This is a genomic window from Clostridium massiliamazoniense, from assembly GCF_001403635.1.
Lineage (GTDB): Bacteria > Bacillota > Clostridia > Clostridiales > Clostridiaceae > Sarcina > Sarcina massiliamazoniense.
Map to the genome: position 1 here is coordinate 115,344 of NZ_LN879467.1, position 57,671 is coordinate 173,014.

At 26.2% G+C, this 57,671-nt stretch carries 60 protein-coding genes (2 of these 60 cut by a window edge); 16 read left to right on the top strand and 44 right to left on the bottom strand.

What is annotated here, in order from left to right:
* A protein-coding gene (locus ARA19_RS04500; RefSeq protein WP_055069773.1) for a hypothetical protein crosses the window boundary here: on the bottom strand, positions 1–343 show its 5' portion. 92 nt of this gene lie to the left of the window's left edge; the window shows 343 of its 435 coding nt (coding positions 1–343); the start codon lies at positions 341–343; its stop codon lies beyond the left edge, outside the window.
* Positions 344–976: 633 nt separating this feature from the next.
* Positions 977–1,150, bottom strand: a complete 174-nt coding sequence (locus ARA19_RS17440; RefSeq protein ID WP_157452222.1) for a hypothetical protein — start codon at positions 1,148–1,150, stop codon at positions 977–979.
* Between the two features lie 136 nt (positions 1,151–1,286).
* Here ARA19_RS17440 and ARA19_RS04505 point away from each other — a divergent pair, with 136 nt between their 5' ends.
* A complete protein-coding gene (locus tag ARA19_RS04505) occupies positions 1,287–1,973 on the top strand; it encodes a hypothetical protein (protein ID WP_055069774.1) in 687 nt (228 codons plus the stop codon).
* A 578-nt stretch (positions 1,974–2,551) separates the two neighbouring features.
* Here the strand turns inward: ARA19_RS04505 and ARA19_RS04510 are convergent.
* The 6 genes from ARA19_RS04510 to ARA19_RS04535 all read right to left on the bottom strand — a co-directional run bounded on the left by ARA19_RS04510 (position 2,552) and on the right by ARA19_RS04535 (position 6,593).
* On the bottom strand, positions 2,552–2,950 hold the full coding sequence (locus tag ARA19_RS04510) for a hypothetical protein (protein WP_055069775.1): 399 nt from the start codon (positions 2,948–2,950) through the stop codon (positions 2,552–2,554).
* A 137-nt stretch (positions 2,951–3,087) separates the two neighbouring features.
* Positions 3,088–3,444 carry a GntR family transcriptional regulator gene (locus tag ARA19_RS04515; RefSeq protein ID WP_055069776.1) on the bottom strand — a complete coding sequence of 119 codons (357 nt, stop codon included), beginning with the start codon at positions 3,442–3,444 and terminating at the stop codon, positions 3,088–3,090.
* 39 nt (positions 3,445–3,483) lie between these two features.
* A complete protein-coding gene (locus ARA19_RS04520) occupies positions 3,484–4,530 on the bottom strand; it encodes a hypothetical protein (RefSeq protein ID WP_055069777.1) in 1,047 nt (348 codons plus the stop codon).
* A gap of 14 nt (positions 4,531–4,544) precedes the next feature.
* Complete coding sequence (locus tag ARA19_RS04525) at positions 4,545–5,342, bottom strand: ABC transporter permease (RefSeq protein ID WP_055069778.1); 798 nt, start codon at positions 5,340–5,342, stop codon at positions 4,545–4,547.
* Positions 5,323–6,027 (bottom strand): ABC transporter ATP-binding protein, encoded by a 705-nt coding sequence (locus ARA19_RS04530; protein ID WP_055069779.1) that lies wholly within the window; start codon positions 6,025–6,027, stop codon positions 5,323–5,325. The genes ARA19_RS04525 and ARA19_RS04530 overlap by 20 nt, the downstream gene beginning before the upstream one ends.
* Positions 6,028–6,215: 188 nt before the next feature.
* Positions 6,216–6,593, bottom strand: a complete 378-nt coding sequence (locus ARA19_RS04535) for a hypothetical protein (RefSeq protein ID WP_055069780.1) — start codon at positions 6,591–6,593, stop codon at positions 6,216–6,218.
* 185 nt (positions 6,594–6,778) lie between these two features.
* On the opposite strand from ARA19_RS04535, the gene ARA19_RS04540 reads away from it, so the two are divergent.
* Entirely contained in the window at positions 6,779–8,722 is a 1,944-nt protein-coding gene (locus tag ARA19_RS04540; protein ID WP_055069781.1) for an FUSC family protein, read from the top strand.
* A gap of 353 nt (positions 8,723–9,075) precedes the next feature.
* On the opposite strand, the gene ARA19_RS04550 is transcribed toward ARA19_RS04540, so the two are convergent.
* Positions 9,076–9,489 (bottom strand): rhodanese-like domain-containing protein, encoded by a 414-nt coding sequence (locus ARA19_RS04550; protein ID WP_055069783.1) that lies wholly within the window; start codon positions 9,487–9,489, stop codon positions 9,076–9,078.
* A 179-nt stretch (positions 9,490–9,668) separates the two neighbouring features.
* On the opposite strand from ARA19_RS04550, the gene ARA19_RS04555 reads away from it, so the two are divergent.
* A complete protein-coding gene (locus ARA19_RS04555) occupies positions 9,669–10,820 on the top strand; it encodes an AI-2E family transporter (protein WP_055069784.1) in 1,152 nt (383 codons plus the stop codon).
* Between the two features lie 163 nt (positions 10,821–10,983).
* The gene (locus ARA19_RS04560; RefSeq protein WP_055069785.1) at positions 10,984–11,307 is read left to right on the top strand and encodes a hypothetical protein; all 324 of its coding nucleotides are present in this window, start codon (positions 10,984–10,986) and stop codon (positions 11,305–11,307) included.
* Positions 11,308–11,413: 106 nt separating this feature from the next.
* Here the strand turns inward: ARA19_RS04560 and ARA19_RS04565 are convergent, their stop codons facing one another.
* A complete protein-coding gene (locus tag ARA19_RS04565) occupies positions 11,414–11,980 on the bottom strand; it encodes a GNAT family N-acetyltransferase (protein WP_242862391.1) in 567 nt (188 codons plus the stop codon).
* A 262-nt stretch (positions 11,981–12,242) separates the two neighbouring features.
* On the opposite strand from ARA19_RS04565, the gene ARA19_RS04570 reads away from it, so the two are divergent.
* The gene (locus tag ARA19_RS04570) at positions 12,243–12,620 is read left to right on the top strand and encodes a hypothetical protein (protein ID WP_055069786.1); all 378 of its coding nucleotides are present in this window, start codon (positions 12,243–12,245) and stop codon (positions 12,618–12,620) included.
* Between the two features lie 178 nt (positions 12,621–12,798).
* Here ARA19_RS04570 and ARA19_RS04575 read toward each other — a convergent pair whose 3' ends face one another.
* Positions 12,799–13,422: a DUF488 domain-containing protein gene (locus ARA19_RS04575; protein ID WP_055069787.1), complete on the bottom strand. Its 624-nt coding sequence runs from the start codon at positions 13,420–13,422 to the stop codon at positions 12,799–12,801.
* A gap of 135 nt (positions 13,423–13,557) precedes the next feature.
* Between ARA19_RS04575 and ARA19_RS04580 the strand changes: the two genes are divergently transcribed.
* Entirely contained in the window at positions 13,558–14,130 is a 573-nt protein-coding gene (locus tag ARA19_RS04580) for an HIRAN domain-containing protein (protein WP_055069788.1), read from the top strand.
* A gap of 8 nt (positions 14,131–14,138) precedes the next feature.
* Here the strand turns inward: ARA19_RS04580 and ARA19_RS17445 are convergent, their stop codons facing one another.
* On the bottom strand, positions 14,139–14,291 hold the full coding sequence (locus ARA19_RS17445) for a hypothetical protein (protein WP_157452223.1): 153 nt from the start codon (positions 14,289–14,291) through the stop codon (positions 14,139–14,141).
* A gap of 238 nt (positions 14,292–14,529) precedes the next feature.
* Here ARA19_RS17445 and ARA19_RS04585 point away from each other — a divergent pair, with 238 nt between their 5' ends.
* A complete protein-coding gene (locus ARA19_RS04585) occupies positions 14,530–14,862 on the top strand; it encodes a hypothetical protein (RefSeq protein WP_055069789.1) in 333 nt (110 codons plus the stop codon).
* 29 nt (positions 14,863–14,891) lie between these two features.
* The gene (locus tag ARA19_RS04590) at positions 14,892–15,587 is read left to right on the top strand and encodes a hypothetical protein (protein ID WP_055069790.1); all 696 of its coding nucleotides are present in this window, start codon (positions 14,892–14,894) and stop codon (positions 15,585–15,587) included.
* Between the two features lie 166 nt (positions 15,588–15,753).
* On the opposite strand, the gene ARA19_RS04595 is transcribed toward ARA19_RS04590, so the two are convergent.
* Together ARA19_RS04595 and ARA19_RS04600 are read right to left on the bottom strand one after the other, a co-directional pair.
* Positions 15,754–16,587 carry a glycerophosphodiester phosphodiesterase family protein gene (locus ARA19_RS04595; protein WP_055069791.1) on the bottom strand — a complete coding sequence of 278 codons (834 nt, stop codon included), beginning with the start codon at positions 16,585–16,587 and terminating at the stop codon, positions 15,754–15,756.
* Between the two features lie 137 nt (positions 16,588–16,724).
* Positions 16,725–17,132: a hypothetical protein gene (locus ARA19_RS04600; protein WP_055069792.1), complete on the bottom strand. Its 408-nt coding sequence runs from the start codon at positions 17,130–17,132 to the stop codon at positions 16,725–16,727.
* A gap of 350 nt (positions 17,133–17,482) precedes the next feature.
* Between ARA19_RS04600 and ARA19_RS04605 the strand changes: the two genes are divergently transcribed.
* Both ARA19_RS04605 and ARA19_RS04610 read left to right on the top strand, forming a co-directional pair.
* Positions 17,483–20,035 (top strand): NlpC/P60 family protein, encoded by a 2,553-nt coding sequence (locus ARA19_RS04605; protein WP_055069793.1) that lies wholly within the window; start codon positions 17,483–17,485, stop codon positions 20,033–20,035.
* Positions 20,036–20,175: 140 nt separating this feature from the next.
* Positions 20,176–20,463 (top strand): hypothetical protein, encoded by a 288-nt coding sequence (locus ARA19_RS04610; protein ID WP_055069794.1) that lies wholly within the window; start codon positions 20,176–20,178, stop codon positions 20,461–20,463.
* A gap of 91 nt (positions 20,464–20,554) precedes the next feature.
* Here the strand turns inward: ARA19_RS04610 and larA are convergent, their stop codons facing one another.
* From larA to ARA19_RS04670, 13 genes are all read right to left on the bottom strand, one after another.
* Positions 20,555–21,829 carry a nickel-dependent lactate racemase gene (gene larA / locus ARA19_RS04615; RefSeq protein WP_055069795.1) on the bottom strand — a complete coding sequence of 425 codons (1,275 nt, stop codon included), beginning with the start codon at positions 21,827–21,829 and terminating at the stop codon, positions 20,555–20,557.
* Positions 21,830–21,962: 133 nt separating this feature from the next.
* Entirely contained in the window at positions 21,963–22,712 is a 750-nt protein-coding gene (larB, locus tag ARA19_RS04620) for a nickel pincer cofactor biosynthesis protein LarB (protein ID WP_055069796.1), read from the bottom strand.
* A 4-nt stretch (positions 22,713–22,716) separates the two neighbouring features.
* Positions 22,717–23,508: an ATP-dependent sacrificial sulfur transferase LarE gene (larE, locus tag ARA19_RS04625; protein ID WP_055069797.1), complete on the bottom strand. Its 792-nt coding sequence runs from the start codon at positions 23,506–23,508 to the stop codon at positions 22,717–22,719.
* Between the two features lie 2 nt (positions 23,509–23,510).
* Entirely contained in the window at positions 23,511–24,746 is a 1,236-nt protein-coding gene (larC, locus tag ARA19_RS04630; RefSeq protein ID WP_055069798.1) for a nickel pincer cofactor biosynthesis protein LarC, read from the bottom strand.
* Between the two features lie 63 nt (positions 24,747–24,809).
* Positions 24,810–24,962, bottom strand: a complete 153-nt coding sequence (locus ARA19_RS17450; RefSeq protein WP_157452224.1) for a hypothetical protein — start codon at positions 24,960–24,962, stop codon at positions 24,810–24,812.
* Positions 24,963–25,319: 357 nt separating this feature from the next.
* Positions 25,320–25,814: a QueT transporter family protein gene (locus ARA19_RS04635; RefSeq protein ID WP_242862392.1), complete on the bottom strand. Its 495-nt coding sequence runs from the start codon at positions 25,812–25,814 to the stop codon at positions 25,320–25,322.
* A 346-nt stretch (positions 25,815–26,160) separates the two neighbouring features.
* On the bottom strand, positions 26,161–27,858 hold the full coding sequence (locus ARA19_RS04640; protein ID WP_055069799.1) for an MFS transporter: 1,698 nt from the start codon (positions 27,856–27,858) through the stop codon (positions 26,161–26,163).
* A gap of 159 nt (positions 27,859–28,017) precedes the next feature.
* Positions 28,018–28,752, bottom strand: a complete 735-nt coding sequence (locus ARA19_RS04645) for a metal-dependent hydrolase (protein ID WP_055069800.1) — start codon at positions 28,750–28,752, stop codon at positions 28,018–28,020.
* Positions 28,753–29,007: 255 nt separating this feature from the next.
* Positions 29,008–30,219, bottom strand: coding sequence for a DUF1002 domain-containing protein (locus ARA19_RS04650; protein WP_055069801.1), 1,212 nt, complete (start codon positions 30,217–30,219; stop codon positions 29,008–29,010).
* A 274-nt stretch (positions 30,220–30,493) separates the two neighbouring features.
* The gene (locus ARA19_RS04655) at positions 30,494–31,024 is read right to left on the bottom strand and encodes a hypothetical protein (protein ID WP_055069802.1); all 531 of its coding nucleotides are present in this window, start codon (positions 31,022–31,024) and stop codon (positions 30,494–30,496) included.
* Between the two features lie 273 nt (positions 31,025–31,297).
* Positions 31,298–31,630, bottom strand: coding sequence for a hypothetical protein (locus ARA19_RS04660; RefSeq protein ID WP_055069803.1), 333 nt, complete (start codon positions 31,628–31,630; stop codon positions 31,298–31,300).
* A 75-nt stretch (positions 31,631–31,705) separates the two neighbouring features.
* Positions 31,706–31,954, bottom strand: a complete 249-nt coding sequence (locus tag ARA19_RS04665) for a hypothetical protein (protein WP_055069804.1) — start codon at positions 31,952–31,954, stop codon at positions 31,706–31,708.
* 219 nt (positions 31,955–32,173) lie between these two features.
* Positions 32,174–32,923, bottom strand: coding sequence for an SDR family oxidoreductase (locus ARA19_RS04670; RefSeq protein ID WP_055069805.1), 750 nt, complete (start codon positions 32,921–32,923; stop codon positions 32,174–32,176).
* Positions 32,924–33,236: 313 nt separating this feature from the next.
* On the opposite strand from ARA19_RS04670, the gene ARA19_RS04675 reads away from it, so the two are divergent.
* Positions 33,237–33,830, top strand: a complete 594-nt coding sequence (locus tag ARA19_RS04675) for a PepSY domain-containing protein (RefSeq protein WP_055069806.1) — start codon at positions 33,237–33,239, stop codon at positions 33,828–33,830.
* Positions 33,831–33,902: 72 nt separating this feature from the next.
* Here the strand turns inward: ARA19_RS04675 and ARA19_RS04680 are convergent, their stop codons facing one another.
* The 6 genes from ARA19_RS04680 to ARA19_RS04705 form a co-directional block, all read right to left on the bottom strand.
* Entirely contained in the window at positions 33,903–34,466 is a 564-nt protein-coding gene (locus ARA19_RS04680) for an NUDIX hydrolase (protein WP_055069807.1), read from the bottom strand.
* 76 nt (positions 34,467–34,542) lie between these two features.
* Positions 34,543–35,016, bottom strand: a complete 474-nt coding sequence (locus ARA19_RS04685) for a hypothetical protein (RefSeq protein ID WP_055069808.1) — start codon at positions 35,014–35,016, stop codon at positions 34,543–34,545.
* Between the two features lie 189 nt (positions 35,017–35,205).
* Complete coding sequence (locus ARA19_RS04690; RefSeq protein ID WP_055069809.1) at positions 35,206–35,757, bottom strand: lytic transglycosylase domain-containing protein; 552 nt, start codon at positions 35,755–35,757, stop codon at positions 35,206–35,208.
* A 924-nt stretch (positions 35,758–36,681) separates the two neighbouring features.
* Positions 36,682–37,992: an MFS transporter gene (locus ARA19_RS04695; protein WP_055069810.1), complete on the bottom strand. Its 1,311-nt coding sequence runs from the start codon at positions 37,990–37,992 to the stop codon at positions 36,682–36,684.
* Between the two features lie 322 nt (positions 37,993–38,314).
* Positions 38,315–39,970, bottom strand: coding sequence for an acyl-CoA dehydratase activase (locus tag ARA19_RS04700; protein ID WP_055069811.1), 1,656 nt, complete (start codon positions 39,968–39,970; stop codon positions 38,315–38,317).
* A 2-nt stretch (positions 39,971–39,972) separates the two neighbouring features.
* Positions 39,973–41,244, bottom strand: coding sequence for a 2-hydroxyacyl-CoA dehydratase subunit D (locus ARA19_RS04705; protein ID WP_055069812.1), 1,272 nt, complete (start codon positions 41,242–41,244; stop codon positions 39,973–39,975).
* 523 nt (positions 41,245–41,767) lie between these two features.
* Here ARA19_RS04705 and ARA19_RS04710 point away from each other — a divergent pair.
* Entirely contained in the window at positions 41,768–42,064 is a 297-nt protein-coding gene (locus tag ARA19_RS04710; protein ID WP_055069813.1) for a rhodanese-like domain-containing protein, read from the top strand.
* 109 nt (positions 42,065–42,173) lie between these two features.
* On the top strand, positions 42,174–42,788 hold the full coding sequence (locus ARA19_RS04715; RefSeq protein WP_055069814.1) for a class I SAM-dependent DNA methyltransferase: 615 nt from the start codon (positions 42,174–42,176) through the stop codon (positions 42,786–42,788).
* A 259-nt stretch (positions 42,789–43,047) separates the two neighbouring features.
* Here the strand turns inward: ARA19_RS04715 and ARA19_RS04720 are convergent, their stop codons facing one another.
* Together ARA19_RS04720 and ARA19_RS04725 are read right to left on the bottom strand one after the other, a co-directional pair.
* Positions 43,048–44,094, bottom strand: a complete 1,047-nt coding sequence (locus tag ARA19_RS04720) for an alpha/beta hydrolase (RefSeq protein WP_055069815.1) — start codon at positions 44,092–44,094, stop codon at positions 43,048–43,050.
* A gap of 183 nt (positions 44,095–44,277) precedes the next feature.
* Complete coding sequence (locus ARA19_RS04725; protein WP_055069816.1) at positions 44,278–45,078, bottom strand: YfjL-like protein; 801 nt, start codon at positions 45,076–45,078, stop codon at positions 44,278–44,280.
* 303 nt (positions 45,079–45,381) lie between these two features.
* Between ARA19_RS04725 and ARA19_RS04730 the strand changes: the two genes are divergently transcribed.
* Positions 45,382–47,160, top strand: coding sequence for a M3 family oligoendopeptidase (locus ARA19_RS04730; protein WP_055069817.1), 1,779 nt, complete (start codon positions 45,382–45,384; stop codon positions 47,158–47,160).
* Positions 47,161–47,423: 263 nt separating this feature from the next.
* On the opposite strand, the gene ARA19_RS04735 is transcribed toward ARA19_RS04730, so the two are convergent.
* The 3 genes from ARA19_RS04735 to ARA19_RS04745 form a co-directional block, all read right to left on the bottom strand.
* Positions 47,424–47,975: a phosphatase PAP2 family protein gene (locus tag ARA19_RS04735; RefSeq protein WP_055069818.1), complete on the bottom strand. Its 552-nt coding sequence runs from the start codon at positions 47,973–47,975 to the stop codon at positions 47,424–47,426.
* Positions 47,976–48,051: 76 nt separating this feature from the next.
* Positions 48,052–51,471, bottom strand: coding sequence for an SH3 domain-containing protein (locus ARA19_RS04740; RefSeq protein WP_055069819.1), 3,420 nt, complete (start codon positions 51,469–51,471; stop codon positions 48,052–48,054).
* A 272-nt stretch (positions 51,472–51,743) separates the two neighbouring features.
* Positions 51,744–52,868 carry an NADH:flavin oxidoreductase gene (locus ARA19_RS04745; protein WP_055069820.1) on the bottom strand — a complete coding sequence of 375 codons (1,125 nt, stop codon included), beginning with the start codon at positions 52,866–52,868 and terminating at the stop codon, positions 51,744–51,746.
* Positions 52,869–53,095: 227 nt separating this feature from the next.
* Here ARA19_RS04745 and ARA19_RS04750 point away from each other — a divergent pair, with 227 nt between their 5' ends.
* Positions 53,096–53,434, top strand: a complete 339-nt coding sequence (locus ARA19_RS04750) for a winged helix-turn-helix transcriptional regulator (RefSeq protein ID WP_055069821.1) — start codon at positions 53,096–53,098, stop codon at positions 53,432–53,434.
* Between the two features lie 337 nt (positions 53,435–53,771).
* On the opposite strand, the gene ARA19_RS04755 is transcribed toward ARA19_RS04750, so the two are convergent.
* From ARA19_RS04755 to ARA19_RS04775, 6 genes are all read right to left on the bottom strand, one after another.
* The gene (locus tag ARA19_RS04755) at positions 53,772–53,993 is read right to left on the bottom strand and encodes a hypothetical protein (RefSeq protein ID WP_055069822.1); all 222 of its coding nucleotides are present in this window, start codon (positions 53,991–53,993) and stop codon (positions 53,772–53,774) included.
* Between the two features lie 46 nt (positions 53,994–54,039).
* Positions 54,040–54,681 (bottom strand): lactate utilization protein, encoded by a 642-nt coding sequence (locus ARA19_RS04760; protein ID WP_055069823.1) that lies wholly within the window; start codon positions 54,679–54,681, stop codon positions 54,040–54,042.
* 136 nt (positions 54,682–54,817) lie between these two features.
* Entirely contained in the window at positions 54,818–55,234 is a 417-nt protein-coding gene (locus ARA19_RS04765) for a DUF3785 family protein (RefSeq protein ID WP_055069824.1), read from the bottom strand.
* A 26-nt stretch (positions 55,235–55,260) separates the two neighbouring features.
* Positions 55,261–55,710: a hypothetical protein gene (locus ARA19_RS04770; protein WP_055069825.1), complete on the bottom strand. Its 450-nt coding sequence runs from the start codon at positions 55,708–55,710 to the stop codon at positions 55,261–55,263.
* A gap of 222 nt (positions 55,711–55,932) precedes the next feature.
* Positions 55,933–56,082, bottom strand: coding sequence for a hypothetical protein (locus ARA19_RS17455; RefSeq protein WP_157452225.1), 150 nt, complete (start codon positions 56,080–56,082; stop codon positions 55,933–55,935).
* 216 nt (positions 56,083–56,298) lie between these two features.
* The gene (locus ARA19_RS04775) at positions 56,299–56,646 is read right to left on the bottom strand and encodes a hypothetical protein (protein ID WP_055069826.1); all 348 of its coding nucleotides are present in this window, start codon (positions 56,644–56,646) and stop codon (positions 56,299–56,301) included.
* Between the two features lie 267 nt (positions 56,647–56,913).
* Here ARA19_RS04775 and ARA19_RS04780 point away from each other — a divergent pair, with 267 nt between their 5' ends.
* A protein-coding gene (locus ARA19_RS04780) for a GH3 auxin-responsive promoter family protein (protein ID WP_055069827.1) crosses the window boundary here: on the top strand, positions 56,914–57,671 show its beginning. It continues 907 nt past the right edge of the window; only the first 758 of its 1,665 coding nucleotides appear in the window; it begins with the start codon at positions 56,914–56,916; the stop codon falls past the right edge of the window.

The following is a 57,671-nucleotide window of genomic DNA, read 5'->3' on the forward strand; positions in this document are numbered from 1 at the left end:
GGATATGAGCACTTTTATTTAAATTTTTATTATCTTGTTCTTTTACGTCTTTAGTTGTTGGTACTTTGCTAGAATGTTTATAACCATTACCAGCACCTGTTTGTTTTTTAATTTCATGAAGATTTAAATTTCTATCATTTTCATGTACTACAGAGTGAATATGATCGCTTTTATTTAAATTTTTACTGTCTTGTACTTTAGTTTTAGTTTTTGCTACATTCTCAGAATGTTTGTGGCCGTTACCAGCGCCTGTTTGTTTTTTAATTTCATGAAGATTTAAACTTCTTTCATTTTCGTGTACTACAGATTTTATTTTTTCGCTTTTGTGTGTTTTTTTATTCATATTAATTCAACTCCTTTATTTGATAATATAAAATAACATAAATATATACAATCTATAACTGTTGATACAATTTAGAGTAATATAATAAAAAATTGCTAATAATAAAATATATATTGTCTTTATATAATTAACCGATATTTTATTTACAATATTACAAATTAATTTACATATTTTAAAGATATTTATCCTATAAAAGGGTATTATTTATAATATTTATATATTTTTAGGGATTTTATATTATTTAGAATAAAAAAAACATTTAATTTCTGATTTTTTTTAGAATAAAGTCCCAAATTTATATAAAAGTATAATTTTATCAAAAATAATTAATTTTTATATAATATAATAAATATTTTTTTATCTGATGACTATTCTCTATAATACTTAAGTCCTATATACATTGAAGATAAACAACTACACTTCCTTAGATGCTTTCCACTAATTAAAATTCCTCTTAATTTTGTATAGTAATTTGTACTTTTTATATTTTGTTATAAAAGTTAGATTTAGTATTATTAAAAAAATAGAAAAGTAATTTACATGTATAATATTACAAAAATACTTCTAATAATTTGATATTATTACCAAAATATTAAATTTATATAATGCTATAGATAATAATATTACCAATAATTATGATAATGAATCAAAGAATGTAACACTTAAAACTAATGGAAGTAGTAATTCTGAAGTAGAAGAAATTACGAATAATAATAACAATTCTGATAATATAAAAGAAACTACAGGAACAAACAGTAAAAAAACTACTTCAGAATCTACAAGAGCTGTAAATACAACAAAATCCATTGGTTATAGTTATGGAACTAGCAGTGAGTTAGCTAATATAAGTGGAAATTATCTTTTATCTAATTTCACTAAAGGAAGCAATACAAATTGTGCACAATATATAAGTGGTGTAACTATAAATTCAAACGGGGTAGTTTTGGATAATGATATAAATGGCAATAATATATATTCAAGTTCAGATAGAATGAAAGTTTATCCAACTACTGCAAGTGAATTTAAAATTCTATTTGGAGTGACACCAAAATCTCTTGGATTAGAGGGGAATAACTTTAATGTTGATACTATAGGAAATGTGTTTATCTATCAATTGCCAAATAAGAATATAGTATTTTCCTTTGAAAATATTGCTGGTTTTGCAATTAATAATTCTAATGCAATAAAGCCTTCTAATATTAGTAATTGGTATGGAATATATACAATTAAAAATAAGGTGGGACAAATTAATGGATTTAATTCATATGGAATAAAATCTATTAACTTAACTGGTAAAAAGGTAGTAATCGGAGCTAATGAATTTAAATATGGAACTACTGTGATTCAAAATCCACAATACTATATTTTAAAAGTAAATCCTAATAGCCTAAATGGTAATGGAACATATTCAGGAATAGAATTAACTAATGGGGAAGGATACTTCCTTGCTGTATTAGGAAAAAATGAAAAAATGACTAACTTCTTATATGATGGCCTTCCTCCATATATAGGATGTACATCTGGAGCTTGGGCTGCTGATATAGCAATGCCAATAATATTAGCTCCTAATGGGACAATTCAAGTTATGAATAATAATGAAGAATTTTATTCAACTATTAAAAATAGTTAAATTTAAAAACCAAGAATTTTTTAGTTTCTTGGTTTTTGTTTATGAAAAATTAAAATAAAAAATCCTTCTATAAATAAATTATATCAACACATAAATTTACTAGTCACAATAAGTTTTGGGTTGTTCTAAGTATGTAGTTTATCGGTAAGGATTTCATATTAATTATATAATTCTATATATAGAGCAAGAAAAATATTACAAACTATTTATTATTTTTAAATTATATATAATACGTAATACATTTTGTTGTATACAATATATATTACAAAAGTATACATGTTGTATACTAAAAAAAGAAATATATAATAAATTGATAATGAATCTCAATCTAGTTTTTTGAATTCAACAAGGTTCAATTTTGGAGAGAAAATGAATTTTAAAATCTGCAAAGATATAAAAATATAGAGCGAAATGATTTTAGGGTTTAATTTTAGTTGTAAATCGAATCACTGTTTTAGATGTAATCACTCGAGAAATAGAGTTGTTTTCATAGATAAATTCATGTATAGATGTTGTAAATTGATATGACTACTGCAAAATTATCAACTTAACATATAACATTGCGTGAAATAATAGTTTCACGCAATGTTTATAGCTGAAAAAGCTAGTTGAGAAAGTCGATTTTTTCGAGAATTCTTAATAGTATTCATACTAGTGCGATTGAATACCCAAGAAAATTCTGCATTATTATCTTTTAATAACCATTTTCTTAATATATATTTTTGAACCTCTTCAATATACTCAAAATTCACTATATCTAATTCTCCTGCCCTCATCATTTCTATATTCTTACTTATCAATGATTCTACTTCACAATCATCAATTATTTCTAATATGGTACTTCCTATAATATTATATACTTTTTGTTCTAAATTACTTTCTTGCATTAACTCTCTGTATTTGTGATAAAATTTCTTAACATAAATAATATCATGTCTAAGTATTCCTTCTATTATTCTATGGTAGTTCCAATTCACAATATCACATCCTAGCTTAATATTTATTTTTCTAAGAAATTTTGTTAAGTTTTTACTTTTATAGTTTTATTATAACACCATTTATAATTATTCATCAAAAAGAGGTTTTACATTATATTAATGCAAAACCCATTTTATTAATAATTTTCTTTTATTATATTTATAACATCATCCTTTGACATTTTTAATTCTTTCATAGAATTAATAAAGCTATCTATAGATTCTTTAAGAAGTTCTTCTTTTATTACGTTAATAATATTTTCATCTGTAGTTATTTTACTTGGAAAATTTCTAACTGTTTCTATCAACTTCGATCCCTCCATCTCTCTATATGCTCTTTGTACAGTATTAGGATTAACCTTAAGCATTTCAGCTAGTTCTCTTCTTGAAGGAATAATATCACCTGGAAGTAATGTTCCTATAACTAAACTAACTTTAATATATCTTATTATTTGTATATAAATAGGTTCTTTATCATTAACCTTAAAATACAACTCAACTCACTCCCTTCTATTCTTTTTGTAACCTTTCTATTATTTAACTTCTAAATTAGCTCTAGAATTTCCACTCAATTCTAAATTCCCTTTATACAAAATGCTTTTATCCTTTGAATTTAATACTTCAATAATATAACTCCTTTTATTATCATCAGTATATTTTGAAATATTGTCAATTTTATAAATTTTATCATCTCTTATAGTTATATCAGGAATTTCACTCCAATATTGTTCAATAGCAGCATAACCACATTCTATTATTTCTCTGCTTTCTAAATTTATGGCTGAAATAGCTCTTGCTTTATTAGCATCTTCAGAATTTAAAAAATAAAGATATCCCTCATTAAATCTTACACTTTGATCAAATTTTATAATGCTATTATATTTTCCAGTTTTGTAATCACACTTGAAAAGTTCATTACCATTACTCACGTACAAGTCATTTTTATCTGTCATAGCATAAATATTACTAGAATCATTTTTTATATTATAAGCCTTATAATTTTTCTTGTTAACATTCATCTCTAGTAAATTTGAATTATAATCTCCATGAATATTACTACAATTTAAAACCCCATATAAAATTCCATTGTCACTTTTTAAAAGCTCTATTCCAACAAATTCAGATTTATTAGTTAAGTTACGCTCCTTTTCTTCTAAAGGAATAATAATTTCTTGAACCTTATTATCTATACCTTTATAAATATAAATATTATTATTTTTTACTCTTGCAAATATCTTTTCTCCTTTATTTTCTATAACTTCACTTCTATTATAACCTTTCATTTTTTTATAGAATTCCTTATTTTTATTAATTTCTTCCCTTGTAAGCAAAAATTCATCATCAACATCTGTTAAGTTACTTAAGGTAATTTCATCCTTATTTATTTTTATAGTATTTCCTTTGCCAATGCTTTTTGAAACTACTCCCTCAATAGTATCAGTTAAAGCAGATCTGCTTCCAGAAATATCTGTTAATCTTAAATTGAGCTTATCTAAGCTTAATTCCTTATAAAAAACTCCTGTAATACTCAAAGCAGATACTCCTAGTAAAACACCTATAATAACCTTTTTATACTTCATTTTACCCCACCCCTTTATACATGAACCAAATTTTTAAATAAATAATTAGAAACTCCTATAGATAGTCCAATTACTACAATACAAAATATATTAATTAAAGTTAAATAATTATAAGAAAAAATAAAATTCGATAAAACTAAAAGTAAAAATAACATTCCAAGCATTGTTAAAGCTAAAATTATAGCTATAGCAGTTCCTTTAATTACAGAACTTCTATTAAGCATAATTAATAAAAAAATAAAAGAAATCATAGCTATCATGAATAATACCGACAAAATTAGTATCTCTGTATTAATAGAATAATCCATATTAAGCATATATTTAAAGAATCCATCTATTGAAGTTGTACTAATTCCCATAATATTATTTAAAATAAAACTCTCTAAAAATATAGTTCCAAAACACATACCAAATAATATAAATCCAAAGGTACATACTGCTAATACTTTGCTTAATATTATTTTTAATCTACTTACAGGTAAAGTCATCAATGTAAAAATAGTTTTCTTTCTTCCAAACCATTCCTTAAGCCATATATAAAAAGACATAACAGCTATTAAAGCAAGTACGACGAAAATAGAAACTACTAATCCATTCAATAAAAAATCATATATGAATATTGCATTAGCTTTATCTTTGTTGAAATCCATATTATAATTTGTTTTGTATAAATATAAACGGAAAGCTGAATATATTAACTTAGAAATAAGTAATCCTATAGTAGAAATGAATATAGGTAAAAAGATTCCATTAACCTCATGAGAATATAAATCTAAAAAACTTCCCTTTTTTTTATTTACAGCTAACTTCATTTTTATATACCTCCCTCATTTTTTCTACAATAGATAGACCTTCTTGCTCTTTTACATCTTCTACATCAAATTGGTATATTACTTTCCCTTCATTAAGTAATATAACCTCTTCTACAATATTTTCTATTTCATTTACTTCATGAGTTGTAATTATTATAGTCATATTTTCATTTATATTTTCTATTATAGAATTTATAAATACTTCTCTTGTAAACATATCTATGCCAGAAAAAGGTTCATCTAATAATAAATACTTAGGTTCTCTAGCAAAGCCTAAAATTAATTTAACTTTTGCTATATTTCCCTTTGATAAAGTAGCTATTTTTTTATTTTTATCTATTTTAAAATTTTCTAGCATCTTATAGGCTTTATCCATATTCCAATTTTCATAAAACTTGTCCATAAAATTAAAACTCTCTTCAACAGTCATATAACCATAATAAGTCTCTATGTCTGCTATTAATGCTATATGCTCATAAACCTTATGATTAAGTTTTATTCCATCTATTAATATTTCTCCTTTATTCAATTTTATAAGCCCTGAAATTGCCTTAAGTGTTGTTGATTTACCAACACCATTAATCCCTAGTAACCCTATTATCTTTCCCTCTTCAAATTTAAGGTTCACATTATCTAAAGCTATAACCTTTCCGTACTTTTTTACCACATTTTTTACTTCTATCATTTCTTTCCACCTTCCTTAATGTATTAATCCACTAATACAGTCATAACAAAAAAATACATTTTTTTAAAAAATTACTTTATGAATGTATTATAACAGTAATACACCTAGAAGTAAATATATTTTTTGGGATAAAATACAATAAAATTATTAAAATCTTATTGTATTTTACATTTGCAGTTTTATTATCTTTACTTTAATTGTGCTTTTTCATTTAGTTCTACAAGAAACCTACTTATTTCAAAATATAATTCTAGTAATTGATTAAATTGCTTTTCTGAAAACTTTTTCCTCTTCATATATGTTTCTTCTATACCAAAACAAACACTTTCAAATATATTTATGTCATTTATTATTCTGCTTTTAAATGTATATAATTCCTTTGGAAAAGAAATATCTTTCATTAAGAATAATATATGCTTTAAATTTCTTATGTTAAATAATAATAACTTTTTTGCATCTATTTTTTCTTGAATAATACTTGATATTTTTCTTAAAGTAATTTCTAGCAAATAGATATGATCATAAAACTCTTTGGCTTCATTATTTTCTTTACAAATATTTATCATAAAAACTCCTTTCCATAGCTTTATAAATTATATTGTAATTTTTATAAATTAATGAATAATTCTTTAATTATTTTATGTAAATTTTAAGAATTTATATATATTTTTTACTTTAATTTAGACTTTTTAACAATTAAATAGTATAATTACTTAAAGAAATAATAAAACTAAAGAAAAAGGAGTAAATAATGAAAAAAGAACTTATTATAAGAAATACTATAATATTTCTTGTAACATGTTTATCAACAATAGCTTCAGGAACTTACTTAGGGAAAGAAAACCTAATGGTTGGTATTTTTGTTTTTATAATGTCTTTATTCATATTAAACAAAAATTTTACAGGAAGTCCTTTAAGAGTTGCATTTAAAGTAATTTCTTTAACACTTTTTATAGGTATATTCCCTTATTTAGCTAATTTAAATATGTATACAGGAATATTTATAAACTTTTTTGCTATATTTGTAATGCTATATTTGTTAGTATATAACTACAAAAAAACAATATACTTTCCATTTTTAATGGGATATACTTTATTTTTAAGTAGCCATGTATCTGAAAAAGGATTTCCTTTAAGAGTATTAGGTCTAGGTTTAGTTGGTATAGTTGCTTTTCTTATACAAATATTAATAAATAGAAAAAAGGCAGGAAAACTTTATATTAAGAATTTAAAAGGGATGATAGGATCTTTGGAAGAAATGCTAGATAGCATAATAACTGAAAAAGATTATTCTCAATCTTTAAAAAACTTCAATAATTATAGTAGTAGTTGGAATAATAATATATTTGAAAATAGGGATAATAGCTTTTACTTAAATGATAAAGAACATGTAGAGCTTAACCTAATATCATCTCTAGAAAAATTAGAACACCATCTTGAAAAAATAAAAATAGATGAAACTAAAATATACATACTAAGCAAATTTAAAAATATTGTTTCTAAATTTAAAGATTATGAAAAATCTGAAGATAATTTTAATTCTATAAACAACGAAATATATAATCTTATTTCTGAAAGTAAAGAATTAAAACCTAATAGCTATTTGCTTTTTGAACTTATAGAATCATTATATATAATAAATAGCTTACTTAAAGATCTAAATGAAATAGATTATAAAAAAGTAAAATTAAATCAAGAAGAAAGAAAAATAGAACTTAAGAACTTTAGAAAAATCTTAATAAATAATCTAAATAAACATTCAGTAAGATTTACTTTTGCTTTTAGAACAGCTTTTTTACTTTCTGTTACCTATTTCATAATTCAATACTTCCATATAAGAAATGGTGTTTGGATGTTGTACAGTATCTCAACTATTAGTCAACTATATGATGATAATGTTAAACTAAGAGCAATTCACAGAATAAAAGGAACCATTATTGGAGCTCTTGCATTTTTCTTTTTATTTTCTGTATTTCCAGAACCAAGTGCAAGATTAGTAATAATTCTTATAGCTGTTTATATAACTCCATTTATGAAAGCATATGATAAATCAATGATTTGTTTAACAATACTTATTTTAGGCCTTGCAGCAATGTCTTCACCAGACACACAAGTATTAACTATAGATAGAATACTTTATTCATTTATAGGGGCTATAATTGCTTATGTTGGAAGCAAAATAATATTCCATTACAATATAGAAAAAGAAACTAAAATACTTGTGGAAAAGTATTATAATTTAGGAGTGTCAGCTATAGATATAATTTTATCAGTTGCCTATGATGAAGATGCTAAAGCAAAATTTAAGAATTTAGTGTTGTTAGCTCCAATTATAGAAAATAAGCTTTTATTAAGTAATACAATTTTAGATAATGAAAAGCTTAATGAATTCATAAAAGAGGAAAGAAATATAATTAATTCATTAAATTATATAATAAATAAAGTTGAATATGGAGATTCTACGCTTCGAGAAAACAGAGTTGAGCGTCTTAATAATCTAAGTAATATGACTAAAGAATTAGAAAAACGTTGTTACAATTGTAATAACTGTACAAAAGATATAGTAATTGATTCTCTTAAACATCATTTTGAAGATATTGAAAAAATTAGTGAGAGACTTATTTATGTAACTATTTGTGAAGTAATACTTTCTAACAAAACTTGCTTGGATATAAAAAATCAATTATTATTATAACAAATTGATTCTCCCTGCATATAATAATATATATTAATATTTGGGAGAGTTTTTTATGTCTAAAAAACATAGACGGCAAAAAAGTTGTTGTTGTTGTGACCCTTACTCTGTAGATCCTTGTGTGTTTAATACACTTCAACAAAGTCAGCAACAAAATCAACAAATACTTTTTATATTGTTACTATATGCTTTGTGTATAAATAATACATTCAATTCTAATATATTATGCAAGCATGATAAACTAGAAAATTACTTGATCTGTAGCCATGAGTTATTGCTTAGAAATGCTATAAATAATTGATTTGTAATATATAAATTAAGCTTAGAGCTATTTAAAAACTCTGAGCTTATTTTTATTTAAAAGTTATATAATTGTATATCTTAGTTAAAATCCCTTCTCCATTATTCTCTTTATAAAAAAATCTCTTTATTCCTTTTTTCAATACAAAACATTCTATGTTCAGTGTTCTAGCATAAAAGTACATAGATGGACTTCTTAATCTTCCTCTTGAACATCCAAAGATTAATTCTTTCTTTTTATTTTCTGATAATTTAATAAGTTCTTCTTTTATAGATTTTCTTTTATGAAATAGTGCTTTAAAAATTATAAAAAAGGCTATTGGATAACATTTTTTTATTTTTTTGTGTTCATCTTCATTTATTATTTCTATATTATATTGAAACAAAGGCATCTCCTTAAATTCTTTTTTAGTCCTTACATCTATAGTTATCATATTACTATCTATATCCTCTAAATCTATAAACAAATAAGCACCTCACTTAGTTAAAATTTTTAACTATATATTATTTTATGTATTTCCTTATATTTTGTTTCAAAAATAATTAAATTTCTATAACTTTTTTATTAATCTTGTTTTTAATTAATTACTGCAATATAATAGTAATCATATATAAAAGACAAATACAATTAAGAGGTGATACATTATTGAACTTAAAAGATTCTAAGATGAAATTCTATTTAATTATAAGTTCTTATATTTTAATACTAGGGTTTCTACTTTATAATTTTAAAACAGTTTTTGGATTTTTTTCATCAGGATTATCAATAATAAGTCCTTTTATAGTTGCTTTTGGAATAGCATTTGTAATTAACTTATTAGTAAAATTTTTTGAAAAAAGAATTCTATTTTTTCTTAATAAAAGTAAAAATAATTTTATAAAGGGGACTACAAGACCTCTAGCAATAACCTTATCATGGCTAACAATAATAGGAATTATTGCTGCACTTATAACCTTTGTTTTACCAGAACTTCTAAAAAGCGTTTCTACACTTGCACAATCTATTCCAGGTTATTATAAGCAAAGTGAAGACCTTTTAACTTCTTATCTAACATCTAAAGGTGGTTCAGAAGAAGTTCATAAACTACTACAAAGCATACTAACTATGTGGAAGGATCTTTTAAATGCATCGACACAAATAATAGGTACATTAGTATCTCATGCTATAGAAATAACAATATCTATAACTACTAGTGTTATAGATATGGCAATTGCTTTAGTATTCTCTATTTATTTACTTGCAAATAAAGAAAAACTTTTACTACAAACAAAGAAAATACTATACGCTCTCTCACCAAGTACTAAAGTAGCAGATTCTATAATAGAAGTTGGTAGACTTACTAATAGTACATTTGCTGCATTTATATCAGGTCAATGTATAGAAGCTGTCATAATTGGTACACTTTGTACTATAGGTATGTTTATATTTAGACTACCATACGCTCTATTAATAGGTACTTTAGTTGGAGCAACAAGTATTATACCTATATTCGGTGCATTCTTAGGAACAATACCTTCTGTGTTTATAATATTCCTAATAAGTCCAATAAAGGCTTTTTGGTTTATTGTATTTATATTGGTTCTTCAACAAATAGAAGGTCATTTAATCTATCCAAGGGTTGTAGGTAACTCTGTTGGGTTATCAGCAATTTGGGTTATATTAGCCCTTGTAATTGGCGAAAGCGTTGGAGGGGTTCTTGGTATATTTATAGGCATACCTCTATTTGCAGTATTCTATAAATTATTTGGGCGATATGTAAATAATAAGATAAAGAAAAAAAATATAAACATAGAATAAGTTAAAAATACAAAAAGGATTGAAGGAAGTAATTCAATCCTTTTTATTGCTATAAAGCCTTTAAATTTAATTTGCATATATGTGAAATTCAATGTATATTTAAATTATAAAAAGGAAAATATAAAATAAGTTAGTAGTTAAATTTAACTTAAGGAGTGATTTTATGGAGAAAATAATTAGTAAAGATATTTTTATGAACTTTTCCCTTGATAATTACTATTTTACAGAAAAGTCTATAGTTGTTGCAACAGTTAACTATTTGAAAAGCACTAATAATAACTGTTCTTTTATAGGATTTGATTCTTTAAATAATCCTATACTTTATGTTAATGGCTTTAATTACAAACTTAAATATCAAAAAAACCCTTTAGGTCTTATTTCATTTCAAAGTATAGACTTAGAAGAGGTAAGTATTCTAAAAGATTTAATTAAAAATTCTAAAGACGCAATTATAATACATGAAAGATTAAGTGGTATATATGATTAAAAATATGATGCATCTAATTATATTCTCAATTTTTTAGATTTTTATTAAAATTAATATATAAAAAAAGGAGTGTACTTTATACGCTCCTTTTTTATATAAATATGTATTATCCAAATAATAATTCCTCTTCATTTTCATTCTCTGTTATACTTATTACATTATTAGAATCTGAAATTTGTAATCCTATATTACTTCTTCTTTCCATTAAGTAAGAATCTCTCCAAACACCATATTTAGTTTGTGCTATTTTTTCTCTGTATCCTACTTCTCTAAATCCACATTTTAAATGTAATTTCTTACTTCCTATATTATCTACTATAACTGTAGATTGAAGTGTCCAAAATCCAGCTTTTTCAGACATATCAATTAAAGTGTTTAATAAAATAGTACCTATACCTTTACCTCTTTGTCCATTTTTTATATAAATACTAACTTCAGCAACTCCAGCATAAGCCTCTCTATTATTTATTTTAGTTAACGATGCAAAACCTATAACTTCTTCAGCTTCCTTAATAATTATATTAAATCCCTTAATATGATTTTCTATCCATTGCTCATAAGTTGGAACTTCTCTCTGAAATGTTGTAACTCCATTATCTATTCCATCTTGATAAATCGCTGCCATTTCGTCCCAATATTTTCTTTCCAATTGAACTACTTCATATCTTTTCAATTATACATTCCTCTCTTCGTTTAATAATTTAGTGCAAGTAATATTGTATTATAAAAAAACTCATAAGGGAATAGTTTTTTATTTAAATATTTAATATTTTTAAAGAATATTTATTAAGAATGTTAAATATATGTTTTTTCATTCTTTTATAGATAGTATTTATAATATTTCACATTAATTTCTTACCTGTTTATCACATTTATATTTACATATTAAGTATATAATGTAAAATAATATTATAACTTTTATTTGGAGGGATATTATGAAACCTATATCTGAAAAATATTTAAATATGACTATACTAAAAACCTTGAAAGACGATATGTCTATATATGATAGTAACAACAATATACAAAATGCTACTATTTTCTATACTGCTTTTGGAACTGTAATAAGTGGACAATCTACTGAGAATGACTCCATTAAGTTATCTGAGTTATTTTTAAGTGAAAAGAAGAAAACTATAGAAAATTTTGGTGCTGATTCATTCAGAAATGATGGTGAAATAATCTGTGTGAAAAACGCATCTATATTACAAAATAATGGGAAAGTTATATATAACGATTGTCTCTTCATACACATTGATTCAATATTAGGATTTTCATTATGTAATTTAGAAGAAGTCAAAAAAATATTTTAGACAATTAATATTAAAATTTTTATATTACTCTTTATCTTAGATTTATAGAAAATTAGACTGTTACAGACACTAATGATTAAATAAAAAAGTCCTATTAAATAAACTAAGATTAAAATACTACAGACACTAGTCATTAGCTAGCTTCTTTTTCTCTGTTTATTTAATAGGGTACTTATATTTATAATTTTTCCATTCTATATCCTATTTCTTTATTAGCAAGTCTATACCCTTCTTCTATTAGCATAGAATCATCTTTATTTTCCCCTAGTATATTATCTATAGTCAATTGATTTCTCTCAGGAAAATATTTATCTAAAAGCATAGTTTCAATTTCTTTTTGGGTAGCTAATTCTTCATTATGTAAAATATGCTTTATATTAAATCCTAATTTATCTAACTCTCTTCCAACAAGTATAGCTCTATGACATCTAACTGGCTCCTGCATAGCACCTAATAAAACTATGTTATAACCTTTTTCTAAACCTACCTTTAATCTCTCAATTCCATTTTTAAAGAATATTTCATCTTTAACCACATTAAAATCAGCATATCCTTCTTCGTTATATGATTCTCTTGTAGTTCTCTTAGCAGCAAACTCTTTTGCCATATATATGTATACATAACCTAATTTCCTTAATTCTATGGCTAAGTCTTCCTTATTAAATTGAACATTATATTTAGAATATGGTATACCTCTTATATCTACAATTACATTAATTTTATATTTCTCTATTCTTTTTATTAATTGATCAAAGCTATAATTAGAATGACCTATTGTATATATAATATTATCCTTTATCATTTCTCTATCCTCATCTTAAGTTAATTTATAAGTACAAATTTATACCTTTATTTACTTAATGTCAATTATAAAATTCGTATTTATATGTTATAATAATTATTAATATAAAGAAAAAATCCTAGGGAGTGAAGAAATTTGGGTATAGTTAGCTCTATAATTAAAAATATTGCTAAAATAATTGCTGTTACTGGCAAAATAGTAATTATTTTAATAGGAAAAACTGTAATTACTTTAACTAAAAATGATAATTCAAAAAGTTCTTCCTCTGAACATAGTTACAAAAACTTAGCAAAAATATTCGAAAACATTACAATTGAAGCTGGCGATTTCACTGGAAATATTATAGATAAAATAATATCTTCTATTTCATCTAATTTTTCTTCTTATAAATTTAAAAATATCCATAGTGAAATGGAAGAAACTTTAAATAAAGATAAGGATCCTTACTTAAAGAAATGCAAAGTGGGAGAAACCTTAAGATTAGAACATGAAAAATTTAGCCTATATAAACCAAACTCCATAGCTGTTTATAAAGGATTAGAACATTTAGGATATTTAAATGAAGAAAGTAGCAAAATTCTTATTCCTCTCTTTAATGAAGGATATACTTTTAAAGGAAAAATAGAAAAAGTTATAAAAGGAAAAAAAGGAAGAGGTTATAACTTGAAAATTTTAGTTTCACAACTATCTGAACCTACAAAGAAGTAAGTAAAGAGTTACTCTTTACTTACTTCTTCTTTATTATGAGTTTCTTCCTCTTCTTCTTTATCCTTATTATCAAATGATATTTTAACCTTTAAAGATTTAAATAGTTCCTCTTCTATATCATTTAACAAATTTGTTGTTTTTACTTTATGTTCTAATGCCATATTTCATTCCTCCTTCAATTTTAAAATATTAACAAATGCTATTTTCTTACATAAATATGGTTAACAAGTTATAAAGTGAATACTACTTTTAAACTTTCATTAAAATTTATTATGCACAAAAAATTATTTATTAGTTATATAATGCACTATAATATATTAAATTTTATTAATTATGTGGACAGCTATAATTAATTTATTCTATAATTAATTATTATATCATAACAAAGGAGGCTTTAATATGAAAAGGATAGCTGATTATGACTTAAGTGATTTTAAAAAATCATTTGATTTGGTAATGAAAAAGGAAGAAAAAGATGCTCTTAAAGGAATAAAATATGTTAATTCATTAACAATAGATGGCAAATATAAAGCTCTCATTGTAAAAGATCAATGTAATATGCATTATTACGTTTTTGATAATGGAAATGGTGCTGAAGTTTTTGATTATGACATAGAAAATGAAAAAATAGGTGAAATCTCTTATATATCTATATCAAATAATAATTCTAGAACCTTAATAGCTGATGCTATTAAAAAATTCTATTATGACTATTTAGAAGCGATTCAATAAGTTAAAATATTCAGAGAAGGCTTGTACTAATGAAAAAGAATAAAAAAACAAGAACAAGAAAAAATGTTACTAATTATAGAACAGCTACAGTGAGTAGAGGTAATTCAATTCACCAAAGAAATAATTCAAGAATTGTTAAAAAAGCAACAAGACGAAAAAAAGTGAAAATTAATAAAGCTAAAATTTATAGAAACTTAGCTATTATTTTTATAATTATTATTGCAGTAGGTGCAGTGCGTATATATCTATCACAGAGAGCTTTAGCTAAGCAACAAGCAATAGCAGCAGCACAGCAACAACAAAAAGCTGCTCAAGCAGCTCAAGCTACAACAACAAAAAAAGATGAATTTTTCAGCAAAGAAAATACTGTTTTAAGTGATTTACAAAGATATAACCAAAATGTCGGTTTAGCAATGGATTATCCTAGTAGTGAAATTAATATATATCCAGACTCTTTAAATGCAGCTGCAAGTTTAAAAAGTAATTTAGAGAACTATGCACAATATTTAACCCCTGCTGAAATTTCATCTATAACTGACTTTGTAAATAATCTTATTTCTGCAAATACAACATATATAAATGATATAAAAGCTTATATTAAAATGATTGACTCACCAAATCCAAATATGAATGCAATAAAACAACAAAAAACTACTATAAATAATGATTATACCAATCTCAATAACCTTATAAGTAAAAATCAAAATATTTTCCAATCTAAATAGTTAAATACACTCTAAATACTAAAATTAAGTATTTAGAGTGTTATTTATCTAATCCTAGTCTTTATAATACTTCAAGATTCTATAAACTAAAGATAAATAGATATATATTACTAGATAACTTCCACTAAAGTTTATCTAAAATAAGAATTCTATCTAAGATTAAGTCTTAGCTTATATCCTCTATATTTAAATAATCTGTATATATGCCATCGGCTCCTCTTTTAATAAAATTTATAGCCTCTTCTTTAGCATTTATAGTATGAACATATACATTAGCATCCATATCTTTTACTTTTCTTATAAATTCATCATCAAAATCATATCCCCACATAGATACTGCAAATATATTTTCCTTTTTTATAAATTTTATAATTTTTTCTTTTTCTTTTGAAACATTAGTAGTATATAAACCATAAAAAACTATAGGAAAATCTCTTATTTCCTTTAAATCATAGTACATTTCTTCACTTAGAACTTGAGGTATTATTCTATTTATTATTTCTTTATTTCTTAGCTTTAATTTTTTATCTATGTAGCTAAAACTTTCTTTAATTTCCTTTTTATTAGGTTCTTTAATATCTAAAATAAAAAATACATCTTTATTTTGTTCTAATAAATCTAATAATAAATCAAAATCTATGGAAGTGTATTTATTCAAAATCTTTGAATTTTTGAATTCCTTTAAAGTTAATTTATCATTTAAATTTCCCTTATTAAGCTCATTTTTGTTCCAATAATGCCTTAATACCAAATGTTTATCAGATGTCATAACCAAATCAACCTCAAAGATTCTAATCCCTTTATTATAATTTTCTTGAAAAGCCTCTAAACTATTTGTATATGCCGTTTTATTTACAGCTCCCATGGCATGTGCTACGATTTGTTGATTTTTTATTTCATTACTATAATTTCGTTTAGCTATAACTATGTAAGTAATTAATATCATTAATATAGAAGCATATGCTATCAATTTATAGAAAAATTTATTTCTTGTAAACATATTTCCTCCTCTATATGAAAAATTATATATTTATGGTTTTAATTTTCCTTTTAAATAATAATTTTATACATTAAATAAAAAAGAACCTATGTGTAGACTCTTTTTATAGTATCTACCATATAGGTTCTAGTTTATATTTAAACTGCTTCGTTTTTAACTTTATTTTCTATTCCCTTTAATAAATTATATATTTCCTCTGTTCTCTTTTCTGCATAATGGTTATACCCTATCTTTTCAATCCAACTATTAATAGGCATTCTTCCATAATAAAGTTCTATATTTTCTCTTTCATCTAATATTAATTTTAAAGTATCCCCATTTACTCTACTATTATCTATTTCTGATATATTTTCTAATTTGTAGATTTTATCCCCAAAAAATTCATCTTCTAAGAAAATGTCTCCTGTTTCAGTAACGTTAATATCTACTATTGTATTTTCTATTATTGAAGTTAATAACTCTTCTCTTTCTTTTATTAATTTACAAGCCTCTCTAGCTAATTCAAATCTTAATTCCTCTTTTTTGTTAATAACTTTTTTATCCATAGCTGTTACTCCTTTTAGTCAAATTCTTTCCACACTTATATAATAAGTAATATTTTAGAATTCCGTATAGACAATTAGTTAAATTATTTTAAATAATACGCCCTTTTTAACAAAAAAGTTCTTTAAAGAAGTTTTCTTAATAAACTAGTAATAATTCTGTCTTTATTTTTTAACATTTATAAATTCTTTTATTTAATTAACAATTTATCATAAATAATTCCATTATATTAATATTATCCTTTTATTTTTTCTATTTTATTGACTATTAATAAAAAAAATCGATTTGAATATAGAAATTTATTTAAGTTATAATTTTAATTATAGTATATTATGACATCGGAGGAAAGCAAATGAATAAAAATAAAATAGCAGGATTGGTTCTTGCAGGAGCTATAATCTCAGGTGCTAGCACTGGAGCAAGTAGTTCAATTATAAAATCCCCAATAAAAACAAAAACTTCAACTAAAAATGAAAAATTATTAGTAGCTGATCAATCAGTAGAAATGGATTCTACTGCAGTTGTTGTAAATGGAGACAACTCATTAGTACTTAAAAACAATGTAAATGGTTCTATAGTAAGTTATCTTTCAGCTGGTGAGATGCTTCATATAACATCTAAAATCGGAAATTATTATAAAGTTACAGTAGAAGAAACTGGTGCTACAGGATTTATTTCTGCAAGTAATGTTGAAATAATTCTTAATGGAGAAAATTCAAACTTTACAGCCTTAAATGAAAATGGACATGTTATCAATGTAAGTAGTGAAGTTCATTTAAGAGGTAAAGCTTCTTTAAATTCTAATATAATAGGATTCTTAAAAAATGGAGATAATTTCAAAATATTAGGTAAAGAAGGACAATGGTACAAAGTAAATTCAAATGGTCATATTGGATTTATATTCGAAGAATACGTAGCAAAAGATTCTAATACTACTACTATATCAGTTAATACAAATGTTTCAACTTCAACGCCAAATAATAAGACAGTAAATAGTACTGTAACTTATTCAAATGAACATAGTGCTAATACTTCAAAAAATACTATGGTAGAGAATACTACAGTAAAAAATAATAAAGTACAAGAAGTAAAGCCTTCAATTACTTCTGAGAATATTAATAATACAGCAAATACTAATAATAACAATAACAATAATAATACTAAGAACACAAAAAACGCTACTACTGTTGTAAAAACTGTATCACATAACAATAATAACAATATTGCAAAGAAAAACAATGAAAAAAGTAGTGTTATTCATTTGATAAATAATTCTAATTCTGAAACTGGAACAGCTACTATAAAATTAATAGATACTAATACATCTATACCACTTGCTAATAAGTCTGTTTCTATAGATGGTAAAAATTTAACTACTAATTCAAAAGGGGAAGTTAGTCTTATAAAATTAAAACCTGGACAAACAACATTAAATATAAGTTCATCTAATTATAATGCTACTACGTTAAAATTAGATGTAATTGCTAATAAAAATGTTGATGCTACAGTTAGATTAACTCCTGATAACGGAACAGCATTACTAACTTTCTTAAATGCTGGAAATTCAAGAGCTATTGCTCATATAAATGTTTCTATTGATGGAACTACTTATACTACTAATTCAAAGGGAGAAATTCTTCTTAAAGATTTAGAACCAGGAAATCACACATTATCAATTTCAGCTAAAGGTTTTAATGACACTACTGCTAAAGTTAACATAACACCTGATGGAAAGGTTGTTGGAAATATAAATCTTTATCCTAAAGAAAATTTAATTTCTTTTATTAGTTTAAATCAAAATCTTAATAAAAAAGTAGACAATAGTTCATTAACTACTAATACAAATAAAGCTGTTAAAGAAACTGAAAATAAACCAGAAGTAAAAATAAGTACAATAAATAGCACTAGCATAAACACAGAAAAGACTAAAACTATTACTAATGCAGATACTAATAAAACTTCAAAAGATCACGTTACAGTAAATACTGATGATCAAAATACTAAAGAAAATAACAATAACGTGGTTAAAAACACAAATAATACAACTAAGAATAATGGCACAAGCAAAAATGATAATATAACTGAAAATAATAACAATAGTAATAACAATGTAAATACTACTTCTAAGAAAAATTCAACTTCTACTATTGCTAAATCACATAATAATTCTAGTGAATCAGTGAATCATAAAGAAAACAATAAAGTAAGTACTAATAATAACAATACTAACAGTAATAATAGCAAAGAGAACAATAATGAAAATACTCATGTTGTAAATAACAACAACAGCAATAATAATAATAATACTGTGAACACTAGCAGTGGAAATAATCATAAAATAGATAATAATACTACTAACAACAATAACAGAAATCATGTTGTAAACATTCATAATAATGAAAATACTCATGTTGCAAATAACAACAGTAACATTAATAATAACAAAAAAAGTGAACATGTTGTAAATACTAATAATTCAAGCAATAGCAATAAAAATGTTGCTCCTAAAAAACAACAAAATGTATCTTCTAACAACAATGAATCTACTGCACAATTACAACAAGCAATTGTTAAATATGCAGAACAATTCTTAGGAAGACCTTATGTTTGGGGTGCAACAGGTCCTAATGCTTTTGATTGCAGTGGGTTAACATCATATGTTTACAGACATTTTGGATATAATATAGGACGTACAACTTATCAACAAATAGATGCTGGTACTCCTGTATCATTAAATGACTTACAACCTGGTGATTTATTATTCTTTGGTAATCCTGAAGCACCTGATCACGTTGTTATGTATATAGGAAATCATCAATATATACAAGCTCCTCAACCTGGACAATGTGTTGACATATCTTCTTGGAACTGGGGCGGAATAGTAGCTGCTAGAAGAATCGTTTAATAAAAAAACAATCAATAAAAACTCTATCATGGCTTATAGTTCGCCTATGATAGAGTTTTTTATTAATTCTATTTGCTAAAAAACTATAAAGATATTAGAATTATATTGTACAATATAAAAAACGGAAAGGTTCAATTACTATGAATTCATTAAAAAATCCTAAAGGTGTATTTATGCTAGCTCTGGTATTATTCGGAATAATATTCATAATGTCATTAATAAATGCTAGTTACATTACATCTATTTGTTCAATATTATTCATAATAGTAATAGGAATAAACTTATCTTTAAATAAGTTTAATATATCTGAAAAATCAAGAAAAGTAATTTCTAATATATTAATGATTATTATTTTGATTTTATTAGCTATAGTGTTATATTCAATGTTTGACAGTATACATATTATTAGACTAAAAAATAACTATTAAAAAAATGGGCTGAATTCTCAGCCCATTTTTACTTCATAATAATTATCTTTCATAATCTCTCTCTTTAATAGAAAATTGCTAAACTTTTTCATTATCTTACTATAACAGATACACCATCAGGTATAACAGTTACAGTTGCATCTTCACCTTTTATTTCAAAAGCCTTCTTTAAAGCCTCTTCAAATGTAAATGCATGTTGCATATGCATATTTTTTATCATTTCTGGATCACACATATCAGTAACCATAATTACAGTAAACTTATCTAGAATTCTAGCAAGTATTTGGAATTCCCATTGATCTGGTACAGTTTCATTTCTTGGTACTTTTGCTATTTTATCTAAAAGTGCCTTTGGACTTTCAGCACCAGCTACATTATCATAAAAAGATTGTCCACCATGACCATCATTACATGCAGCTACCATTATTATTACACCATCTTCTTTACAATTTGCCTCTGCTGCTGTCATTCCCTTAACTGCTTGATAAATATTTTGGTCTAAAGGATATCCTCCATTTGTAGATACAACTATATCAGATGGTGTTTTTTCTACTTTAGCTAAACTCATAACAAATTCACAACCTGTTAAATGAGCCTTCGCACTATCTCCAGCAAAAGCATTTATAACTTTCTTTTCACTATCTATAACAACATTTAATATGAAAGCAAGTTTTGATTTTTCTGCTGCATAAAGCATATCTTTATGAATAGGGTTGTTAATAAGAACACCTGTTCTTGCATTAGGACTTGCTATAAATTCACCGCAATGATTAGCCATTATAGTTTTGGCTGATGCTACTCCAGGAAGTACACTCTTTCTTCCCCCTGAAAATCCTGCAAAAAAGTGTGATTCTATAAATCCTTCTGAAATTAATAATTCTGTTTCAACAGCAATTTTATTTATTATTAAATCTCCACCTGAAGGTAAAGTTCCTAAGTTAACCATCATACTATCATCTGTAGAAATATGGTTCACTATTTTTTCATTTTCTACTATTTCAATTCCAAATTTATCAATCATTTCTTCCCTAGTTGTAGGTCTGTGGAATCCTGTTGCTATTAATATTGTTATATCTATAGTAGGGTTAACTTTTCTAATTCTTCTAAGTAATATAGGTAGAGTTACCTTACTTGGAACTGGTCTTGTATGGTCACTTGTTATAAGAACCATATTCTTTTTCCCTTCAACTAACTCTTCAAGAGTTTTGCTTCCTATAGGATTATCTAATGCTCTTTCTACTATTTCTTCTTGTGTTTCTGTTACTTTAAATTCATCTGCTTTAGATTCTAAAACTCCAATTAGATTCTTTTCAGGAATTTCAATATCAATTAGTCCTTTATGATAAGGAACTTGTAGTTTTTTCATTAATCTTTCTCCTTAACTTTTCTTTAGTATTTGAAATTTTTAAGATTTCTCTTTAAGATTATACCACAATTATCTCATTTAATTTATTTTAATTTTTATCTCATGACTAAATCTTCTATAAGCTGAATATAACTTAAAGCTTATTTATCATACTAGCGCTATATCCTGCTCCAAAACCATTATCTATATTTACAACAGTTATACCACTAGCACAACTATTTAACATTGTTAAAAGAGCTGTTAGACCATTAAAATTAGTACCATAACCTACACTTGTTGGTACTGCAATTAAAGGTTTATCAATAAGACCTCCTACAACACTTGCAAGTGCACCTTCCATACCAGCTATTACTATAACAACTTTAGCCCCTCTTATTACATCTAATCTATTAAATAATCTATGTATACCAGCTACTCCTACATCATAAACTCTTTCAACTTTATTTCCAAAAACCTCACAAGTTATAGCTGCTTCCTCTGCTACTGGAATATCTGATGTTCCTGCTGTTACTACAGCTATATAACTTTCTGTTATTTTCTCATCATCTCTTTTTATCCATAGAGTTCTTGATGTCTCATTATATTTAGTTCTAGGTTCTATTTTAACTATTTCATCATAAATATCTTTATTAGCTCTAGTTCCTAATATATTTGAATCACATCTACTTAACATAGCTTTTATAATTTCAATTGCATGTTCATTAGTTTTTCCTTCACAATATATAACCTCTGGATATCCAACTCTTAAAGCTCTATGATTATCTATGTTAGCAAAACCAAGTTCTGTAATGTCTAATGCTGAAATTTTTTCAACAGCATCTTCTATTTTAATTTCATCACTCTTAACCTTTTTCATAAGTTCTTCTAGGCTTTTTTTATCCATTATACTACTCCTTTACATTTAAACTTCCTGTTTTATATCCTTCCATATCTAAAGTTACAAACTTAAATCCAAAGGACTTAAATGCTTTAGATATTTCTTCTAATAAAGTTTTATTTAATATATCATCCATTAACTCTGGATTAACCTCTATTCTAGCTAAATCTCCGTGAACACGAACTCTAACTGCTTTAAAGCCTTTACTATGTAAATATTCTTCACCTTTTTCTATTCTATCTATTTTTTCCTTAGTTATTTCTGTACCAACTTCCATTCTTGTTAAAAGACATGCGTACGCTGGTTTATCCCAGGTTTTTAATCCTAATTCCTTTGAGTATTTTCTAATTTCATCCTTTGTTATATTTAATTCCTTTAATGGGCTTTTAATATTAAGTTCAGAAAGAGCTTTTAGTCCAGGTCTATAATCTTTTGTATCATCTATATTAGTTCCATCAATTACATAGTCTATACCTAATGCTTTACTTTCATTTAAAATTTTCTCAAATAAATTTCTTTTACATAAATAACACTTATTTGCTGGATTAAATTTTATATTTTCAGGCACTTCATCTATTTTGATAAAATGATGAGTACAATTTAAGTTCTTAGTTAATTCCTTAGCTTCGTTTATTTCCCACTCTGGTATATAAGGTGATACTATTGTTATAGCAACTGCATTATCACCTAATACTTCTTTACAAACATTAAGTAAAAATGTACTGTCTACCCCTCCTGAAAAAGCAACAGCTACCTTACCTAAATTTTTTATATATGCTCTTAATTCATTCAATTTATTCATATTTAAATTCCTCTGTTTTCATTCTTAATTTTTTCATATGTGTATAATATGTTATTATATACTTCATTTAACGATAAATTGTTTTCTATGGCAATAGCTTTACAATAATCATACTCTGGTTTTACTCTTATTATATGTCCATTGTATTTTGAAAGCTTAAGTGGAACAAAGCCATACTTAGATTTTATTTCTATTATTTCTCTTTCTAATTTAGTTCTATCTATTCCTATTTCTCTAATTCCTATAGTTGATGAGTTATTAAATATTATATTTTTTAATATATCTTTATTTTCATAATTACATATAACAGAAAGTTTTATTGCTGGACGTTGTTTTTTCATTAATATATTAGTGTAAAAAACATCTAAAGCCTTAGCTTTTAAAAGTCTTTCCATTAAAAGTTCAAATTCTTCTCCTCTCATATCATCTATATTACATTCTAAAATTAATTCTTTATCTTCTTCATTTCTTTTATTATTTTCTAATTCTCCTAAAAATACTCTTAAAGCATTAGCCATAATTTTATTATCCTTTTGACCTATACCATAACCTATTTTTAATATTTTAAAATTCTTTTTATCAGTAAAAGTTGAAGAGGTTCCTTTAATAATAGCAGCCCCTGTTGGTGTTGTTGCTTCAAAAGGAACATTCTCAGCTCTTATAGGAATATTCTTTAAAATTTCTGCCGTTGCTGGAGCTGGTATTGGTAACATTCCATGGGCTGAATTAACCATACCATAGCCAATTTCTATGGTAGAACACTTAACTACATCAGGATTTATATATGAAATAGCAATAGCTGCTCCAACTATATCAATTATAGAATCAATAGCTCCAACTTCGTGAAAATGCACTTCACTTATAGCTTGGTTATGTATTTTTGCTTCAGCTATAGCAATTTCCTCAAAAATATGCAATGCCATATCCTTAGCTTTTTCACTAATCTTTGAATCTTTTATTATAGTTACAATATCCTTGTATGTTCTTCCATGTACATGATTATAACTATGATTGTGATTATGACCGTGATTATGAAAATTTAAATCATTAACTGTAACCTTCGTCCCACTTATACCATTTTTAATAGACCTTTCACAGCTTATATCAAATTCATCATTTAATCCTAATTTGTCTAGCTCTTTAACTAGATAAGAAAAAGGAACACCTAAATCAACTAAAGCTCCTAAATTCATATCTCCACTTATTCCTGAAAAGCAATCATAATATAATATCTTCATTGGTATTTCTCCTTATCTTTATCCTACTTTAATCCATTCCATTCTAAATAAAGTTCTAAAAATTCATGCCTTTTTATAGCGAGTTTTTTCATTTTCTTTATTAGCTATTTTACTAACTCTTTCTGCATGATAATGATCATGTCCTGAATTATCATCTTTTAATATTACCCTTGAGTAATCTTTTATTCTATCTAAAATCATATTAAATCCTTTCAAATTGAATATTAAATAGTATACAACAATTATATAACATCAATAGTATTTAAGTCATCTTTGTATATTTTTTATCGAACTTGATGAAAAACAAGTAAAAGACCTCTATTTACTTATTTAGATAGTTTTTCTTTTTTATTTTTAATTTAATACTCTTTTAAGAGTATTTCTAATACGAATATATTCTGACAATAAATATAAAAAGAAACCTAATAATTTCTATTTCAAAGAATTATCAAGTTTCTTATAAGTTTTTTTATTAATCACTAATAGTTTAATTTTAATCTTTTCTAAGTTAAATATAAGCAAGTTCAAAATTCTAAGTTATTTTAATTTATGTATCTCAAAATAAACATATAATTATAATAAATTGATTAATTTCTTTTTGAATAGGGAGAAAAATGGAACGCCTATAATGGTTACAACTACAAATTCTCCCATCATAACTTCTAAAATTGATAACACTAAAGGTAGATTATAAAAGTTATTAAGCATTAATCCTATTATTAACCCATTTATTATACTTGGCCATATTGATGATACTATTAATGAATACTTACTATCCTTTAAATATTTTTTTGTTTGTATTATTGCTAGACAGCTTATAAATGTAGCTAAGGTTCCAAATATAACATCCCCAATGCCATTTGGACCTAACATATTAGCAATAAAGCATCCCACTGTTAAAGCCCATGTGTAAGAGGAATTCATAAATACTAATAATACTAGTATCTCTGATATCCTAAATTGAACATTTAAATAACTAATAGGTGCTAATCCTATAGTTAATGCAGCATATATTCCTGCTACCATAGCTAACTTCACTAATTTCTTTACATCTTGATTTTTATTCAAACTAATCCCCCCCATTAATAAAAATAACATTCAAAATTATATCATAGATTTTACCATAAAAAAAAGAGAACATATAAATATAATTATCTAAATGATAAAAAGGAGCTTTGTTAAATCAGCACCTTAATTTATATTATTTCTTCATCTGCTGAGATAGCTATATAGGTACAAAATGCTGTGACCATTGAACTAGTACTAGAAGCTCTTTATTTTAGAAACTGTTGTAGAAAAAATATTAGAGCTTCTTTACGTAAGTGAGTGGTCACAAATGATGAACCTATATAGCTAGATAAAAATCAGAGAGGATGTATCTGTAATTCGATACATCCTCTTTTTCAAATAATCTTTATGCTACTTTTTTTAATTTATTAGGTATAAATAAAGTTACTACAATTGCTATAGCTGCTATTACTGCTAATGTTATAAACATCTTCTCAAAACCTTGGTTCATAACATGTTGGTAAGTACTTTCTATTGTATTCTTTACTTTATCTAACTCTAATAAATAAGTGTTTTTCATTTGTTCTACAGCATCTGCTGGTGATACATTAGGTGGTAATTTTCCCTTTACTCCAGCTTCTATTTTTGGTGCCATAGTTGTAAATTGTTTACTTACGAAATTTTTCATTATAGGGAATATAGTTGTAACATTGGCATTTTGGAATGCATTTACCATTGATGAACTTCCTGCACCAGCATTCATAGATAAAGCCATTCCATGAGCTTTAGGAAGTAATGGCATTATTTTTCCTGGCACCTTTGTTCCTGCTTCAACTATAAATCCAACTAAAAGATTTGGTGATAAAGCTATTCCTAAAGATCTTATAAGTGATAATGTTGATTGTGCTGATCCTATTTCATCCTTAGGTACAGAACTTTGAACTACATAGTTAAGAGGTGTTCCCATTGTAAACCCTACTCCTAATCCAAGGAATGCTAATCCTATTATTAATGCAGTCATACTTAATGTTGATGTTACAATAAATGCTAATGTTAATAATCCTATTAATGAACAAATAAATCCAAATAATAAAACTATTTTAGCTGACATTTTGTCTATAAGTCTTCCACCAAAAGGAGCTGCAAATCCAGAGAATAAAGCCATTAAAGTTACGAAATATCCTCCTGAACCTAATTTTAATTTTAAAACATTACTACAGAATTGAGGTAAGAATACAACTACCATAAGGCTTGCTCCTACTAAAAATGCTATAATAAACACAGCAACCATTTGTCTATTTTTAAAATATTTAAGGTTTATTATTGGATCCTCAGCCTTAGATTCAACAAATATAAGTATAGGTAATAATATTATTGCTGCTATTAAGTAAGGATAACATCCTATTGACTTAAAACTCTCCCCTAGTTTTACAAAATTTAAGTTTGTTATAAATAACATAAGAGATATAATAAATAATCCTGATACTACACTTCCAGCAAGGTCCATTTTTTTCTTTATTCTTTCAACTTTAGGTATTTTTATTCTAATTAAAGCAATTAAAACAATTAAACATATTGGAAGATTTATAAAGAATAATATTCCCCATCTATCAGCACCCCAAGTATCTAAAATAAATGATCCTAATGATGGTCCTATAAGAGTGGCTATTCCATTTATTCCACCAACCATTCCAAGAGCAGCTCCTCTTTTTTCTGGCGGGAAACTATCTCCTATAAATGCAGTAGCTATTGGAAGTACTCCTCCAGCTCCTATAGCTTCTATTACTCTAGCAATTAATAAAAATTCATAACTTGAATAGTAATTTGATATTCCACATAGGAATGATCCTACTCCAAATATCAACACACTAATTGTAAACATTAATTTTAAACCATTTCTATCTGCTAGTTTACCTATTATAGGCATAGATACAGCATAAATTAAAGAATATAATGTTATTATCCATATACTAGCATCTGCAGAAATATGTAAGGTATTTCCCATTACAGTACGTGCTGGTGAAATTATAGCAGTATCTAAGGATCCCATAAATATACCAGCTAAGAACATTATAAGCAATACTTTAGATGATTTCTTATCCATTTTTTTCTCCTTTGTATAAATTTAAATAGTTATAATTTCCAATAAAGATTATTAATAAATAATCTTTATGGAATATACTATAATCTATTACCTTAGGTTATAGTCAATAGTTTATTAAAAGTTTTGTAAAAAAATAAGGTTGTATAAAACAACCTCACTTTATTTACAACTTAATACATTAATTAAACTTATAGCAATAACTATAAGACTACAAACTTTAACAACCCATTCTATACCTGAACCTGTTTTGAATGGACTTAAGCTAACTTTAAACTTAAATAGTGGTCTAAATAAAGGAACCCCTTCTCTAGTTATCATATCTAAAACTATATGGCTTAAATAACCAATGTTTACTCCTAATAAATATACTTGAATATAACCTAACATATCCATATCATATTCTTTAGTTAAATATAACGTTATTATTATAATAGCTAAAATAATGTATAGTTTATACTTTTTAACTTCTTTCTTTCCATGCTTTATAGGCATACTATTTAATAGAAAAAGAACTGATGATGTCATTATAAAGGAATTTATTATGGCAAATACTAAAATCTTTTTCAGTCCACCACCTACTCCTAAATATCTTTCTAATTCACTTCCTAAAAAAATGGTAAATATACTGAATAAAACCCAAGCTAATAGGGTATGGGTTCCTCCTCTATGGCCAAAAGTTCCTGCTATAGCTTTTGAAACTGGTTTTACTCGTCTTCCTAATGTACTACTTGGTGAATCTATATCTGGTATTAAACTCCCTATTGCTCCTCCTGCCATAGTGACACTTACGAATAAAATTGGATCTTGTATTGGAATATTTAATACTTTTTCTATAGCTACGGTAACTAATGCCCCTGCTGCTATCCCACCTAGTCTATGTGTCGGTCCTAACATATGATTTCCTTTCTTTTATTTCTTTGTCTTATAGTTACTCAATATAATAATAAACTGTTCTAAATATCTAACAAAACTTATTATTACCTAAATAACTTTTTTCTAGATTTTGTTTTATTTTATAAGAAATTATACCATATTTTCATTTCAAAAGCGAACTTTTGTTCCCATACATTTTATTATTTGTAAATTAAATTAAAAAAGCACACCTAAAAAGAATAAATTCCATTTAGATGTACTCCTATTTTTTACAATTTATTGAGTTACAGCGCTATTTTCATTTGATGTTGGTGCGTCAGCATTAATTGATTGCTCTTTTTGCCCTTCATCCTCTGTAATATTAGCATTATTCTCCTCTTGATTTTCTACCTTTTCTTGAGTATTATTTTCTTTGTCTTTACTTTCATTTGTATTTTCTTTTGAAGGCGTTGTCTCTTCCTTATTAGTTTCATCCATTATTTGCTCTGTTGCTGTATCTGTTACTTGATCTTCCTTTATATTTCCATTGCTGTCATATTGAATATCACTATTTGTATTAGAAGATTTATCACCTTTAAATAAATCACCTATCCAAGAGAAGAACTCTTTTATTTTGCTCCATAGCTTTTCAAATATTCCACTTTCCTTTATCTCTTTTCCCATTTCCTTTAAAGTTTCTTTTAAATTTTTATTCATTTGATTTAAGGATTCTTTCATATCATTATAATTATAATCTAACTTATTTATATCTGACATAAGTTTTACAACTTGAGCTCTTTCCTTTTTAGGTAATTCAACACCATAATTATTAGTAATATTTATTACTATATTTTCAATATCAATATCATTTTTAGGTGAATCCTTAATTACTTGCGTTTTTATATCATTTATTATTACAGCTGCCTCATCTTTATCAAGTTTAGTTCCATCTTCTTTAGTAACATTATTCCCTAAATCAGTTGTAACTTTAATTTCATCTCTAGCTGCTTCTTTTTGATTCAATGATAATTCTTCCCCAGTAGCATCTTCAAAGCCCTTCAGTATTCCTGCAAGAGCTGCTGTTCCCGTTACAGGATAAGGCGCAGAAGCAATTACATTTGCATCTGTTACACCAGATGTAAGTAATGCATTCATTAACATAGTAGGAGTAACCTCAGTTAAATTATTTGCTTTAACTCTAATACCCCCCTTATCTAAAACTTCAACATAAGAACTAGAAATAGATTTACTACTTGCTGGTACTGGTTTACTTCTATCCATTCCTAACTGAATTCTTATATCATCATTGGTTATTTCTATAATCTTTGCTTCATTTTTATTAATATTGAATTCATTTAACATTTGTTGTTTTTGAGCTTCTGTAAGATTTGCTCCTAAACTAACTGCCTTTTGACTACCTTGTGCAAAAACCGATGTTGCCATAGTACAAATGAAAGCTGAAGTAACTCCTAAAACAACTAACTTCTTTTTTAAATTTTTACTAATCATTTTATCCCCCTAAATACTTTTATTAGCTTCTCAATGAAGCTCTAGGTCTATAAGTCGTATATTTTACTACTGTAAGATAATCCCCTAAATCATCCTTAGTTTCCCTTAAAGTATTTTTCCCTTTTTATTCTAATCAATATATTATAGTATATTAATTTCATATAGCTTTCTAATTAATAACAAAATAATAACCTTTTAATTATTTTTTTATTAATTATATACTTTTATCTTTAATAAATGACTATTTTAATAATTTATTTAAAATTAATTTACTTTATTCCTTTTTCGTTACATAATAATTTAAATATTTTTTTATCTCTATACCCACAATTCCAAAATTCTGAATTTCATTAAATTCTTGAAGATTAAAATCTCTATCTACTCTTCCTTGAACTAACTTAAATGTAATTATTCCTTTTCTAATATCCAATAATAAACCTACTCTTGTATTAATTGATACCTTTAAATCTCCTATATCAATTAATCTTCCAGAACTAGGAACGTAACAAAGCCCTTCTATGTATTCAGCTCCTAAGCCTTCATTTAAATCAACTTCATCTCCATTTAGCATAGTCATTTCATCATATACTGCTGTTGTCACAGGTAAATATATCATTACATCCTTACCTAATAATTCTTGTATCATTTCATCTTCTAAACTACTGAATTCTCTATCCTTATCCACTAAGTATATCTTTTCTCTTTTTCCCCTTCTATCTAATAGAAACTTATTTATATCCTTTATATAACTATAGATAAACCCAACTAAATCAAACTCTTCTTTATTTAACATAATTTTTTCCATTAAAACTTCTCCTTTGTCCTAATAATTCACTTATTTATTCTTCATTCAATAAAATTAAAGCTTCTATATCCATGTAAGAATTAAAAGTTTCACCATTGAATTAATTTTAAATCTAAGCTAATTCTTATTTTACCATAATAACTAAAGCTTTAATAACTTTATAAGGTTTGCCTTATATTACAACTAATAGCTGAAATACTTCAATATTCTATAAGTTTAATTAACATAAAAAAGACTATCCCAAATATACACTTTGAGATAGCCTCTTTAATATTATACAAAATCACCATAATGCTCTTTTAAATTATCATAATTTTTATCTTCTAAGTCTCTTATTATATTTACAGTTATAACAATCCATTCTTTAACCTGATAAAAAACACCCTTTATTAATCTACTACAATTATCTATACCATAAGGCTCATTAGCTGTTAAGATACCTTCCTTTAGCTTTATAAGCTCTTCGTTTAATTCTTTAAAATTCTCTAAATCTTCTTCAAAATTATTGATTACTATATTATTAATCTTGAGTAACATTTTTTCTATGGAACTTAATATACTAGATTCCAAAGTTAAAAAGTTTTCATGTATTAATTCATCCTTCATAAAACCCTCCATAGAATAATAAATCTAATATTCTCTTTTATTTTATCATAAATGCTTTAATTTAAACATAGTATTTTATTTAATTTTCTTCTCTATAAAATCAAAATCTATAATCTTACATTGACCATTTTCTAGCTTGTTTTTTTTCTTACTCTTCATTAAACTACGCTTTAATATATTATCAATAATATATAGAAAAATTCCTCCCCATAATGTAAAATAAACATTAAAAAATATTGACAATAGTATACTAATAGCCGAAATACATACTAATATATTTTCTTCTAATAGAAATTCTAATTTCTCATTTACAGATTCTCCCATAAAACCCTTGCCCCTTAAATAAATTTTATTTGTGAACTAGTATCTGTAATATTCCCATCTTCTATAAGCCTAGGACAAACAGATACAGTTACCTATTTATACCCTATCCTTATACCAAATTTTACTATTTTAATTAAGTTTATTCAATATTATTATAGTAAATCTCTATCACTAAAGTGACGTCTTTCCCTTATTACTTATTTAATCCTTGCTTTCAAATTATTTATTCATTATTGTAAATAATTTATCTAAATCATTTTTTGTAGATTCATTTACTCTTTCAATATTTCCACCAAAACCAATTTCTAAGCTTTCCTTAGCTAATCCTTCCATAACTTCATCTACATATTTATCAACTTTTAAATCAAATGTAAATCCTGTTTCATCAAATCTCTTCTTTCTTCCCTCTTCATTTAAATTAGTATCAACTGCTGGTGGAATAATTTCTATAACTTCAACCTTATCTTTAAGTTGATATCTTAAAGACATAGTAAGAGAATGCATTGCTGCCTTTGTAGCACAATATATAGGTACATTTGCTAAAGGTGTAAATGCTAATCCAGAACTTACATTAAGTATTGCTGGATTTTCATTATTCTTAATTATTGGCAATAAATCTTTTATTAAATGTATAGGTGCTTCTAAATTTATTGCTATTTCATCCATTCTTATTTCATCATCTGTATTAAAGTTAACATCTCTTTGTATTCCTGCATTATTTATAAGTATATTTAAATTTCCATAGTTCTTCTTTATTATATCTATCATATTATTACGTTCATCTTTATTACTTACATCACATTTTATTACATCTATTTTAGGATATTTTTCTTTTATATTTATTAAGTCTTGTTCTCCTCTTGCACAAATTATAACATTGTTATCTAAATTCAAAAATCTTTTTGCTAGTTCTAACCCTATTCCTTTAGATCCTCCAGTAATTAAAATTGTATTGTTATTTAACTTCATAATTTTCTCCTTAGTTTATTAATATTTTTATTTTATCTTGCACCTAGCGTCTATAAATGCTCTATAAGATACATTTAACGGCCACATATTCCTAGATAATTTTCACTAAAATTCAGATAAAGTTTTAGCTCTATCTGAATTAAGCTTTCATTTATATTATAGCTTATTTTCAATTATCACTTAATATTTTTCTTAAGAATATTTTCATTTATTTAAATTACTATATTTTTTCTAACAATAAAAGTGATTTTTTTCTTAACTTTTGTTAAAATAGTATTTGTTGATTAAAATATAATAACTTGGAGGCAATCTAATGATAAAAAAAGTATTTCTAGCACTAACTGGAATATTAATAGTTTGTGATTTAATATTTATAGGAGTATCATTCACTTCTAAAAGCACTCCAGCAGCTAGCTCAAATTCAGTAAATCCCTTATATTCTAGTAATAATGATGGGGTTAGCCCTACTGATGTAAGAACTATAGTAGAAAATAAAGCTAAGGGTGGAATAGTAACATCATTAACATTCGACCAAGAGAAAAAGCAATATGATGTTAAGGTAGATACTCTTAATGATACTTATAGTGCAGTTGTGAATGCTACTAATGGTGATATAATAAGCTTTAAAAATGATGATAAAAAGCCAAATGTAGATCTTGATATCACGCCAACTAGTTCTACTACAAATGGAGCTAATTTTATACCTGCATCAAAAGCTGTAGAAATTTTAAACAAAGAAGTTCCTGATGGTACAATTAATGAATTAACTTATAATATAGTAGGAATCACTCCTCAATATGATTCAACTATAACAAAGGACAATACAAAATATTATGTTGATATAAATGCTACTACTGGTTCTGTGATTTCAAAATATAGTGAACCTTTAAGCAAAGAAAATTCTTAAAAAAATACTATCTATGAGAAAATAAGACTATCTTAGGTGAATAAAGCTTTGCCTAAAATAGTCTTTTTATATTTACTTCATATTATTTAATTTCTTTATTAGTTTACTATATACAACTTGCATATGTGGTTCTTTTTCAGTAAAGTTCAATAATTTATTAATATCAATCCACTTAACAGCGCTATTTTCATCTAATTTTACTCTTAAATCTTCCTTTTCACTTGCTTCCACAACATAAGCTACCGACAAATGTAAATGGCTTGATATAAATTTCCCTCTTTTTATATGTGACTTTACTGGTAAAACATCTAAAGCGAAAATTTCCTCATTTACAAATTCTATATCTTTTACACCTGTTTCCTCCTCTAGTTCTTTAATAGCTACCCTTTTAAAATCACCATCTCCATCACAGTGTCCACCTATCCAACTCCAACTATCATATATATTATGATAAACCATAAGTACCTTATCCCTATTTTTATTTACTACAAATGTAGAACTAGTAAAATGTGCTATATTATTTTCTCTACTTAATAAATCCGAAAATTTATCCAGAGCTTCTAGTATCAAATTTTTATCTGCCTCTTCTTGTTCATTAAAAGGTTTATAATTCAAAATAATATTTTTTAAATTCATTATTCTCTCCTAAACTTCATTTTTCTAATAGATAACTTATACTAAAATTCAGATTAAATTTTTACTTTACCTTGAATTAAGGCTCCTTTATTAATTCATCTTTTTCCTCCGTTGATTCAATTTCTTTAAATTTTAAATAACTAACTAAAAAGAAGAAAATTGATATAATCATAATTGCATATATTTTATAAATACTATATGGAAACAAAAAGTCCCCGATTGGATATATTTCTGATATAAAAATTAATGCTGCTGGAGCAAAGTATTCTCCTGAATACCCTATTGAATAAATAAAATAATAACTTATAGAAACTAAAGTAGTTATAATCCAAAAAAAAGTGCTATATTCAAAAAATAAGAAATTTTTCTTTGTTTTTTGTATAATATAAAACCATAGAACTACATAAAGAATACTTATAACAAAACTAAATATACTACTTTGACCCTTTGATATAAAATTTCTAAAATTTAGTATCATAGTAACTACAATTAATATTAGTATATAAATAGTTTCTTTATTTTTTTTAAAAGCTTCTTTTATTTCTTCCATAAAAAACCTCCAAATTATCAATTTAATAATATTAATATATCATAATTGTAATTTTTTGGAAATATTTTATGTAAACTTTATATTTTTTTACCCTAATTATGATTAAAAATTTTCTAAATATAGAAAAAAGACTGTCTTTAAAATAAAATTCAATTTTTAAGACAGCCTTCATAACTTAATTAACTAAATTTAAGAATATAGTTTTTTGTATGTATTCGCATATTTTTGAACTTTTTGAACATAATTAGCAGTTTCTGTATAAGGTATACTATTTAAAGTTACTCCATCAGAAGAATAAGCTGAATTATTAAGCCAACTAGCCACTTTAGCTCCTCCCGCATTATACGCTGCTGCAACTAATTCCTCATTATTACTAAATTGTTTGCTTAGGTATTCTAAATACCAACATCCAAACTCAATATTTATTTGAGGATTATAAAGCATAGATGGAGTAAAATTTGTTATTCCTAAATTTTTTGCTATAAATTCTCCTGTAGAAGCAGTTATTTGCATAAGCCCCATAGCACCAACATTAGATTCTGCATTAGGATTAAAACCACTTTCAGTTTTTATTATTGCTCTAACGAACATTGGATCCATATCAAATTTTTCACTATACTCTACTACATAATTATTATACTTTTCCGGATAAAAATATTTTTTCATAATATGAGTCTTAATTGGACCATAAGTCATAATACATAGTATGACTATGATAATAAATGCTATTAATTTCTTCATTAGTTACTCCTAAAATTTAAATTCTTCTTATAAACTATAAAATTAACCCTTAATTTATCACCTTCTATTATTAATACATCTATTTATTGTATTAATTTGCTTTAATTAGATTACTATTTATTTTAACATCTTATTCCCTTAATTGCATTAGCAATTTTAACTGTTTTATAGAAATATTTTTTATTTATAGGTATAAATAAAAAAGTTTTACTAATACTATTATTGTAGAAGTTGCTTTAGATAATTTCTACAAATAATTTAAAATTTAAGTTTACTAGGGGATATTAGTGCTTTACTTATATCCTCTAAAATTTTTATTAGTTTTTTAATTTATAATTAAAATTAAAGAAATCTATTAGAAAAACATACTATTTCTTGTTCTTTTTTCAATTATTATAATATTACTATAATAAGATTATCATATATGCTATAATTTTTATAAGATTATATATGGGAGCTGATTAAATTGAAAAAAAACAAATGCCTACTTATTCTTATAGTAATAATAGCTCTTTTAGCAATTATTGCCCTAATTACAAGCTCATATATGATAATGAATAGTATCTTCAATGCGAATCAAGGAAATACCTTATATAGTTTATATATACCTAATCCCATATCACCTAAAGTAGTATAATAATTTATTAATGAAAAACTCTACCAAATTGATTTGAATAAATTTTACTTCCTCATACTACAATAATTATGTTACAAAATATTAACACATCACTCCTATTTTAATCTTATTATCTTTTTTAATCTTTCTTTTTAAAATTCAGCTTATCTCAAATATTTATATTATCTAAATAATAAAAAAGGATATCTATAAAAGTAAAATTTATACAACTATACACTAAACTTAAATGCATGTTTTACAAATAAAATACTCTTTATAGTATCCTTTATTAAATATTATTAAAACACTTATTTTTTATTATTTTTAAATAATAATACCATCAAGAATGATAATATTGTTAATCCTATAAATACTGAGAATCCCATTGGAAATCCAGTATTACTATTTCCTGATATAAATGTAGCCATTATTGGAGGTATTACAAATCCACCAAAGGCACCTATACCACCAATCCATCCAGCAGCTCCACCAACTGCTTCTGGTACAGCTTTAGGAACAATTTTAAATACTGCTGCATTAGCAATTCCCATTCCAACTGCTAAAAGAGTTAAACCAATAAATGCTAATGGTAAATTATGAGCAAAAGTTAAACATATTGATCCAACTATAGCTATTACTAATGAACACTTTGATACTATTTCTCCACCAAACTTATCTGATAAAGTTCCTCCCCATATTCTTATAAGGGATGTTAATAGTGAAAAATATGCTGTAGCAAGTCCTGCTGTTTTTATATCAAATTTAAAATATGACATCCAATAATTAGGGAACCAACTTGTTAAGGCTAAAAATCCTCCAAATGTAGTAAAATAAACAATAACTAAAGGCCAAGTTCTCCAAGCTTTAGCTGAAATAATTAAACTTTCAACTGCATTATTGGTAGGAAATAACTCTTGTCCATTTGCTTTTGCTATTTTAATAGCTTCTTCTTCATTAACTCCTTGTTTTTTTAATTGGAAATATCCTGCATTTAAGGCAACAATAGCGTATACTATTGTTCCTACTATTAAGAATATAAGCCATGCTAAGTATGAACCTGATAATCCTAACATAGGTAATGCTAAAAATGGTAATAATATAGAGAATATTCCAGGTGCTAGATTACCAACTCCTGCATAAAATCCTAATGCCCACCCTTGTTTATTTTGTGGGAACCAATAGGATGTTTGACCTACTCCAACTGAAAATGTTGCAATACCACATCCTGATAAAATACCAAGTAAAAATAATATCCAATAATAATTGCTTAAATCATCTCTTTGAAATGCTATTACATAATATAAACCTGCCATTCCTATTATAGATAATATTAAAAGAACTAGGAATGGTTTTTTTCCACCTGTGGTATCAACCCATGCTGAAAAAGGGATTCTTAACAGTGACCCTGATAAGGATGGTGCTGATACTAACATGGCTAATAAAATAGGATTTATTCCATGAAATGCATGTTTAAAAATTGTTGCTGTTGGTCCATAAAGTGATACAGCTGCAAATCCAACAAAAAAACCTATTGTTGGTCCTAAAAGCCCTCTCATCATAGAACCTTTAATTAAATTTTGGTAATTTCCTGCATTTCCATTTATCTTTCGATTTTCCATTGCATAATGCCCCCTATATTCAATTGTTTTATTTTTATCAATTATGTTATTTATTTAACAAATAACACCTTTTATTATAAAGAAATTTAATATTATTTCAATATTTTTTAATTTCTTTATTTGTTTTTGATATTTTTCATCTATATGGTTCTATATTGTTAATAATTTTACGAATTTTAATCTCTATTCTTTGTATAAATAGGTTTTTATTAAAAAATTATCATTTTAATTTTATAAATTTATTAGAAAAATCAATAAAAATTATTAAAATATAAAAATAACTGTGATAATTATCACAGTTATTTTTATATTTATCTATCTTTTACTTAGTAACTTTCTCTAAAGCAATTAAAGCTGCACCCATTGCTCCACAAATTTGAGGCTCTTCTGCTATAAATAATTTAGTATTTAACTTAGCTTCTATTTCTTTTACAACCCCTTCATTTTTGGCAACTCCACCAGTCATCATGTACTTCTCATTTCTTCCAACTCTATCTACAAGACCTACTGTTTTTCCTGCTATAGACTTATTAACACCATGGATTATATCTCTCTTTTCTTTATTATCAGCAATTAATGATACAACCTCTGACTCAGCAAAAACTGAACATACACTTGTTATATTTAGGTCTTCTTTAAATGTTAATCCTTCTGTTGACATCTCAGCTAATTCTATTTCCAATGTTTTTGCAATCATCTCTAGAAATCTTCCAGTCCCAGCAGCACATTTATCATTCATAACAAAACTTTTTACATTCCCATTTTCATCCAGACTTATAGCCTTACTATCTTGTCCTCCAATATCAATTATTGTTCTAACCTCTGGATTGAAAAAGTGAGCTCCCTTTCCATGACAAGTTATCTCTGTTACATTTTCATCAACAAAGGATATATTATATCTACCATATCCTGTCCCAACTATCATTGCTAAATCATCTCTTTTAATTCCAGCTTCTTCAAGAGCTAGATTTATTGACTTTTCAGCAGAATCCATACTCTTTGCTCCTGTTCTTACAATTACACTACTTAAAACATTCTTATCTTTATCTAAAATAATTACATTAGTTGATGTTGAACCACTATCTATACCTGCTACGTATATTTTCTCTTTATCAATAATCTTCTTCATTTTTATATTCCCTCCATTTAATTGCTCATTAAATGCTTCTATACGAGTTTTTATTTGTCCATTACTTTGATTAGTTAAATCAGTTTCAACTTTTAAAATTGGAATTCCAGCCTTTTGTAAATTTACATATTCAAAAGAATAATGATCACAGAATTTGACTGTATGATAAACTATCCCTTTTAACTTTGGATCCTCTATTAAGGCTTTTCTATTTGTTGTATCAGCCATTCTCATACAAGGAGTATAGGATAGTATTTCATCAGCATACCATTCTATAGCTTTCTCCACATTATCAAAATTCTTTATATGAGTTAAATAATGTTCTCTAGAACAAGTTTGATTTACTAGTGGATAAGGTAAATTTTCTTGAACCTTATATAAGAAATCCTTTGAAGCCTTAGCCCCTAAAACTGCAATATAATCGCTATCAGGTGTACCTTTAGCAACATATTTATATAAACTATTATTAAATTTATTTATATCAAATTTTTTACCACTAAATTCTTCATATGCCTTTATGAACTTTAAAATTTCTGTCTTAAACATTCCTTTTGCGCAACAGTTATTTTTTCTTGGTAAATCCATCATATAAATAAACTTAATTGATGGTATTTTATCTAAAGTATCTTTAAGTCTCTTTATTGAATCACAACAGTTTACTAAAAATACCTTATCTATTTTTTTATCTATTATCATATCTAAGGCTACCTTACTATAGGAACACATTGTTGGATGTAGATATTTTTCAGACTTTGAAAATTCCTCTATATTACTATCCATTATAAATCCTTCTTCATCAAAGGCATCAAATACAGCAAAAGGACTATATTTACAAATACAAGCTATCATTATTATTTTCCTCCATTGTTTTCTAACATCTCAAAAAAAGCCTCTAATCTAGTTTTATTTTGACCCTCTTGGCTATTTCTTCTATCCACAGCATCCCCATCAATACTAAGCATAGGTATACTATTTTCATTTAACATATCCTTTAAAATTAAAGTTCCACCACTACTTTCCTTACATCCCCAATGACAAAAATTAACTACACCATCTGCATTTAATTCTTTTGCAAATTTTACTATATTGTTTCCTCTTCTTTCAAAAGGCCCATTATAACTATTATTAATTATTTTTCTCGCAATAGAGCCATAAGGATCATTTACATCTAACTTATGAAGATAATCAACATTCATATCTGATATTAAAAGCTGATAATCCTTATTACAATCTAAATATTCTCTTATAGATTCACTATAAAAAGGAAGTACATGTGCCCAAAGAATTTTTTTCTTTGGCTTTAATTCTGGGTAATTTTCTATATCCTTTAGTAACATTTCATAAAACTTAAGAGTATCTTTTCTTCCCATCCCTGGATGAGTTGTAAATACCTTAAACATCTCACTTGTTACTGTGTTTGGAAAATACTTATTTTTTAATAAGTTTAAATATTTTTCATGATATTCTATAGTTTTATTTTCTGTTAATATTATTTCCTTTAATTTATCTTCATTTAATTTTTCTTTTAAATTGTCCTCAATGAAAGTAACCATCTCTTTTAATTGTTCTTTAACATATTCCTCGCCGTCCTTAGAGTACTCATAAGGAATATCTAAAACAAAACTCTCAATTCCATAAATTTCAGATGCTAATCTAAAAGTATTTACATTTGCATCACAAGCTGTCGTTGTTGTAATAGCAAATCTAGGTGTTGGTAATACTTTAGACATTGCAGCTCCAACAAAGGTTTTATGATAAGAACATAAACTCTCTGTTATTCCCTCTCTCTCAGCCCTATCTATAAAACCATCTTCACATTTTGTTCCTGATAAATATGATGACATTGCTTCAATAAGTTGAGGATACATATCAAAAGCATGTAAAAATTCAGTAGGAGTAAATATATTTACAAATGCAGCTCTATCTGGCTTTTTTAGAGGTTCTAAGGTAAACTTCATACATAGTTCAGATAGGTAATTTAATGATTTAGGTAAATTTTTATCTCCTTTAAGTTTCAATGATAAGTACTGCAAATTGTATCCTACTTTTAAATATTTAAGTACTTTATCTGGATTATCCATATTGTTTTTTAAAATATTACCATAAGTTTTTATAACATCCATAATATCATCCTTTATTTTTTCAAATTTCTCCCATTATCTAATTATCTACAAAAAAATAACTCGATATACGTTACTAAATCGTTAAATAAGTTACTAAATTGTATCTTTTTAATTTTATTTCATATATTATTCTTTTTCAACCTATACTATCTAAATATTAAAAAATTATGATAAAACAACATATTTAATCAAATTATAGTAACTTTAATATAATACTTAAATTATAATTAATTAATTTAGAGAAATTAGCTCTGTTTATACTTATTTCTTTATTTAAATCCTTCTTGTATAACACTATTTTCTTATTTTATAATATAAATAAAGACTCTCCATAAACTTTAGAGATTCTTATATGAAAATGTGTATTTATTTTAGACTTATAGAAGATTAAAATATTACAAATACTAGGTATCTAGGGATGTGTGTTTGTTTATCTTCAGCTTATATAGACTTTAGTATTACAAGCATTAATCATTTAGATAAAATAATTTTAAACTAAAGAAGAAAGAAGGATTTTAATACAATGGTAAAATCAATAAACGTAAATGATATAGACAATATAATAAACGATATAAAGCTTATAGATATAAGAGAACCTTTTGAAACAGTACCAAAAGCATTACTTAACTCTGTTAACATTCCTATGGAAACCTTATTATCTAAACCAAAGGAATATCTTGATATGGATAAAGAATACTATATAATTTGTCATTCTGGTGCAAGAAGCCTAAGAACTTGCTCTGAATTAGATAAAGAAGGCTTTAACGTTATTAACGTCGTTGGTGGAACAGCTGGTTATACAGGAACAAAACTAAAATAATTTTATTTGGATAAATTTGATTAGTATCTTATTAAAGTTAAAGTACAAAAATAATATTATGCTAGGTTTAACCTTAAATTTAAATTTTCAATATTAAGGAGTGTTAATTATGAACTTTGATGAATTAGCAAAAGAATGGGATAATGAAAAGAATCTTACAAGAGCAAAATCAATAGGTGATGAAATAAAAAGATTATTGGATAACAAAAAAAGTTTAAGAGCCATGGACTTTGGGTGTGGAACAGGTCTTGTTTCATTTTATCTGAAAGATTATTTCTCTGATATATTATTAGTTGATTTATCTGATGGCATGATAGATGAAGCTAATAAAAAAATCCAAGATACTAAGGTAGAAAACCTACATACTTGGAAGGGTAACATATTAGAATACAATGAAAACAAAAAATTCGATGTAATTTATGCACCTTTAGTATTACATCATATAGATAACTATAGAGAAATAATTGTTAAGTTAAAAAATCTATTAGAAGATGGTGGTTCACTTATAATAATAGATATGATAAAGGATAATGGTGCTTTCCATAAAGGTTCAACTGTAGTTCCAATGCACAATGGTCTTGACCCACAAGTTATTAAAACTATGCTTGATGATATAGGTTTTGATTCTATTACTGATTCTAATGAATTTTTTGAAGGTATTAAAGAAAAAGAAGGTAATACTGTTCACTTTAAATTATTTAGTGTTTCAGGAGCAACAAAATAAACAAAAGTTAATTGAAATAAATTAAAAAGGTGCTGTATCAAATCAGCACCTTAATTTATATTACTTTTATAAATGTATTTTTTCATCTGCCGAGATAGCTATATAGGTACAAAATGCTGTAACCATTGAACTAGTACTAGAAGCTCTTTATTTTCGAACAATAGTTTCGTTACGTAAGTGAGTGGTCACAAATGATGAACCTATATAGCTAGATAAAAGGCAGAGAAGATCTACCTGTAATTTTTATACCCTTCTTTTTTTACTCTCCAACTACATTTAAGATCATTTCTTCATTTACTACCAAATCTTCCTCTGCACTTTTGTTATCAACATACTGTTCTAAAAAACTAGAAACTTTTTCCCAATATAATTCTGGTTCTAAAACTATAGATTGTGCATGTCCAGCACCATGAACAACAAATTTTTCCTTTGGACATTTTGCCGCTTCATATAGCTTGTCTAACATATAATAAGGCACAAATTTATCTTCATCTCCATGAATAAATAACATTGGAATCTTTGAGTTTTCAAGTTGTTTTATAGCTGAAGCTTCTCTTAATCTATATCCAGCCCTTACTTTTGTTATAATATCAGCAACTGTTAACACAGGTCTTTTAAGAGCCTTTTGGTTAAACATCTCAATTTGATAACCAAATTCCTCCCATGCAGATGTATATCCACAATCTTCTATAGCAGCTTTTACATTAGGCACTAATTCTTCTCCAACAGTCATCATAACAGTTCCTGCTCCCATTGATATTCCATAAAGAACAATTTCAGCATTTTTGTCTTTTTCTAATATATAATCAATCCATTTAAGTATATCCTTCCTATCATGCCATCCCATTCCTATGTATTTTCCTTCACTTTTACCATGTCCTCTTAAATTTGGAGTTAAGACGTTGTAATCACTTTCCTTAAATTGTTGAACCAGATAAGACATATCCTTACAATTCCCAGCATAACCATGGATTGTTATTACCCACTTATGACTTTCTTTATTAGCTATTACTTCACACCCATGCAATTTTAATCCGTCATAAGAATCTATATACACATCTTTATAGTTAGATTCATTTTCAAACCATCCTATATATACCTCTTCTAATTTATGTATTTCCTTAGATACCTCTTCGTGTTTCTTTTCTGTATCACTTGTAAACCTCTTATAAAAGTCTGTTCTCTTTTTTGGATCTCTATCTAGGGCTATATCATAAAAGTAATTACTTATAGCTCCTATTGCGCCTGCAGCTGCAATTCCAACTAAAGATGTTGCCCCTATTATCGCTAAACTTTTCTTTTTCATACAAACTCATCTCCATCCCATTTAAACTTTATTAATATTTTATTAATATAATCATAACATTTTTGTTGGAGATGAGTTTTTTATTGATTTATAATTTTTCAAGAAATACTTGTTAAAATTGTATCACTTAAAATTTATTTTATTATTTAAAAATACTTAATCACTTTTTTAGAGATAATTTTTTTATTCTTTTAAATCTTTTTCATAGATTTCAATTTCTTCTTTTTTACTCCTCACTTCACTTTCATACTCCACTAAACCAGTATCTCTATGAAAAGTAACCATACCTTTCTTCAAAAATTCTTCTATGGATTTATTACTATTTAAATCTTTCTCTTCCAAAGCTATAAAATATGGTATATCATTTTCAAAATAATTTACTGAGAACACCTTGAAACCATTATAATTCTTTTTCCTAAGAATATCTTTCATTCTTTTAGCCACTAAAATTGCTTTTTCTTTATCTTTCACACTTATGTCTATAGCCATAAAGTCATCCATATCCTTATTATACTCAATATCCCTATCTCTATATTTTCCTTGCTTCACTATAATATCTACAAACAAAAAATCACTTTTGGAATTATCTATATCTAAATTTAAAATATCTTTAAGTTCTCTTTCAAGCTCCTCACTAACAGTTTTTGAGAACCTTCTTTCTAAATCCAAATCTTCAAGATAAGGACTTTCTTTATATTCATCATAAACTCTACCATATTTCCAATCTTCTATACAAAAGTCCAATCCCTCTTCCTTTGACTGTACTCTTGCACTATATCTACCAAACTTAAAATCAAAAAATACATCATAAACTTCAAAATCCTTATTAGGATATGTTTTTTCTATATATTTAATAATCCTTGATTTTGTTATAGCCTTTCCTATAAAATTACCATTAAATGAATTATATAAAATAGCTATCACAGAAATTAATACAATTAAAACTAATAACATTATTTTTTTCACTCTTGACCATGTTCTCATAAACCCTTCCCCCTTTTTTTCTTAAATTAATTAAACATCCCATTAAATCTTCTCCATCATCCATCTTTGCTCCTTGTTAAAAAGGAAAATATCTGTAGATTTTATTTCTAGGTAACCCATATTATTACCTTATAATTGTTCTACCTATTGATTATTTTCCCTCTTCTTATATTTTTAATATAGAAAAATTTCGTGAAATTTCATAAGCTAAGTTATTTTTCTTTTTTTTAATGATATAATAAATATAAATATGAACTTTGTGTAACTAAATTCATATTAAAAATTATTTTGGAGGTTTATTTTATGAACGGAAATTGGAGCTTAACTGAACTTTATAATGATTTCAATTCAATAGAGTTTAAAAATGATATGAAACTATTAAATGAAAAAATAGAAAGTTTTAAGAATTTTGTTGATAACATTACTTCTAGTTATGATAACTTAGAAGATAAATTAATAAATTACATAAATGAAACTAATGAGTTTAAAAATCTTTCAAATAAGCTTTTAATGTATTCTAACCTTGTTGTTAGTGTTGATACTAAAAATAGTACTGCCTTAAAAACTTTAGAAATAATAGAACAAAACCTAGCGAAAATGGCTGATTCTTCTGCTAAGTTATATAAATGGATTGGTTCTATAAATAATTTAGATGATGTACTGTCTAATTCTGAACTATTAATGGAGCATAAATTCCACTTTAATGAAATAAAAGAAATGAGCAAATATTTATTATCTGAAAAGGAAGAATTACTAATAGCTCAAATGAGAGGTTCTGGGTCTTCATCATGGACAAAACTAAAAGACCTTGAAACATCTTCTCTTTTAGTTGATATTATTCTAGATGGAGAAAATAAAAGTCTTCCTCTTAGTGTAATAAGAAATATGGCATTTTCTAATGATGCTAATATTAGAAAAACTGCTTATGAAGCTGAACTAAAAGCTTATAAAAAAATTGAAAATTCTGTAGCTGCTGCCTTAAATGGTGTTAAAGGTGAGGTAATAACAGTTTCAAAAATAAGAGGCTACCATAGTCCACTTGAAGAAACTCTTATAAATTCTAGACTTGATGAAAAATCTTTAAATGCAATGTTAGCAGCTATGAAAGAAAGCCTTCCTATGTTTAGAAAGTACTATAAAAGAAAAGCTGAAATTTTAGGACATAAAGGTGCTTTACCTTTCTATGATTTATTTGCTCCAATAGTAGAAGGTGAACCAAGCTTTACTTTTGAAGAAGCTAGAGATTTTATAGTTACTAATTTTAGCACTTTCTCACCTAAATTAGGTAACTTTGCAAAAAGAGCAATAGAAAATAATTGGGTAGATGTATATCCAAAGGAAGGGAAAGTTGGAGGAGCTTTTTGTGAAAACCTTCATATGATAGGTGAAAGTCGCATAATGCTTAACTTTGGTGGTACTCTTAGTGATGTTATAACTCTTGCTCATGAATTAGGTCATGGATATCATGGAGATTGCTTATTATCACAAAGCCCTATAAATGCAGATTATCCTATGCCAATAGCAGAAACAGCTTCTACTTTTTGTGAAACAATAGTAAAAAAAGCAGCTGTAAAAAATGCTACTCCTAAAGAAGCTTTATCAATTTTAGAAAAAGAAATATCAGATTGCGGACAAATAATTGTTGATATTTTAAGTAGATTTCTTTTTGAAAGTGAAGTTTTTGAAAAAAGAGCAGTTTCTTCATTAAGTGCATCTGAATTAAATGAAATAATGCTTAAAGCTCAAAAAGCTTCTTATGGAGACGGACTAGATGAAAACTTCTTACATCCATATATGTGGGCTTGTAAACCACACTACTACTATGCAACAACTAATTTTTATAACTTCCCTTATGCCTTTGGTTTACTATTCTCAAAGGGATTATATGCTGAATATCTAAAAAGAGGAAATGATTTTGTAGAAGCTTATGATCAATTACTTAGTGTTACTGGTAAAAATAAACTTTCTGATATAACAAAATTAATGAACATTGATATTCAATCCACAGATTTTTGGAAAAATTCATTAAAATTAATAGAAGAAGATATAGAAAACTTCATTAAACTTAGTAAAGAAATTTAATTTTTTAAAAAGGATGTATCAAATTATAGATACATCCTTTCTGCCTTTTATCTAACTATATAGGTTCATCATTTGTAACCACTCACCTACGTAAAGAATCTCTAATATTTTTTCTACAACAGTTTCTAAAATAAAGAGCTTCTAGTACTAGTTCAATGGTCACAGCATTTTGTACCTATATAGCTATCTCGGCAGATGAAAAAAACACATCTATAAAAGTAATATAAATTAAGTGGCTGATTGACACAGCCACTTTTCTAATATTAATTATACTTTTTTTTATTATATCTTTTTCTATATAACTTGTGCAGATAAATTGTTATCATAGCACTTATTATTCCTAATACAATCCCAGCTAATACATCACTAGGATAATGAACTGTTAAATATACCCTAGAAAAAGCTATTAAACAAGCTAGTATTATACTTGGCACAGCTGCTTTTTTCACATAATAAGCTAATATTATAGCACATGCAAAAGCTGAGGATGTATGTCCTGATGGAAAAGAATAAGATTGTGGTTTTTTTATCAATAAATCAAGATGTTGCAATGTATTAAAAGGTCTTGGCCTTTGAAACATATGCTTTAATATTACTTCTCCTAATATAGTGTTTATTACTAATGCACATAACATTAATATTCCAACTTTTCTAAACTTATTAGTGAATAGTAAAGCTATAGCTATCAATATCCATATTAATCCCATGTTACCTAAATTGGTAATAAAAATCATTATTAGATTTAAAAAATGATTTTGAACATGATTTTGCATGAAATATAATATGGATGAATCAATATTTTGTATTAATGCCATACTACTCCCCCTTACTGAATAATATTTTAAATAATATAACTTATTGCATTAGCCACTATTAATTTTAATTTAATTATTAAGAAGCACAGTACTCACCATCTACCCATCCAATATTTCCATTGTAATTAACTTCATACCATCCGTTTTCTTCTCCTATTACCTGAAGTTCAGTGCCATAGGGTAAACATGTTATGACACCTTCAGTGCCATTTGGGCCATAAGTCATATATAACCCTATAGGAGATGCCACTGTTATTTCTTTATTTTTATTTTGGCTAACACTACTGTTATTCCCATTATTTAAGGTTGTTGTATATTTACTATCAATCCATCCTATTTTACCATTATAAGTGATTTTATACCAGCCATTATATTCTCCAATTACATTTACCCTTGTTTCATAATTTAAACATGTTATGTTTCCACTATTCCCACTTGGTCCTTCTGTCATCCATAATCCAATTGGTGACTCTACTACAACACTTCCCATTGATTTAGAATTTCCATCTTCACTACTTTTCTCAGTATTACTTTCAGTATTACCTTGTGTTGTATTACTAATTTTATCACTAGAAGAATTATTGTTACCATTGAAGTTTGCTGATGTTGTATAAGCTCCATCTACCCAACCTACTTGTCCATTATAGTTTACCTTATACCAACCATTTTCTTCTGCTGTTGCCATTACCTTTGTATTGTATGGTAAACATACTATATTCCCTGAGTATGGTTTTGGTCCTTTTGTCATCCATAACCCTACTGGTGATTCTATAGTTATTTCTTGTCCTACATTTTGCCTTGCTGTTTTAACTGCTTTTTTTGCAGTTGATTTTTCCTTCACTGATTTTGTTGGAGTTACATTATTAGATTGAGTTTTTAAAGCTGATGTATATGCTCCATCTATCCAACCTTTTTGTCCATTATAATTTATTTCGTACCAACCATTGCTTTCCCCGATTACATTTACTGTAGTATTGTAATTTAAACAAGTTATATTTCCACTATATGGTCTTGGTCCTTCTGTCATCCATAGTCCTACTGGTGATTCTATTGTAACTTGACCTAATATGTTACTCTTTGAAGAAACCTTTTTAGTAGTGTTAGTGCCATTACTATTTGAATTGTTACTATTGTTACTACTATTATTAGTATTAAAGTTAGCTGATGTTGTATAAGCTCCGTCTACCCAGCCTACTTGTCCATTATAGCTTATCTTGTACCAACCATTTTCTTCTGTTGTTGCCATTACCTTTGTATTATATGGTAAGCATACTATATTCCCTGAATATTGCTTTGGTCCTTTTGTCATCCATAATCCTACTGGTGATTCTATAGTTATTTCTTGTCCTGCATTTTGACTTGCTTTTTTATCTGCTTTCTTTGTAGTTGATTTTTCTTTTACTGATTTTGTTGGGGTTACATTATTATTAGATTGAGTTTTTAAAGCTGATGTATATGCTCCATCTATCCAACCTTTTTGTCCATTATAATTTATTTCGTACCATCCATTACTTTCTCCAATTACATTTACTGTAGTATTGTAATTTAAACAAGTTATGTTTCCACTATATGGTCTTGGCCCTTCTGTCATCCATAGTCCTACTGGTGATTCTATTGTAACTTGGCCTAATATGTTGCTCTTTGCAGAAACCTTTTTAGTAGTGTTAGTGCCATTACTATTTGAATTATTACTACTATTGTTATTTGAATTATTACTATTGTTACTATTATTAGTACTAAAGTTAGCTGATGTTGTATAAGCTCCGTCTACCCAACCTTCTTGTCCATCATAACTTATCTTATACCAACCATTTTCTTCTGCTGTTGCCATTACCTTCGTATTATATGGTAAGCATACTATATTCCCTGAATATGGCTTTGGTCCTTTTGTCATCCATAATCCCACTGGTGATTTAATAGTTATTTCTTGTCCTGTATTTTGACTTGCTTTTTTAATTGCTTTCTTTGCAGTTGATTTTTCTTTTACTGATTTTGTTGGAGTTACATTATTAGATTGAGTTTTTAAAGCTGATGTATATGCTCCATCTATCCAACCTTTTTGTCCATTATAATTTATTTCATACCAACCATTACTTTCTCCAATTACATTTACTTTAGTATTGTAATTTAAGCAAGTTATGTTTCCGCTATATGGTCTTGGACCTTTTGTCATCCATAATCCTACTGGTGATTCTATTGTAACTTGACCTAATATATTGCTCTTTGAAGAGTTTCCACTATTGGTTGAATTATTATTAGTAGTAGAATTACTTCCTTGATTTATTCTTGATAATCCTGTTGTATATTCTGAATAAATCCATCCATATCTTCCGTTATAATAAACTTTCTCCCAGCCATTATTTGTTTCTTCAAAAACAAAAACCTTCGTTGCATTAGGTATACTTGTTATGCTATTAGAATTAAATAATGGCACATAATTCATCTCTAGACCTTCTAAGGAATTTATAACAGTTGTTCCTATAGCCTTACTTACACTTGGAGGTATATTTGCATTTTCAACATTTTCAGACTTACTCTCTGTTGGATTTCCTAATCCTGTTGTATACTGACTATCTATCCAGCCATATTGTCCATCATAGTAAACCTTATACCATCCATCTTTAACTTCTATTACATTTAATACTATGTTATCACCTATGCAATCTAATTTAGCAGTATTTGCACTAGGTCCAGCATTCATCCATAATCCTACTGGTGATGTTATAGCAATTCTCCCAATCCATTTGTTTGTTGGAGCATTTTGAACTGTTCCTCCTGTATAGTTCCCTGTATATTTCCAGAAACAAGTTGCTTTATATTGGTTATTCCATCCATTACTTGAATTAGCTACTTGACCATTAAGATTTCTATTTCCATAGCTTGAATTAAACATATAAGCTTCATCGCCCATTACATAGGCAATTCCTTTAGCTTTATCTTTCCATCCCATAAATAAAAATGTATGATATGGTCCTGCAAAACATATATCACCCTTTTGTATATAATTGAAATCTGTCTCTCTTTGCCACCCATTATTATTTAAAAAACTTTCTAAATTTGTAGTATAAGACATGCTGTCTGGAACAGGAACACCTATTGCCCTTAAACAAGAAGATTGAAAATAAACACAAGTATTTTCAGGGTTTCCATTATGTAGGCTTATAGCTTCATCCATAGCTGCTGTTTGGTTTGCTGGTGAACTTTCATATTCATATAATTTCTTATTTAGCGGTGATGCAAATCCATTAGGATTAAAACTTAGATCAGCTGCAAAACCATTTTCCTGTTCTGGAACACCTATAAATGCTGTAGTTATTCCTACCTTATACTTTTGTGAATCTGTTGAAGTTGCAGAACTTTGCTTAGTAACCTTCATAGGTCTTGCCAACAATACTTCATTAGCAGAATCTTTTCCTATATGTGTTGCCCCTGTTGCACCTACAGCTGTCAGCGCACTAGCTATAGCAATAAGACCAGTTAGTTGCTTTCTATTCATTAATCATCCCTCCATTTTTCATTTGTTGTTAATTAATAATTCACATTATACTTTAATTGTTAATATTTTTAAATTCTAGTTCTTTGATAATCTCTAAAAATTTACAAGTATTCCTAGAAATATTTCCAATAAAAACTCAACTTCTATAACAAAGTATCACAGAAATAAATTATTTACCACTTATAACTAATTAAATGTATATTAAATTACTCTTATTATTAAAATGTAATAAAAAAGTAACAACAATTTATCTGCTGTTACTTTTAACTTAATCACAAATTTATTTTTTTCTTTTTTATATTTAAAATACACCTTTTCCCTATAGTATTATAACAAGCATTACAGGAAACACATTTTGGAGCTTTCAAATCTCCTTTAGCCCATTTGTTTATTAAATCTGGTTCTGAAGTTAATGGACGTGATAATGAAAAATATTCTATTTCACTATTTTTAAGTATATCATCCATAACTTCAAAGTGTCTGTTACCTCCAACTAGAATTACAGGTTTATCAATGCTTTTACTTAATTTAATAGCATAGTCTTTAAAATAAGATTCATTCTCTTTAGAAAGTGCTACTCTTCTTCTTGCTGCTCCTAAGTTATTTTCTTTAACATCTTTTATAGATTCATTTCCTCCAGTTACTTCAATAGCATCTATCCCTAATTCCGCTAATTTTCTTGCAACATATAAACTATCTTCTTCACTTAATCCATTAAAGCTTGTATAATCAGCTGAGTTTATTTTTATAAGTATTGGAAACTCTTTTCCTACAGCTTCCCTCATTGCTTCGTATATCTCAAAAATTATTCTTCCTCTATTCTCTATAGTTCCGCCATATTCATCTTCTCTCTTGTTATAATAAGGTGATAAAAATTGGCTTAACATGTATCCATGACCACAATGTATTTCCACGCCATCAAATCCAGATGCCTTAACTCTCTTTGCTGCCTCTGCATACTTAGAAACTAAATACTTTATCTCATCTTTTGACATTTCTTTTGCCATAGTTCCAGTAACTTCATTTTTCATAGTTGAAGGTCCCCATATAACCCTTTCTCCAACATTAAAATTTGTCATAAAGCCACCATAAACTATCTGCATTATTATATTGCTGCCATGTTTATGAATCATATTAGTAAAATCTTTATATTCATCTATAAATGAATCATTATAAATACCTAACATATTTGGATTTGGCTGTTCATCTTCAGTAATAAATGTATACCCAGTAATAATAGTTCCTACGCCACCTTTAGCAATTTCTTCATAGACATCGCTTAATTCTTTTGTTACATGTCCTTTTTCATCTGCTAAAGCTACCCATAAAGCTCCTCTTAAAAATCTATTTTTCATCTCCATATTTAAAATTTTTGTTTTATCAAAAAGTGTTTTCACAAAATCAACTCCTAACTCTATTTTAAATAGTACATGTACTAGGTTGTTAACTATAAAAAAATATATAATAATATAAATCTTTTAACAAGTACGCACTTTAAAGTAAGCATAGTTACCTTAAAGTTAGTATTTTGAATTTTTCTTACCTTTCTCTATGTTATTTTAGACATATATTTCTATTGATGCTATAATAAAAAAACATAATTAAACCAAAGAGGTGACTTTTCTTGATAGAATACAAAAATAAAAAATATGTTTGTTTACTCGACTTAGGATTTGAAACAATTAGAGGAAAGTGGAAAAGTGTAATTCTTTGTCATTTATATGATGGACAAAAAAGATTTTTAGAACTCCAAAGACTGACTCAGGGAGTTAGCCAAAAAGTTCTTACTGAAAAATTAAAGGAACTAGAATCTGATGATTTAATAGAAAAAGTCGTCTATGCAGAAATTCCTCCAAGGGTTGAATACAAATTAACAACTAAAGGTTTAGAGTTAGCTGAAGCTGTAAAACTTATAGAACATTGGTCTACAAAATATTATAAGGATGAAATAAGCACAAACTAAGTCCCTATTTCTTAGTTTGTGTTGTAATATATTTTTCGTTTGTTTTTATAATAATCATTTACGAGTATTTTATTTTAGTGTATTTAATATAAATAACACCAAAATAAAGGAGATATATTGGTAAACTCCATATATCCCCCTTATTGCCTATTTATTTTATAACTAATATTTGTTATTCTCTAAATTTCTATTAACCTAAGATAAATAAATACTCTTCCTAAATAACTTCCACTAATCATTCAGATGGAGTCAAAACTCCACTTAAATTAAGTCTATGCTTATCTCCTATATTTTTGATTTAAAATTATTCCACCAGAAAAGTTAATAAAAATAGGTATTATAATCCATAAAAAAATGATCTACGAACTAATATTCCAGCTAATCCTATTATTATAAATAATATTCCTGTTACAACTAGTAATTTAATTTGTGCCTTTATATATTCCTCAACATCTTTTACTCCATTAACTCTATTTTCTTTATATATAAATCCCTTAGGTAACACTGGTGATAAACAAAGAAAAATACCTAATATAATTAATATAACATCAGTTGACATTTTCTCTCTCCTAATCATTAGTTTATTTATAAATTTTAAATAGAATTTAGTAACCTAAATTCTCATTTAAAATTATGACATGCATCCTACCCTTTGTCCCTTCTTCTTTTATTAAAGTATACTTTTTGCATATTCTCTCTTCACTTTTACAATCCATACAGTATCCTATTTTAGAACAAGGTGTTTTTCTATCTAATCGCTTAGCATTTGCTGGAGCTGAAATAGATTTATTCCTTTCAATAGCCTCATCTACATTTTTAACTAATTTATTTACTCCACAAATAACAATAACTTTATTAGGCCCATATAACATAGCTGCAACTCTATTACCATTTCCATCAACATTATAAAGATATCCCTCTTCAGTGATTGCATTAGTACTTGTTATATAAACATCACTTAACAAACTTTCCCTAAATATATTAACTACTTCTTCCCTTGTTAAACCTTCTTTATATCTATCTAAAAAGTTATATCTACCACTTCTTAGGTAACTTAATAAATCAAGTTCATTCAATGTTGCAGACCCCCCAACAGCTACCTTATCTCCTTCTAGACTTAAAGTTTCTATTATTTCTATTAGTTCCTCTCTAGTATTTATAAAATATGAACTTATATTATTTTTCTCTAAATTCTCCATAGTTCTTTTTACCTTTGTAGCCATAAGCCACTCCATATTTTTATCCATTCCTAATTCCTCCTTATTAATCTAACCGTACTTATATTATAAAACAAAAATATCCAAAAAAACTCAAAAATACGAATTAACACAAAAAGTTGCATCAAATTATATAGCTAAAGCTAAAATTTGATGCAACTTCCTCCTATTCCTCTACTTTTTCTATTACTACAAAGAATTCACCGCAATTTCTACATATTTCTACAAATACAATATAACTACTATCTACTTTACCTGCTTTTTTCATCTTATTAAAAGATAAATTTTCATTTTCCTTGCTAATATTGCTTGTTACATATTTATTATCTTTAGTATTTATGTAAAATTGATACTCTAAAAATGGAAAAAATTTATCATTTTCATTTCCAAAATTACAACTTTCACAAGGTTCATCATAATAAGATTTTTCAAACTTAATATTCTCCTTACTTTCATTTAGTAAAGTTAATATTTTATCTAAATCTATATTCTCTACAGGATACTCTTCATCATTTATTAAATCAAGAAATCTCTCCTTATTTAGTATAAATTCTTTTCCTTCAAATACAAATTTATAATCCATAAAATCCTCCTAATGATTAATCAATTCTACAGTTCTCCATTATTTATTCTTTGAATATAATTTTCCAACTCAGAATCCATATAATAATATTTTGATTTAATTTCTTCTAATTTTACTTTAAATTCTTTTCTTATTTTTTCATTTTTTAATATGTTATCAATTAAATCTATAACTAATTCGATTCCACAAATAGTTCCTCTTGCTATATTTTTATCTTCATCGATAAATCTACTAGAAACATCATTTAATCTGGTAATTAATTTTCCCTCAACTGCATCGTATACAAGAACTTGCTTTTTTAGAAATAATACCTCTTCCTCTAAGTATTCCCTATGTTCCCCCATTATTTCTAAGGTATCATTTAATAGTATTTTCAATTCAGAATCCAATGCCATTCTCCACATTTTTCTTGTTTCTTTTTCTCCAACTATTATTCCTTGAAGCTGTTCATTTAATTCCTTTAAGCCTTGTTCCATTAAAATCCCTCTCCTTAGTACTTTTTCTTAAGTATCAATATTTATTATACATCTCTTTAGTATTTTTAAATATACTTAATTTTTCATCTGATGCCTCATGTCTGTAATGCTCCGATGTTCTATAAATTTAATGCTAGATAACTCCATCAAAATTCAAATGTAGCTTTAACTCTATCTAAGTTAAGTCTAAGTTTATCTATATAGTATCAATTGCTCAATCCATTAATTCCATAGACGCCACCACTTTTTACTTTTTCTATAATTTTGTTGTCTTTCCATTAACTCTAATCTTTTTATCCTTAAACGCCTATCTATTTCACTTAAGTTTTTAATATCTTCATTTACTATACCTTCATTTTTATCAATATACATAGGAATTCCCCCTTAGATTTTTATTTAATTCTAACATTATAAAATTATCTTTAATTGTATATGTTTAAATTAATGTTTTATCCTATTTATATCCTAAAAATTTAAATTTTATTCTAAATTGCATTAATTAAAATATTAAGACAACTTTAAATACTGTAAAAACTACAATAAAAATATAAGGTCTATAATAAAAAACTCAATTATATAAACATAGATTTAATTACTACCAAAAAATTCTTTTCGTCTTTGCTTATTAATATAATTAATAGCTCTCATTTTGAATCTTTCTACTTCTCTACAATTATAAAAATTCATTAAATCAACTGATAAAAACATTAAATCTACTATCAAATAATTTAAGTCTTTTATGTTTTCACTATCAGTACTTTCTATGCTCTCTATACTACTTTTTAACTGTTGAATTTTCATATTATACTCTTCTAATAAGTTAAATTCATCTTTACTCTCAAAATCAAAAACCTCCTTATTCACCATTTTTTCAATAAATTTACTATAATCATTATTTACTTTTTTATATCTTTCATAAATATCTAATAAAGTCATATCTCATCCTTTAATATTATTTAAAGTACTAAATTAATTTTTAAGAACTATTTACCTAATCCTTAATATATTTACTTAATTATTTAAAAATACACTTTAAATAATATCCCTTTCATCATAATATTTATCTAATAATTACTATATAATTATAACAAATAATATCTCTAATATAAATTTTTTATCTTTTTTAAAACCTCAATTTATTGAATAAAATTTAAATTCCTTGAATATATTAAATTTGAAATCTAATTTACGAGATGATATACAATGAAATTTAATAAGTTTGCCTATAAAATCTTAATAAAAAAAGGACATAAACTTTTTAATGAATTTAATGATAATACTAAAAATCCTCTAACTGTGAATTTCAATACTTTAATAGAAATTTTAAAAGATAATAAAACTACTGAATATGGTCATATCCATAAATTCCAAGATATTTCCACTATTGAAGACTTTAAAATGATGGTTCCTTTAAGTGATTATACAAATTTTAAAGATTATATAGATAGAATGGCTAATGGTGAAAAAAATTTATTACTTAGTGATCCTATTGAATTTTTTAGTCATACTTCCGGCACAACTGGGTATCAAAAATTAATTCCAAACACAAAAAAATCGAGAACAAATGCTTCTAAATATATGGGCTTATTAACTCAATTTATAGTTTTTGATTACCTAAAATATAAATGGACTTACAAAAAAGGTCTTATGCTAACAGATATGCTAGAAACCAATAAAAGTTCTGGAGGTATAACTATAAGTTCTGCTACTTCTGGTGGAATGCGAGGAATAAAATTTCTAATCCCTTATATCTGGACATCCCCCTTAGAAGTTATGAAAGTAAAAGATAGGGAATCTTCTTTATATCTTCATTTACTTTTTGCTCTTGAATATAAAGACTTAATGTATATTGGAGGAACATTTATTTCTTCAATTCTTGATTTGTTTAGAATTCTTGAAAGTAACTATGATAAACTAATTTATGATATAAAAACAGGCACAATTAATAAAAATCTTAATAT

Coding starts and splice junctions, on each gene's coding strand:
- ARA19_RS17440 (WP_157452222.1), bottom strand. CDS start 1,150: ATGGATTTTGTTGTATTTACAGCTCTTGTAGATTCTGAAGTAGTTTTT.
- ARA19_RS04520 (WP_055069777.1), bottom strand. CDS start 4,530: ATGAAGTATAAAAAGGTTATTATAGGTGTTTTACTAGGAGTATCTGCT.
- ARA19_RS04525 (WP_055069778.1), bottom strand. CDS start 5,342: ATGAAGTTAGCTGTAAATAAAAAAAAGGGAAGTTTTTTAGATTTATAT.
- ARA19_RS04530 (WP_055069779.1), bottom strand. CDS start 6,027: ATGATAGAAGTAAAAAATGTGGTAAAAAAGTACGGAAAGGTTATAGCT.
- ARA19_RS04535 (WP_055069780.1), bottom strand. CDS start 6,593: ATGATAAATATTTGTAAAGAAAATAATGAAGCCAAAGAGTTTTATGAT.
- ARA19_RS04540 (WP_055069781.1), top strand. CDS start 6,779: ATGAAAAAAGAACTTATTATAAGAAATACTATAATATTTCTTGTAACA.
- ARA19_RS04560 (WP_055069785.1), top strand. CDS start 10,984: ATGGAGAAAATAATTAGTAAAGATATTTTTATGAACTTTTCCCTTGAT.
- ARA19_RS04570 (WP_055069786.1), top strand. CDS start 12,243: ATGAAACCTATATCTGAAAAATATTTAAATATGACTATACTAAAAACC.
- ARA19_RS04575 (WP_055069787.1), bottom strand. CDS start 13,422: ATGATAAAGGATAATATTATATATACAATAGGTCATTCTAATTATAGC.
- ARA19_RS17445 (WP_157452223.1), bottom strand. CDS start 14,291: ATGGCATTAGAACATAAAGTAAAAACAACAAATTTGTTAAATGATATA.
- ARA19_RS04585 (WP_055069789.1), top strand. CDS start 14,530: ATGAAAAGGATAGCTGATTATGACTTAAGTGATTTTAAAAAATCATTT.
- ARA19_RS04590 (WP_055069790.1), top strand. CDS start 14,892: ATGAAAAAGAATAAAAAAACAAGAACAAGAAAAAATGTTACTAATTAT.
- ARA19_RS04595 (WP_055069791.1), bottom strand. CDS start 16,587: ATGTTTACAAGAAATAAATTTTTCTATAAATTGATAGCATATGCTTCT.
- ARA19_RS04600 (WP_055069792.1), bottom strand. CDS start 17,132: ATGGATAAAAAAGTTATTAACAAAAAAGAGGAATTAAGATTTGAATTA.
- ARA19_RS04605 (WP_055069793.1), top strand. CDS start 17,483: ATGAATAAAAATAAAATAGCAGGATTGGTTCTTGCAGGAGCTATAATC.
- ARA19_RS04610 (WP_055069794.1), top strand. CDS start 20,176: ATGAATTCATTAAAAAATCCTAAAGGTGTATTTATGCTAGCTCTGGTA.
- larA (WP_055069795.1), bottom strand. CDS start 21,829: ATGAAAAAACTACAAGTTCCTTATCATAAAGGACTAATTGATATTGAA.
- larB (WP_055069796.1), bottom strand. CDS start 22,712: ATGGATAAAAAAAGCCTAGAAGAACTTATGAAAAAGGTTAAGAGTGAT.
- larE (WP_055069797.1), bottom strand. CDS start 23,508: ATGAATAAATTGAATGAATTAAGAGCATATATAAAAAATTTAGGTAAG.
- larC (WP_055069798.1), bottom strand. CDS start 24,746: ATGAAGATATTATATTATGATTGCTTTTCAGGAATAAGTGGAGATATG.
- ARA19_RS04640 (WP_055069799.1), bottom strand. CDS start 27,858: ATGGATAAGAAATCATCTAAAGTATTGCTTATAATGTTCTTAGCTGGT.
- ARA19_RS04645 (WP_055069800.1), bottom strand. CDS start 28,752: ATGTTAGGACCGACACATAGACTAGGTGGGATAGCAGCAGGGGCATTA.
- ARA19_RS04650 (WP_055069801.1), bottom strand. CDS start 30,219: ATGATTAGTAAAAATTTAAAAAAGAAGTTAGTTGTTTTAGGAGTTACT.
- ARA19_RS04655 (WP_055069802.1), bottom strand. CDS start 31,024: ATGGAAAAAATTATGTTAAATAAAGAAGAGTTTGATTTAGTTGGGTTT.
- ARA19_RS04660 (WP_055069803.1), bottom strand. CDS start 31,630: ATGAAGGATGAATTAATACATGAAAACTTTTTAACTTTGGAATCTAGT.
- ARA19_RS04665 (WP_055069804.1), bottom strand. CDS start 31,954: ATGGGAGAATCTGTAAATGAGAAATTAGAATTTCTATTAGAAGAAAAT.
- ARA19_RS04670 (WP_055069805.1), bottom strand. CDS start 32,923: ATGAAGTTAAATAACAATACAATTTTAATTACTGGAGGATCTAAAGGA.
- ARA19_RS04675 (WP_055069806.1), top strand. CDS start 33,237: ATGATAAAAAAAGTATTTCTAGCACTAACTGGAATATTAATAGTTTGT.
- ARA19_RS04680 (WP_055069807.1), bottom strand. CDS start 34,466: ATGAATTTAAAAAATATTATTTTGAATTATAAACCTTTTAATGAACAA.
- ARA19_RS04685 (WP_055069808.1), bottom strand. CDS start 35,016: ATGGAAGAAATAAAAGAAGCTTTTAAAAAAAATAAAGAAACTATTTAT.
- ARA19_RS04690 (WP_055069809.1), bottom strand. CDS start 35,757: ATGAAGAAATTAATAGCATTTATTATCATAGTCATACTATGTATTATG.
- ARA19_RS04695 (WP_055069810.1), bottom strand. CDS start 37,992: ATGGAAAATCGAAAGATAAATGGAAATGCAGGAAATTACCAAAATTTA.
- ARA19_RS04700 (WP_055069811.1), bottom strand. CDS start 39,970: ATGATAGCTTGTATTTGTAAATATAGTCCTTTTGCTGTATTTGATGCC.
- ARA19_RS04705 (WP_055069812.1), bottom strand. CDS start 41,244: ATGGATGTTATAAAAACTTATGGTAATATTTTAAAAAACAATATGGAT.
- ARA19_RS04710 (WP_055069813.1), top strand. CDS start 41,768: ATGGTAAAATCAATAAACGTAAATGATATAGACAATATAATAAACGAT.
- ARA19_RS04715 (WP_055069814.1), top strand. CDS start 42,174: ATGAACTTTGATGAATTAGCAAAAGAATGGGATAATGAAAAGAATCTT.
- ARA19_RS04720 (WP_055069815.1), bottom strand. CDS start 44,094: ATGAAAAAGAAAAGTTTAGCGATAATAGGGGCAACATCTTTAGTTGGA.
- ARA19_RS04725 (WP_055069816.1), bottom strand. CDS start 45,078: ATGAGAACATGGTCAAGAGTGAAAAAAATAATGTTATTAGTTTTAATT.
- ARA19_RS04730 (WP_055069817.1), top strand. CDS start 45,382: ATGAACGGAAATTGGAGCTTAACTGAACTTTATAATGATTTCAATTCA.
- ARA19_RS04735 (WP_055069818.1), bottom strand. CDS start 47,975: ATGGCATTAATACAAAATATTGATTCATCCATATTATATTTCATGCAA.
- ARA19_RS04740 (WP_055069819.1), bottom strand. CDS start 51,471: ATGAATAGAAAGCAACTAACTGGTCTTATTGCTATAGCTAGTGCGCTG.
- ARA19_RS04755 (WP_055069822.1), bottom strand. CDS start 53,993: ATGTCAACTGATGTTATATTAATTATATTAGGTATTTTTCTTTGTTTA.
- ARA19_RS04760 (WP_055069823.1), bottom strand. CDS start 54,681: ATGGATAAAAATATGGAGTGGCTTATGGCTACAAAGGTAAAAAGAACT.
- ARA19_RS04765 (WP_055069824.1), bottom strand. CDS start 55,234: ATGGATTATAAATTTGTATTTGAAGGAAAAGAATTTATACTAAATAAG.
- ARA19_RS04770 (WP_055069825.1), bottom strand. CDS start 55,710: ATGGAACAAGGCTTAAAGGAATTAAATGAACAGCTTCAAGGAATAATA.
- ARA19_RS17455 (WP_157452225.1), bottom strand. CDS start 56,082: ATGTATATTGATAAAAATGAAGGTATAGTAAATGAAGATATTAAAAAC.
- ARA19_RS04775 (WP_055069826.1), bottom strand. CDS start 56,646: ATGACTTTATTAGATATTTATGAAAGATATAAAAAAGTAAATAATGAT.